The sequence below is a fragment of the Streptomyces sp. 63XJN7_1_ISO-PGPR-S23-121 genome (assembly GCF_056173025.1).
On record NZ_CM149653.1, the window covers coordinates 4,767,923 to 4,823,673 of the forward strand.

Sequence of the window (55,751 nt, forward strand, 5' to 3'; positions counted from 1 at the left end):
AACCGTGCGGGCGCTGCGTGGTCACGACCACCGACCAGGACACCGCCGTCCGCGGCCGGGAGCCCCTGTACAGCCTCGGGCGGCACCGCCGGATCGGTCGCAGGCTGGTCTTCGGGCAGAACCTCGTGCCCCTCGGTCCCGGCACGGTCCGGGTCGGCGATCCGCTGCGGATCGTCGGGTGACGAGAGCGACACGCTCGTACCCCGCCGACCGGGAACCCGGTCCCCTGCCCGCGCGTTGGCTTTCATGGACATGCGAGGAGAGACGGCCGAGGACGCCGGCGCGGAATGCCGCCGGGTCTCCCCGGCCGGCTCGTGGGCGGACGGATCGACCGGGGGCGGCAGGGAGCGGGAAGGGGGCCGGGCGGTGCGGGCGATCAGGGGGATCTGGCACTGGCGGCACAATCCGCTGCGCCGCACCACCGACCTGGTCGAGGCCTGGGTGGCCCTGACGGGCCTGCTGCTGATCCTCCTCGTCGCGCCCCTGATCGGCGCCCTCGTGGGCGGCGCGGCGCAGGAGTCCCTGCAACGGTCGGTCCGGGACCAGCACGCGTCCCGGCACCGGGTGACGGCCTCCGTCGTCCGCGAACTGAAGCGCTCCTCGCTGGACGTCGATCCGGACGGCGTCTCGGCCGGGAACCTGCGCAGCCGCGTCCTCGCCCGGTGGGCGGCGCCGGACGGCTCCGAGCAGCGCGGTTCCGTACTGGCGGGCCTGCGGGACCCGCACCCCGGCGACCATTTCCGGATATGGACCGACGGGCAGGGCCGGCTGGTGGCCCGCCCCCTGGACTCCGCCACCGCCACGACGCACGCCACGCTCGCCGGTGTCGGCGCCGCCCTGACCGCCGCGCTCCTGGTCGAGGCGGGCCGGCGCATCGTCGTGTGGCGCATGGTCCGGCGCCGCTACGACCGCTGGGAGCGGGAGTGGGACCGGGCGGGCCCGGACTGGGGCCGGACCGGCACCGGCAGCTGACCGGGTTCCGCCTCTGGTCAACCCACCGTCTGCGCGCACGCTACGGTGGACCGGCCGAACCAATCGGCGACGACTCGCGCGTGAGGAAGCCACAGGTGCGCGCCGGTGTCGGGAGCGCGTGCGGGCCCGCGAATCCGGGCACGGCCGCGGACCCGCCCCGGCCGGTGCGTCCCCGACGGTGAACGAGCCATCAGTACGACGAGGTGGGGGCACAGCAACGCCATGGCACAGGGCACGGTCCAGGTGACGCACACCGGCACCTCGCGGTGGCGGCGCCGCACGGGTGAGTACGCATCGCTCGCCGCAGCCCTGGAGGCCGCGGCCGACGGTGACGTCCTCACCGTCGCCCCCGGGACCTACCGGGAGAACCTCGTCGTCCAGCGGGCGGTCACCCTGCGCGGCCCCGAGGGGTCCCAGGGCTCGGTCCGGATCGCGCCCGCGGACGGGGTGCCGCTGACGGTGCGCGCCTCGGCCGTCGTCCAGGACCTGCACATCGAGGGCCAGGACGCCGCGGCTCCCGCGGTGCTCGTCGAGGAGGGCACCCCGGAGCTGCTTGACGTCCGCGTGGTGACGCGGTCCGCGTCCGGCATCGAGGTACGCGGCAGCGCCCGGCCCACGGTGCGGCGCTGCACCGTCGACAATCCGGCGGGCGTCGGCATCGCCGTCCTCGACGGCGGGGGCGGGGTGTTCGAGGAGTGCGAGGTCGTCTCGGCCGGCCAGGCGGGCGTCGCGGTGCGCTCCGGCGCCCACCCCCGGCTGGAGCGCTGCCGGATCCACCACGCCGCCGGTTCCGGACTGACGGCGACCGGCGAGCACTCCGGGCTGGAGGCGGTGGGGTGCGAGATCTACGAGGTGCGGGGCAGCGGCGTCCAGGTCTCCGGCCGGGCCACCGCCCACCTGACCGACTGCGACGTGCACCGCACCACCGCCGACGGCGTCACGCTCGACACCGACGCCGTGCTCACGCTCGCCGACTGCCGCATCCACGACATCCCGGAGAACGCGGTCGACCTGCGCTCCCGTTCCGTGCTCACCCTGACCCGCACCAGCGTGCGGCAGTTCGGGCGCAACGGACTGTCCGTGTGGGACCCGGGCACTCGTGTGGACGCCAACCAGTGCGAGATCTTCGACAGCACGGGCGACTACCCGGCGGTCTGGGTCAGCGACGGCGCCACCGCGGTGCTCGACTCCTGCCGGGTGCACGACGTGCCGGACGCGCTGTTCGTGCTGGACCGCGGCTCGCGCGCGGACGTCGTCGACAGCGACCTGTCCCAGGTGCGGAACACGGCGGTGTCGGTGAGCGACGGCGCCGTCGCGCAGCTCGACGACTGCCGCATCCGGGACGCCGCGACCGGTGCGTGGTTCCGCGACCACGGCAGCGGCGGCACCCTGAACAACTGCACACTGAGCGGCAACCGCACCGGCGTGATCGTCACCAAGGGCGCCGACCCCACCATCGAGCGCTGCACGGTCGACTCCCCCTCCGAGGCCGGGGTGTACGTGTCGGCGGGCGGCCGCGGCAGCTTCCTCGGCTGCCGGGTGACGGGCAGCGCCGGCTACGGCTTCCACGTGATCGACGGCTGCCGCACGACGCTGAGGAAGTGCCGTACGGAGCGGTGCGCGCGCGGCGGTTTCGAGTTCGCCGACGGCGGCCCGGACGGGTCGTCCGACTCGGGGCCGCTCGTGGAGGACTGCTCCAGTGACGAGAGCGGCGGCGGCCTGGCGCCGCCCCCGGCCCGGGAGACGGCCGTGCAGACGGCGGGCCACTCCCCCGCCGGCCTGCTGGGCTCGATCCCCGGGCAGCGCAGCACCGAGCCGGAGCCGCTGATCGCGGCTCCCGGTCCGGAGGAGCCCGCGCGGACGTCGAAGGCCGTGCTCGGTGAACTGGACGCGCTGGTCGGCCTGGAGAGCGTCAAGCGGGAGGTGCGGGCCCTGACGGACATGATCGAGGTGGGCCGGCGCCGGCAGCAGGCGGGCCTGAAGGCCGCGTCGGTCAAACGGCACCTGGTCTTCACCGGATCCCCCGGCACCGGCAAGACGACGGTCGCCCGGCTGTACGGCGAGATCCTCGCGTCCCTGGGCGTCCTGGAGAAGGGCCATCTCGTCGAGGTGTCCCGCGTCGACCTGGTCGGCGAGCACATCGGCTCCACGGCGATCCGCACCCAGGAGGCGTTCCAGCGGGCGCGCGGCGGCGTGCTGTTCATCGACGAGGCGTACGCGCTGTCCCCCGAGGACGCGGGCCGGGACTTCGGCAAGGAGGCCATCGACACGCTGGTGAAGCTGATGGAGGACCAGCGGGACTCGGTCGTGGTGATCGTCGCGGGCTACACGGCGGAGATGGAGCGGTTCCTGTCGGTCAACCCGGGTGTGGCGTCCCGTTTCTCGCGGACCATCACCTTTGGCGACTACGGGCCCGAGGAGCTCCTGCGGATCGTGGAGCAGCAGGCCGAGGAGCACGAGTACCGGCTGGCGCCGGGCGTGCCCGAGGCGCTGACGCGGTACTTCGCGGCCATCCCCAAGGGTCCGGCCTTCGGCAACGGCCGCACCGCGCGCCAGACCTTCGAGGCGATGGTGGAGCGGCACGCGAGCCGCGTCGCCCAGCTCGCGGACCCGAGCACCGACGACCTGAGCCTGCTCTACCCGGAGGACCTCCCGGAGCTGCCCCGGTAGGCCCCCGGGTGGCGGCCCTAGCAGCCGCCGGGGCCGCCGTCCGCGCCCGGGACGACGGGCGGTGCCTGGCCGGTGTGGCGCGGCGCCGGCACCTCGGGGCGCAGGCGGGCCAGCAGCCGCCGCCGTTCCTCGGCGAAGGCCGGGTCCGCCTGGTAGTCGGAGTGGCCCAGGATCGGTGCGGGCAGCGGGTGCAGATCGGTGCGGCCGTACGTCAGCGGGTCCTTGAGGGGTTCGCGGTCCACGGCCGGGCCGCAGTCGCCGGGCAGTCGCACCGGGCCGCCGATGGGGTCGGTGCGCCGGTGGAGGTTGCGCCAGCAGTCGACGTCGCGGTGCAGGGAGCCGAGCGCGTCGGCGCCGAAGTGGGCGGGGAACCAGCGGCCGTAGAGGCGCTCCAGAGGGGAGCCGTAGGTCAGCAGGGCGACCCTTCTGCGGGCGGAGGGCGCCAGTTGCCAGGCCGCGGCGGCCGCCAGGACGCTGCCCTGCGAGTGTCCGGAGATGACCAGCCGCCCGCCGGTGACGCGGGTCCAGGTCGCCATCCGCCAGGTCAGGTCGGGAACCGCGCGCTCGGCGTAGCAGGGCGGCGCGAAGGGGTGGGCGGCGCGTGGCCAGAAGGTGCCGACGTCCCACAGGATGCCTATGGTGCGCCGGGCGGAGGCGTCCTTGTAGGCGCGTCTGCCCCAGGTGACGAAGAGCAGGAAGCCTAGGCCGATGAGCCAGGAGCCCAGCGCCTGCGCGGTCTCTGCGGCCCCGTGCACGACGGCGTAGGTGCCGCGGGTGGCGGCGGCCGGCACCTGGTCGGTCGCCAGGGCGCCCACGAGTGCCGCCGCGCCCAGCAGCAGGGTGGTGACGGAGGTGACGGCGACGATCAGGGGGCCCCGGTCGGTGAGGCCGGCCATGGCGCGGGCGGCGGCGATGCGGCGGGTGCGGGCCGGGTCTCCGGCCTCTCCGGGGTGATCGCCCTCCACGGTGGCCCGCTCCGCCCGGGCGAGACGCCAGGTGTGCCCGGCGAGGACGGCGCAGAGCAGCAGCACGACGAGGAGCAGCGGTGGGATGACGGACGCCTGCCAGGTCAGCAGGACGGGGGGCCCGTCGATGGAGGTGCCGGTGCCGTCCAGCCAGTCCGACACCCGCTGCGCCACCCCGCCCGACATCACGCCGCCCAGCGCGCAGGCCAGCATGGCGACGGCGGGCCCGCCGAGGCCGCGGATCGCGGCCCGCGGATCGGGGCGGGCGCGGTACAGCGCGTGGGCGACCACGCCGAGGACGACGACCAGCAGTCCCTGCACCAGGGCGATGCCGCCGAAGGTCATGTCCCCGGGCAGCCGGCCCGACGACGTCCACCCCGGGCGGGCCCAGCCCGCGTAGACCAGGGCGAGCACGAGCAGGACGAGGGCCGCGAACGGCAGGCGTCGTACGACGTGCTGGTCGAGTGTGCGGTCGAGGCGGTTCTCGCTGCGGCCCCGGCGGCAGGTGACGCCCACCGCCGCGATCGCGCCGGCGACGAGTGCGGCCTCGAGCAGCCGTCCCAGCGTGTCGAGCGGCGCCGGGCCGCCGGGCGCCCGGTCGAAGCGGGCCGCCGGCACCCCGACCGCGGCGGCGACCGTCAGCAGGCCCGCGGCGGTGTGCGCGGAGCGCAGCCGCGCCACCAGGCGCCGTCCGTACCAGAATCCCGGCCGGTTCAGGGCGGTCCCGCCGGAGTCGCCCTCGGCCTCGGCGGTGCGGTCCATCGGCTGCTGGGACTCGTACGCCCGCCAGGTGCGCAGGGACAGGTACCACAGGAGGCCGGTGAGCGCGGCGGGCACGGCGGCCGCGAGGGCGAGTCTGCGGCCGGGCGGGCTCCACCAGCCGCCGTCGGACGTCACCGGCGACAGGAAGCCCAGCCAGGAGTGCCGCTCCGCGCAGGCGCGCGTGCCCGCGCACTGCCAGGCGACGAGGTCGATCGCGACCTCGCAGGCCGCGGCGACCAGCAGCACGGTCAGGGTCAGGGCCGCGAGCCGCACCAGCAGCCCGTAGAGCCGGACCGTCCGGATCCGGCCGTGCGCGCCGGGCCGCATCCAGTGGGCGAGGTTGACCACCATGAACGGCAGGAGCAGCAGCCACAGGGCGCGGGTGCCGTTGCCGGAGGTGAGGTTGCACCAGACGTAGGCCTCGGGCACCGGCCGGCCCCGGTAGTCCTCGGGCCGGGACTCCGCGTCGGCGTCCTCGGTGCGCCGGAAGACGGCCGCGATGTGGTCGCCGGTGATCCGCACGGTGCGCGGGTCGTCCAGCATCTGTGCGGGTGTCGTACCGCCCACCCCGTGCACCAGGAGTTCCAGGGCGGTGCCGGTCTCCCGGGACGGCGGGCCGGGGTCGGCGGGGCCGCTCCCACCGCCGGATCCCGCCCGTTCCTGTGCCTGTTCCACTGTCCGCACCCCCCGTGACGCGCCGTCGGCCGTGTCCGTGCGGGCACAAGGATCTCCACTTCCCGGCCGTCGCACACCCCCCGGCACGGAATCTCCCCGAACCGGGTGACCGGTGGGACACGAGGGGTGCGTGCGCTCCTGCGGCCGGTGGCGCGGCCCGTCATGGGGCGTGCGAGGATGGGTCGTCCGCGCACCGGAGCGGGAAGAATCTCACGGGAGCGGGTGGGCGGGGCGTGTCGGAGGGTTTTGCGGCGAAAGGACCGAAGCGTACGTGAGCGAGAATCCGAACCTCCTCGCGGAGCAGCGGCGCGCCCTGATCCTCGACGAAGTGCGCCGCCGCGGTGGCGTCCGGGTCAACGAACTGACCCGCAAGCTCGGCGTGTCGGACATGACGATCCGCCGCGATCTCGACGCGCTGGCCCGGCAGGGTGTGCTGGAGAAGGTGCACGGCGGTGCGGTGCCGGTGGTCGAGGCGAGCACGCACGAGCCGGGGTTCGAGGCGAAGTCGGGTCTGGAGCCGACCGCCAAGGAGGACATCGCGCGGGCCGCGGCCGAGCTGGTCGCGCCGGGCGCCGCGATCGCGCTGTCCGGGGGCACGACGACGTACGCGCTGGCGCACCGGCTGGTGGACGTGCCGGATCTGACCGTGGTGACCAACTCGGTGCGGGTGGCCGACGTGTTCCACGTCGCGCAGCGCACCTCGGGCACGCGGCAGGGCGCGGCCACGGTGGTGCTGACCGGTGGTGTGCGCACCCCTTCCGACTCGCTGGTGGGGCCCGTCGCCGACCAGGCGATCGCGGCCCTCCACTTCGACGTGCTGTTCCTCGGTGTGCACGGGATATCGGCCGAGGCCGGCCTGTCGACGCCGAATCTCGCGGAGGCCGAGACGAACCGGCGGCTGGTGCAGTCGGCGCGGCGGGTCGTGGTGGTCGCCGACCACACCAAGTGGGGTGTGGTGGGCCTGAGTTCGTTCGCGACGCTGGAGCAGGTCGACACGCTGGTGACCGACGGCGGTCTGCCGGCGGACGCACGGGCGGGAATCGCGGAGCATCTGCGGCTGGTCGTGGCGGGCGAGCCGGACAGCGGCGACTGAGCGTCCGGTCCGGCGGCCGGCCGAGGCGCCGCTGACAGCGGCCGCGCCGGCCGCTAGGGTGACGCCACCTCGCCCGTCGCCCGCGTCCCGCGGCTCGTCACCAGGGGCTCGTCACCAGGGGGTCGTCGTCCATGGCTCGCCGTCTTCGCCCGGTGGGGCTCGACTTCGTCGAGTCGGCCCCCGTGCGTCTGGTGTTCGCGGCGGAGACCGCCGCCGCCCCCGAGGAGGTCTTCCGCTCGCTCGCCGAGGACGTGCCGGGCTGGACCGCGTGGTTCGCCGCGGTGACGTCCGCACGGCCCACAGGCGAGGGAGCGGGGCGCGAGATCCGGCTCGTGGGCGGTGGGCGCTTCCTGGAAGCGGTGCTCGCGGCGCGGCGCCCCGAGGTGTACGCGTACCGCGTGGACGTCACCAACGCGCCGGGAGCCCGGGCCCTGGCCGAGGAGTGGCGGCTGGCCCCGGCCGGCACCGGGACGCGCGTGCGGTGGACGTTCGCCGCCGACGGCACGGCGCCCTTCCGCTGGGCCGTGCGCCTGGGCGGTCCGGCGCTGGGGCGGGCCTTCCGGGACGCGGTCGCCGCGCTGGACCGGCGGCTGGCCGTGCGGTAGGCCCGCGCGCGGTCACCCGGGCCAGGCTCCGGTGGCCAGGAGCGAGTCGATGGCCGCGGCGTACGGCCGGATGTCCAGGCCCTGTTCGGCGAGCCACGCGTCCGAGTAGTACTTGTCGAGGTACCGGTCGCCCGGGTCGCACAGCAGCGTGACCACGCTGCCCCGGCGTCCCTCGGCCACCATCTCGGCGACGATCTTCAGCGCGCTCCACAGTCCGGTGCCCGTCGACCCGCCGGCCTTGCGGCCGATGACCCGCTCGAGGGCCCGTACGGCGGCGACGCTCGCCGCGTCGGGGACCTTCATCATGCGGTCGATCGCGCCGGGCACGAAGCTCGGTTCCATCCGGGGCCGGCCGATGCCCTCGATGCGGGAGCCGCAGTCGCAGGTGACGTCGGGGTCGCCGGTGGTCCAGCCGTCGAAGAAGCAGGAGTTCTCCGGGTCGGCGACGCAGATGCGGGTGTCGTGCTGCATGTAGTGCACGTAGCGCGCGAGGGTCGCCGAGGTGCCGCCGGTGCCGGCCGTGGCGACGATCCACGCCGGTTCGGGGAACCGCTCGAGCCGCAGCTGACGGAAGATCGACTCGGCGATGTTGTTGTTGCCGCGCCAGTCGGTGGCCCGCTCCGCGTAGGTGAACTGGTCCATGTAGTGGCCGCCGGTCTCGGCCGCGAGGCGGGCGGACTCCTCGTACATCCTGCGCGAGTCGTCCACGAAGTGGCACTGCCCGCCCTGGAACTCGATCAGGCGGATCTTCTCGGGGCTGGTCGTGCGCGGCATCACGGCGATGAAGGGCACGCCGATCAGCGAGGCGAAGTACGCCTCGGAGACGGCCGTCGAGCCACTGGACGCCTCGATCACGGGCCGGCCCGGCCGGATCCAGCCGTTGCACAGGCCGTAGAGGAAGAGCGAGCGGGCGAGCCGGTGTTTGAGGCTGCCGGTGGGATGGGTCGACTCGTCCTTCAGGTAGAGGTCGATGCCCCACCGCTCCGGCAGCGGGAACAGCAGGAGGTGGGTGTCGGCCGACCGGTTGGCGTCGGCCTGGACCTTGCGCACGGCTTCTTTCAGCCAGGCGCGGTAGTCGGCGTCGCTGCGGTCGACGTCGACGGTGGCGCCGGTGCGGGACGGCTGGGGGGTGCTCACGACGGGGCTCCTTACGCTGCGCTCCGACGGCGCCTCGCGCGGCCGGCACACCGATCATAAGCACCTTCCACACGCTCCTCACCAGCATAAACACCCCTTTGGGGGGCTCAAAGGCGCGCTGGGGCAGAGCGTGTGTCCGGGTGGGGGCGCATTCGCGCGAGTGCTCCGGGCGACCCCGGAAAGGGGCAGCGCGTACTGGTGCTCGACGCCGGGTGCGGGCAGACTTCACCCGGCGGGACCGGGTCCCGTCACGGGCGCAAACTGGAGCACGAGACGAGCCGGTCCCGGCCCCCTCGCGGTGGCACGGTCCGGCAGACCGACGCGCACGAGGGGGCAGCGGCATGGTGGAGCCGGAGTTCACGGCCACGGGGGTGCGGATCGGCAAGCGGCTGCGTTCGCTCACCCGGGCCGGCCAGGTCCGGATCAGCGGCGGCAGGCTGGAGTTGCTCACCAGCTACGGCAGCGAGATAGACAGCGCGCCGGTGCAGGCGGTGCGCGCCTCCCGGCCCTGGTTCGCCACGGAGGACCGGGCACTCGCCGACCTCAACGGCAAGCGGTACCTGCTGACCCTCGGGGAGCGCGACCCCGCTCCCGGTGAGCCGGGACCGCCCGCCGCACGCCGTTTCATCGAGGCCGTGCACAGGGCGGCGGGACACAACGGCTGAGAATGTCCGTAACTTGCGGTGCCCCACCCCTTGCGTCACTCTGGTCACACGTCACTCTGGGTTTACCGGCGATAACGCTGCGAACCAGCCCGCCGGCCATGACAGCAGGCGGCGATGTGCCGCGTGCGCCCTGCTGGATCCGAACTCCGTGTTCTTCCGGACCTCTATGTCGGGGAGTCGCAGCCGTGATCAGTCACCCAAGCAGACACTGCACGGTGGAGCTCCAAGCCCTGCCGTCGCGGATCGGCCAGGTCCGCAGAATCGTATCTGCGCAATTGCGCTACTGGCATATGGATTCCCTGATCGACCGGGCGGCGCTCGGCGTGACGGAACTGCTGACCAACGTCCATCTGCATGCCGTCCCCGACAAGACGTGCACCGTGGAGATAGAACTGCTCCTGGACCGGCTCACGGTCTCGGTGCGTGACCACGATCCGCGTCTGCCCGTGGTGGACGACGCCGAGCCCCTCGCGACCTGCGGGCGCGGGCTCGCGATGGTGGCCGCGATGAGCGAGAGCTGGGGTGCCCGGCCGGACGGCGAGTCCGGCAAGGTCGTCTGGTTCGCGCTCCCCACGGCCGCCACCGTGGCTCCCGTCGCCACGCGTCCGCCGCGCCGCCTGGTCGACGAGGTGCCCGTCGCCGTGTTCGCCGACGCCGAGCGCGCCGTCGAACTGGGCGGACCGCAACCCGCTCCCGCCCGGTCGGCCGTTGCCGGCTGACCGGGCGGTGACCCTTCGCCCATGCGCGCGCGGCCGGTGGGTGCGGGCCGGTCGCCGGGGGACGCTCGCGGGTCATGCCGCGCCGCCCCTGCCCGGCCGGCCGAACTGCTCGTCGAGCACGGACAGCCGGCGCCAGTACTCGTCCTCGTCGATCTCGCCGGAGGCGAAGCGGTGGCCGAGCACGGCGATCGGCGAGCCGTCCTCGACGGTGGGCGGGCGCCAGGGGCCGCGGCGGCCGCGCCACCCGGTGCGGCGCAGCAGGGCGACGCCGCCGCCGATGACCAGCGCCCAGATCACCGGGAACAGAAGGATCCACGGGCCGGGCCCGCCGTCGGCGAAGTGTGCCAGGGTCTGCATGTCGTCCAGCTCCTCGGTGGCGATGTCCTGTGTCACCTCCGAGCCTCGCCCCGGCAGAGGGTCCGGGTCGTCGTACGGCCGGCGGCAGTGCGCGTACCGCGCGGGGAGCAGGGCGGCGGGCCGCGTCTGCTCCCGCCGGGGTGCCGGGAGCAGAGGCGCGGGTTGTCGCGGGGGCCGGAATCGCCCACTACGTTCCCTGGGCGGCGCCCGGCTGCGGCACGCCTAGGCTCTGGCCCATGCTGAGACTCGGATTCCCCGTCGTCGGTGTCACCGACGTGCCCCGCGCGGTGGCGTTCTGGACGGCCGCGCTCGATCTGGTCCCCAGTGCGGAGAGGGCGAGCGAGACCTGGCGGTCCCTCCTGCACGCCGACGGCTCCGGCCCGGCTCTCGCCGTGATGCGCAGCGAGTCCCCGGTCGAGCCGCGTCCCCGGCTGCATCTGGACCTGTTCACGGACACGGCCGAGGAGCAGCAGGCGGAGGTGCGGCGGCTGATCGGGCTCGGTGCGCGGGCCGTCGACTGGGACCTCTACCCGTCCGACCCCGACTTCGTCGTCCTCGCCGACCCGGACGGCAACAGGTTCTGCGTCGTCGATCTCGGCCACGCGCCGGGCGGCGGCGAACGGCCGGCACCCTGACCGGTCCCTAGGAGAGCGCCCCCAGAGGGTCGTCCAGCACCGGCTGCCAGGCCAACTCGGCCGCGCCGACCAGGCTGTTGTGGTCCAGGGTGCACGGCAGGATCGGCACGCTGCCGCTCTGCCCCCACAGGCTGCGGTCGGCGACGACCGCCCGCAGCCGTTCCGGGTCGGCGTCCAGAAGGGTGCGGTGGAGTCCGCCGAGGATGATCCGGTCCGGGTTGAGGATGTTCACCAGGCCGGCCAGGCCCTGGCCCAAGCGGTCGATGAGGGCCTCGGTGGCGGTGCGGACGGCCGGGTCGTCGTACCGGCCGCGGATCAGGTCGTTGGACTGCTGGAGCAGGGACACCTCGGGCCCCGGGTCGCGTCCGGCCGCGGTCAGGAAGGCCAGCGGATCGGTCTCCACGTCCAGGCAGCCGCGGCTGCCGCAGTGGCAGGGGCGGCCCTCGGGATTGACGGTGACGTGGCCGACCTCCAGGGCCAGTCCGGAACTGCCGCTGTGCAGACGCCCGTCGAGGACCAGCGCGCCGCCCACACCCCGGTGACCGGTGGCGACGCACAGCAGGTCGCGGGCGCCGCGTCCGGCGCCGTGCCGGTGCTCGGCGAGGGCGGCGAGGTTGACGTCGTTCGCGGCGAACGCGGGTCCCCCGATGCCCGCGGCGCGCACCTGCTCGGCGAAGATCCGGCGCACCGGGGCACCGGCCGGCCAGGCCAGGTGCAGCGGGTTCAGGGCCAGGCCCTCCGGTTCCGCGACGGCGGAGGGTACGGCGAGTCCCGCGCCGACGCAGCGCCGCCCGGTCTGCCGCAGCAGGCCGGCGCCCGCCTCGACGACGGAGCCGAGCACCTTGGCCGGATCGGCGTCGACGGCCTCGCAGCCGGGCGCGGTGGCGACGATCCGGCCACCGAGGCCGACCAGGGCCGCGCGGAACCCGTCCGCGTGGACCTGGGCGGCGAGGGCGACGGGGCCGTCCTCGGCGACCGCGAGCCGGTGCGAGGGGCGGCCCTGCGAGCCGGCCGCCGCGCCGGGCCGGGCGTCGACCCGGATCAGGCCGAGTGCCTCCAGTTCGGCGGCGACCGCGCCGGCCGTGGCCCGGGTCACGCCGAGTTCGGCGGTGAGGACGGCCCGGGTGGGGGCGCGTCCGGTGTGCACGAGCTCCAACGCGGGTCCGAGCGCGCCGCGCCCCCGGTCCAGCCGCGTCCTCGAGGTGGTCCCTTCCCCCGCCGCCCGGGGGTCCGCCTTGCCGCTCATGGAGGGGAGTCTCCCATGATCCGCCGGTGCCGGGGTCCTAGAGGCCGCTGACCCTGAGCGTGATGTTCAGCCGCCCGGTGAGCCCCAACTCGGGCGGTGCGGTGCCCGCGTGCACCCGCGGCACCCCGTGGTACGCGAGCCGGGAGGGGCCGCCGAAGACGAACAGGTCGCCGCTGCGCAGCTCGACGTCGGTCCAGGGCCGGGTCCGGGTCTCGGTGTTGCCGAAGCGGAAGACGCAGGTGTCGCCGAGGCTCAGGGAGACTACGGGCGCGTCCGCCCGCTCGTCGGCGTCGCGGTGCAGGCCCATGCGGGCGTCGGCGTCGTAGAAGTTGACCAGCGCGATGTCGTACGCCGCCGGGGCCGCCTCCGCGCCCAGCGCGTCGGTCACCGCCCGGCGCCCGAGATCGCCCAGCCAGGCCGGGAAGGGTTTCACCGGGGCGCCGTCGCCGTCGACGACGGTGCGGGCGTAGGCGTACGGGTACCAGTGCCATCCCAGGCACACCTGCCGGGCGGTCATCGTGCCGCCGGGGGTGCGGACGGTGCGCAGCCCGGCGGGCGGACGGGCCCACTCCCGGCAGGCGCGCAGCAGCTCGCGCTGCCGGCCGGCGTCCAGCCAGTCCGGCAGGTGCACCGCGCCCGGGGCGACCTCGGTGCGGTCCCTCGGGAACAGCTCGGCGTCCATGCCTCCATCCTGCCCGACCGTCCCGCCGATCCGGCCTGAGCTGCGGCTCCGCTAGCCTGGACGCACGATGAACGACCGCAGCGACCGTATGACGACTCCGTGGGGCGAGCACGCGCTGGCCCGCTTCCCCGAGGACCCGCGCGACCGGCTGCGCGCCTGGGACGCCGCCGACGAGTACCTGCTGCGGCACCTCGCGGACCAGGACATCCCGCTGTCGGGCACGGTCGTCGTGGCCGGCGACCGGTGGGGGGCACTGGTGACGGCGCTGGCCGCGCACCGGCCGGTGCAGATCACCGACTCCCACCTGGCCCGGGAGGCGACCCGCGGCAACCTGGTACGCAACGGCGTGGCGCCCGGCTCGGTACGGCTGCTCACCACGCAGGACCCGCCGCCCGGGCGGATCGACGTGCTGCTGGTGCGGGTGCCGAAGAGCCTGGCTCTGCTGGAGGACCAGCTGCTGCGCCTGGCGCCCGCCGTGCACGGGGACACGGTCGTCGTCGGCACCGGCATGGTGAAGGAGATCCACACCTCGACGCTCGCGCTGTTCGAGCGGATCCTCGGCCCGACCCGCACCTCGCTCGCCGAGAAGAAGGCGCGGCTCGTCCTCTGCACGCCCGATCCCGCGCTGGAGCGGCCCGACAGTCCGTGGCCGCTCAGCTACCGGCTTCCCGACGACGTCGGCGTGCTCTCGGGCCGGACGGTGGTCAACCACGCCGGCGTCTTCTGCGCCGACCGGCTCGACATCGGCACCCGCTTCTTCCTGCGGCACCTGCCGGAGGCCGGCGGCGCCCGGCAGGTGGTGGACCTGGGCTGCGGCAACGGCGTGGTCGGTACGGCGGTGGCGCTCGCCGATCCGGAGGCCGAGGTGCTGTTCACCGACGAGTCCTTCCAGGCCGTGGCCTCGGCGGAGGCCACCTACAAGGCCAACGGGGCTCCGGGGCACGCGGAGTTCCGGGTCGGCGACGGGCTGGCCGGGGTGCCGGACGGCAGCGTGGACCTGGTGCTCAACAATCCGCCGTTCCACTCCCACCAGGCGACGACCGACGCCACGGCATGGCGGATGTTCACCGGGGCGAAGCGTGTGCTGCGCCCCGGCGGCGAGCTGTGGGTGGTCGGCAACCGGCACCTCGGCTACCACGTCAAGCTGCGCCGGCTGTTCGGCAACAGCCGACTGGTGGCGAGCGACCGCAAGTTCGTGGTGCTGAAGGCCGTCAAGCGGTAGGGCCCGCGACCACCCGGATCAGCGCTGCCACGGTCCGTACCATGGCCTCCCTGCCCACCGTGAGGTAGCGGCGCGAGTCGACGGCGTCCGGGTGGGCGGCGAGGTACTCCCTGATCGCGCCCGTCATGGCGATGTTGAGCGCGGTGCCGACGTTGACCTTGGCGATGCCGCCCGCGACCGCCGCGGCGAGTTCGGCGTCCGGGACTCCGGAGGAGCCGTGCAGGACGAGCGGCACGTCCAGCGTCCCCGCCAGCTCCTTGAGCAGGTCGTGGTCGAGGGCGGCGGTACGGGTGGTCATGGCGTGGCTGCTGCCGACGGCGACGGCGAGGGCGTCCACCGCGGAGTCGGCGACGAAGGCACGGGCCTCGGCGGGGTCGGTGCGGGCTCCGGGCGCGTGGGCGTCGAGCGGCGCCCCGCCGTTCTTGCCGCCCACCTCTCCCAACTCGCCCTCGATCCACAGCCCCTGGGCGTGCGCCCAGTCGGCCGCGGCCCGGGTCGCGGCGAGGTTCTCCGTGTACGGCAGCCGGGAGGCGTCGTACATCACGGAGCTGAATCCGGCGTCCGGGGCCTGGCGCAGCAGGCCGTCGCTCTCGACGTGGTCGAGGTGGAGGGCGACGGGCACGGCGGCGCCCTCGGCGGCGGCGACGGCGGCCCGGGCCAGCGGCAGCAGGCGGCCGTAGCGGAACTTCACCGCGTTCTCACTGACCTGGAGCACGACGGGTGCGCGCACCGACTCGGCGCCGGCGACGACGGCCTCGACGTGCTCGAGGGTGATGACGTTGAACGCGGCGACGGCGGAGCGCGCGGCGGCGGCGCGGGTGATCAGGTCGCCGGTCGTGGCGAGGGGCACGGTGTCTCCTTCTCCCGGACGTTCCGGTTGTCGTGCGGGCGTCAGGGGGCGAGGATGACCGAGCGGGTGAGGTGGCGGGGCCGGTCCGGGTCGAGTCCGCGGGCGGCGGCGACGGCGACGGCGAGCCGCTGGGCGCGGACCAGTTCGGCGAGCGGGTCGAGGCCTCCGGCCACCCACAGCGCGCCGGTGTCCCGGACCTGCTCGGCCAGTCCGTCGGGGGCCTCGCCGAACATCCAGGTGGCCGTGCCCGAGGTGCTGATGCTGATGGGGCCGTGCCGGTACTCCATCGCCGGGTACGCCTCGGTCCAGGACAGGGACGCCTCGCGCATCTTGAGCCCGGCCTCGTTGGCCAGTCCCACGGTCCAGCCGCGCCCGAGGAAGGTGAACTGGGTGCGGTCGACGAGCCCTTCGGGCAGGCCGGCGGCGAGTGCGGTGCGGGCGTCGGCGACGGCGGCCTCGGGGTGCAGGCCGAGGTGGGCGCGGAGCAGGGTCAGGGCGGTGGTCGCGAACCGGGTCTGCACGACCGACCGCTCGTCCGCGTAGTCGAGGACGACGACGTCGTCGGCCGCGGCCATGACGGGCGTGTCGGGGTCCGCGGTGAGCGCGACGGTGCGGGTACGGCCCTTCAACGCGGTGAGCAGGTCCAGCACTTCGGTGGTGGTGCCGGAGCGGGTGAGGGCCACGACGCGGTCGTAGGCGCGGCTCCGCGGGAACTCGGAGGCGGCGAAGGCGTCCGTCTCGCCCAGTCCCGCCTCCTCGCGCAGCGCCGCCGCCGACTGCGCCATGAAGTACGAGGTGCCGCAGCCGACGATCGCCACCCGTTCCCCCGCCGCCGGCAGCGCCGGCGCGTGCCCGGCCGCCTCGGCGGCGGCGCGTGTCCAGCACTCCGGCTGGCTGTTGAGCTCGTCCTCGACATACGTCATGGCGCACACTCCCGATCGGTCTCGGAACAGACCTGGCTCGCTTGATTGTTTCTGCAAGATACAGCGAACTTTCGAGCACTATCAAGCAATCTGGCGAAGGATGGCCGTGCGCTAGGGTCGGCGGGAGGTCGAGGAACGGAGGCGCGGATGTCGCGCGACGCCCGCTGGAAGGCGCTGCTGGAGCTGCTCGTCGAGCGTGGCCGCCTGGACGTCGAGGAGGCGGCGACCGAACTGGAGGTGTCGGCCGCGACGATCCGCCGCGACTTCGACCGGCTGGCGGAGCAGCAGATGCTCGTGCGCACCCGCGGGGGCGCGGTCGTGCACGGAGTGTCGTACGAGCTGCCGCTGCGTTACAAGACCGCCCGCCGGGCCTCGGAGAAGCAGCGCATCGCGCAGGCCGTCGCCGAGCTGGTGGCGCCGGGCGAGGCGGTGGGCCTGACCGGGGGCACGACCACCACCGAGGTGGCGCGCGCCCTGGCGGTGCGCGCCGATCTGGCCTCCGGCACGCCCGCGCTGACGGTGGTGACGAACGCGCTGAACATCGCCAACGAGCTGGCGGTGCGGCCGCAGTTCAAGATCGTGGTGACCGGCGGGGTGGCCCGGGCGCAGTCGTACGAGCTGATCGGGCCGCTGGCGGACGGGGTGCTCGGCCAGGTCACGCTCGACGTGGCGGTGCTGGGGGTCGTGGCCTTCGACGTCGCGCACGGCGCCGCGGCCCACGACGAGGCGGAGGCGGCGATCAACCGGCTGCTGTGCGAGCGCGCCGAGCGCGTGGTGGTGGCGGCCGACTCCACCAAGCTGGGCCGGCGGGCGTTCGCCCGGATCTGTGCCGCCGAGACGGTGGACACGCTGGTCACGGACGGCGCGGCCGACCCGGAGACCGTCCAGCGGTTCGAGGAGGCCGGGATCCGGGTCGTCACGGCGTAGGCGGCCCGTCAGTGGGCGTGGCCGTCGGTGTGCCCGGGGGCGGTCTCCCGGGCGGCGGGGACCGATCCGGCCTTCACGGTGAACGCCGCGGTGTGCACCTTGCCCTCGTGCCGGAAGTCGAGGAAGAGACGGTAGGTGCCGGTGCTGGGCGCGGTGGCCGTGAAGGAGATGTCCGGGCCGGGCTTCGTGCTGCCGTCGCCGGGCTCGCCGTTCGGGTGGACGTGGAGGTAGGCGAGGTCACCGGAGCGCAGCGCCACGAGGTGGCCGTAGGCGCCGAGGTAGGGCTGGAGGTCGGTGACGGGCCGCCCGCCCCGGGAGACACTCAGCCTCAGCTCGCCCGCCCTGCCGGGGTTCAGGGTGCCGGTGAGGGCGACCCGGTAGCCGTCGGCCGGGGCGGTGGTGTTCGGCTCGGGAAGGGGCGCGGGCCGGTACGCGCCGCCGACCGCGAGGTCCGCGCCGAGGGTGAGGTTCCCGGCGCCCTTCTTCGCCGGGGTGAAGTCGGCGAAGACGCGGTAGCCGCCCGCCTCGGGCAGGTCGACGGGGGCGGTCCAGCTCCCGTCGGCGGCGCGGGTGGGGTGCAGGTGCCGGTAGATGGCCATATCGCGTGAGGCGACGATCAGGTGGAGCTCCTTGTCGTGCTCCCGCTGGTACGCGGTGACGGCCCGGCCGTTGTCGTCGCGGACGGTGAAGCGCAGCTCGGTTCGCTGACCGGCGGTGACGCGCGGAGTGGCGAGGTCGAGCGTGTAGCCGCCCTCGGAGATCCCCAGGCCGCCGGCCGGCTCGCCCTCGTGGCCGCCCGGGTGGCCGCCGTCCCCTCCCGGATCCGCCGACGGCTTGTCCGGGTGCCGCTCGTGAGAGGCGGGCGGGGCGTCCGCGACGACCGGGTCGACGACCCGGCCCACGCCGTACGCCGTGCCGAAAATCGCGGCCAGGGCGGCGGTGAACGCGGTGATCCTCAGTCCGGTGCTCAGTCCCGTGCTCATGGCGGTCGTCTCCTCGATTCCCGGGCGCCCGCATCCATGGGCACCTCTTCATGCACTTCACCATACCCCCAGGGGGTAGGCAATCAAGGGCTCGGCCGAGGGTTGACTTATACCCCCCTGGGGTATACAAGTTGTCGGCGGGCGCACTTCCCGGGGCGCCCTCGACGACCCCGCGTCAGGAGCAGTCATGACCACCAGTACGACCAGTGCACCGACCGAGGTGGAACTCGCCATCGGCGGGATGACCTGTGCCTCGTGCGCCGCCCGGATCGAGAAGAAGCTGAACCGGATGGACGGGGTCACGGCGTCCGTCAACTACGCGACGGAGAAGGCCAAGGTCAGCTTCGCGGAGGGGGTGTCCGTCCCCGAGCTGATCGCCACCGTCGAGGCGACCGGTTACACGGCCCGCGAGCCGCAGCCGGTCCGGGACGAGCCCGCGCCGGACGCGTCGGGGGACGAGGAGGACGGACTGCGGCCACTGCGGCAGCGGCTGGTCACCGCGGTCCTGCTGGCCGTTCCGGTCATCGCGATGGCGATGGTGCCGGCCCTGCAGTTCGAGTATTGGCAGTGGCTGTCGCTGACCCTGGCGGCGCCCGTGGTCACCTACGCCGCCTGGCCGTTCCACCGGGCCGCGTTCACCAACGCCCGGCACGGCGCGGCCACCATGGACACGCTGATCTCGGTCGGCACCTCGGCCGCGTTCCTGTGGTCGCTGTGGGCGCTGTTCCTCGGCAGCGCGGGCACGCCCGGCATGACGCACCCCTTCGAGCTGACCATCGCCCGCAGCGACGGTTCCGGGAACATCTACCTGGAGGCCGCCGCCGGAGTGACGGCGTTCATCCTGGCCGGGCGCTACTTCGAGGCCCGCTCCAAGCGGAAGGCCGGCGCCGCGCTGAAGGCGCTGCTGGAGCTGGGGGCGAAGGACGTCACCGTGATCAGGGAGGGCCGTGAGGAGCGGATCCCGGTCGGCGATCTGAAGGCCGGTGACCGCTTCCTGGTGCGTCCCGGCGAGAAGATCGCCACCGACGGCACGGTCGTGGAGGGCGCCTCGGCCGTGGACGCGTCGATGCTCACCGGCGAGTCCGTGCCGGTCGAGGTCGGCGTGGGCGACAACGTCACCGGGGCCACCCTGAACGCCGGGGGCCGGCTGGTGGTCGAGGCGACGCGGGTCGGCGCCGACACGCAGCTGGCGCGCATGGCGAAGCTGGTCGAGGACGCGCAGAACGGCAAGGCCGCCGCCCAGCGGCTCGCCGACCGCGTCTCCGGCGTCTTCGTGCCGGTCGTCATCGCCCTGGCGCTGGCCACGCTCGGCTTCTGGATCGGCAACGGCGCCGGGCCGACCGCCGCCTTCACCGCCGCCGTCGCCGTTCTGATCATCGCCTGCCCCTGCGCCCTGGGCCTGGCCACACCGACCGCGCTGATGGTCGGCACCGGGCGCGGCGCCCAGCTCGGCATCCTCATCAAGGGCCCCGAGGTCCTGGAGTCCACCCGCAAGGTCGACACGATCGTGCTGGACAAGACCGGCACGGTCACCACCGGCCGCATGACCCTGCTCGCCGTGCACACCGCCGCCGGCACCGAGGAGTCCGACGTACTGCGGCTCGCGGGCGCCCTGGAGCACTCCTCCGAGCACCCGATCGCCCGCGCCGTCGCCGACGGCGCCCTCGAGAAGCTGGGCACCCTGCCGGCGCCCGAGGACTTCGCGAACGTCGCCGGGCTCGGCGTGCAGGGCGTCGTCGACGGCCACGCGGTCCTCGTCGGCCGCGAGCAGCTGCTCGCCGAGTGGGCCATGAGCCTGCCGGCGGACCTGGCCCGCGCCAAGGCCGACGGGGAGACGGCCGGCCGCACGGCGATCGCCGTGGCCTGGGACGGCGAGGCCCGGGCGGTCCTCGAGGTCGCCGACGCGGTCAAGGACACCAGCGCCGAGGCCATCACGCGGCTGCGGGCCCTGGGCCTCACCCCGGTCCTGCTGACCGGCGACAACCGGGCCGTGGCCGCCTCCGTCGCCCGCGAGGTCGGCATCGACCAGGAGCACGTCGTCGCGGAGGTCATGCCGCAGGACAAGGTCGACGTCGTCAAGCGCCTCCAGGGCGAGGGCCGTTCGGTCGCGATGGTCGGCGACGGGGTCAACGACGCCGCCGCGCTCGCCCAGGCCGACCTGGGGCTGGCCATGGGCACCGGCACGGACGCCGCCATCGAGGCCGGCGACCTGACCCTCGTCCGGGGCGACCTGCGGGCCGCCGCCGACGCCATCCGGCTGGCCCGCAGGACCCTCGGCACCATCAGGTCCAACCTCTTCTGGGCCTTCGCCTACAACATCGCCGCACTCCCCCTCGCCGCCGCCGGACTCCTCAACCCGATGATCGCCGGGGCGGCCATGGCCTTCTCCTCCGTCTTCGTCGTCGGCAACAGTCTGCGACTGCGCGGGTTCAAGGCCGCGGGCTGAGCCGCTCGCGCACGGGGCGGGGGCGGGCCCCGGGCTCCGCCCCCGCCCCGTTTCCGCGTGCCAGGCCAGACCCCGGGCCACTGTGGGGCGCGCGCCGTCGCCCGGACGGGTGCCGCCGGGGCGCCGTACGGCAGGACACGGACGAGGCTGGTCCGGAGGACGGATCCCGCGGCGGACGCGACGGACGGCCGCGGGCCGCACGGACGGCACCGCGGACCGGACGCAGGGGGCGCACCCCGCACATGCCCCCGCCACCTCACGGAGCAGGAGCCCATGACCGAACCGACCGACGCCGGCGGGGACACCGGCGGACCGCTCGCACCGGACGCGGGGCCGGCGCGGTCCCCCGGCCGCGCCCTCGCCGCCGTGCTCGGCGATCTGCGGGCGGTGGACGGCGCGCTGTACGCGGCGGTGGCCGCCACGTACACGCCCACGCTGGACCGGTTCCTGCGACGGCTGTCCCGCGCCGCCGACCATTCGAGGATCTCGCTCGGGATCGCCGCCGCCCTCGCCCTGGGCGGGGCGCGGGCCCGTGGCGCGGCGCTCGTCGGGGTCGGTGCGGTGGCCGTGACCTCCACGGCCGCGAACCTGCTGGGCAAACGCCTGGTGCGCCGGCCCCGGCCCGACCGGGAGGCGGCCCGCGTGAGCGTCGACCGGTACGTGCCCATGCCCGCGTCGGCCTCGTTCCCGTCCGGTCACACGGCCTCGGCGGTCGCCTTCGCCACGGCGGTCGGCGTCGTCCTGCCGGCGGCCGCCGCGCCCCTCGGTGCGCTGGCGACCGCCGTCGGATACTCCCGCGTCCACACCGGTGTGCACTATCCGGGCGACGTGGTGGCGGGCGCCGTCCTCGGCATCGCCGGGGCGGCCACCGCGCTGGCGGTGGCCGCGGCGCTTCCGGTGCCCGGTCTGCGGACGGTCTACTCGGTGGCGCCGCCCGTGTAGAAGGCGGCGGTGCGATCCGCCCGCACGCGCGCCGACGCGGGATCCGTACCGCTCGCCACGTCGGCCCCGTACCAGGCCTCGCCGCTGGAGAGCACGAACCGGCGCCCGGCCTCCGAGGCCGACCACTCCGCGACCTCCTGGGGGTCCACCGGCGTGCCGCCGCTCGACAGGTACAGCGTGAGGCCGACGAGCATCAGGTCCCAGCCGATGCCCACCGCGCCCGGGCCGAACCCGGCCCACCGCTCGTCGTCGACATGGGCCAGGTACTCCAGCTCGAAGCGGGTGCCCCCCTCCCCGGGCGTCAGCCGCAGCTCGATCCAGCTGACCTCCTCGCCGTACTCCCAGGTCGCGGCGAAACTCCTGGGCGGGTCGCAGGTCTCGATCGTGCCGCCCGCGTTCCCCTCGAGTTGGTACCGCCCGCCCTGCCGCAGATCGCCGGAGACGGGCAGGAACCACTGCGGGATGCGCCGGGGATCGGTGCAGGCGGCCCACAGGTCGTCGAGGGGGGTGTCGTACGTCCGGCCCACCGTGAGGACGCGGGCCTCACCCGCCCTGCCGGCACGCCGGCCGACCTGCCGTCGCACGGAGTCGATCTGGTGCGTCTCATCGATCACGGGTGAATACCTCCTGAGCGAACTCGCCGACCGGCCCCGAAGCCGCCCTTCCGTCGGCGAGCGACCCGGGGCGCCGGGGGCGCACGGGGGCTGCGCGCACGTCGAAGGCGTGCATGCGCACAGACTGTCAGCCGGCACGGGTGCGGGCATCAGCTGATGGTCTGCCCGTGTTCGGGAGGCACCCGTCAGCCGAAGGCCTTCACCGCCTGGTAGTACGTCCACGCCGTGCTGTTGCAGGCGGTCTTCGTTCCCCCGCCGTACCCGGCGCAGACGCGCCTGAGGTCCTCGTAGAAGGCGCTGTCGACGCGCGACTTGTTCGCGCTGAAGGTGCCCGCGGCCTTGTAGTTGCGGTAGCCGAAGTCGTGCCGTGCGCAGGAGGTGCTGAAGGGGAAGCCGAACGGGTTGTCGGGCGAGCTCGAACAGTAGTCCGTCGACCAGTCGAATCCGTACGCGCTCCAGGCGGACCTGTTCGCCCGGGCGGCGGTCCAGGCGTTGTAGCTCGACGCGCTGGTCTGGGTCCAGCTCGCGAGCACCTGCGATTTGTCGGCGGGAGCGGCGTCGGCGGTCGCGGCGGTGGCGACCACGGTGGTCACGGCCAGGGCCGAGGCGGCGAGTCCGGTGGCAAGTCTGCGGTGCATTCCACACCTCCATGAGGGTGCGGCCCGCCCCTCGGACCGCAGGTTCATGTCAAGATGATGCGCATCACGGCCACTTCTTCACACCTCCGCGTCCCTAACGGGTCGTTAACTCTTGGGCGCGGGCGCCCTCGACGCGCCGCGCCCGGCGGGGGCGTTCACCACGGGAGGCCGTCCAGGTGGGCGCCGACCCGGCCGGCGTCCCAGGCCCCGTCGGCGATCACCAGGCGGTAGCGGTAGGCGAAGGACTCCCCGGGCGGCAGCGCGAACTCCTCGAAGAACGCCCAGGAGAACGCGACCGTCGGCACCGGCGTGGCCCGCACGAACCAGTGCGAGGGGTGGATCGCGCTCCCGCCGTCCAGGTTCTCCGGCGCGTGCGCGAAGACGAGCGTCGAGTGGCCGTCGCTCCCGTCGCGCTCCGCGGTGAAGGCGAGCCACGGGCCCTGCGTGCCCATCAGCCTCTCGGCGCCGGCACCGGCGTCCGGGGCGAACACGGTGCCGCCGGTGAAGTCGCGGGGGCCGCGCCACTGGAGGCCGGTGTAGCCCGCCATCTCCCGGCCCGCGGTGGTCGGCGAGCCGAAGACCAGCGGCTCGGCCCGGAGGTTGGTGAGGCGGATCGACCAGTCCAGGGACCAGGCGCCGGCCTCCTCGTCGACCGAGTGGACGGCGAGCCCGCGTTCCTCCCGGGCCCACTCGGCACCGCCGTTCTCGACCCAGGTCAGGTGTTCGGTGACGTCGAGCCGGTCGTCGCCGGCCGTGAAATCCGGGAAGCCGTCGTGTCGCATGGCGCCGACGCGCTCGGGCAGCGGCAGGTAGCCCTCGCCGTGGACGTAGGAGTTGCCGCCCCAGAAGTTCTGGCCGGAGAGGTGACTGGCCGTCATCTGCACGCCCTTGTGCCAGCGGTGGTCGTTCGGCCGGTAGCCGGTGACCGTGTGCCCGGCGAGGGTGCGCACGGGATGAGCGTAGGGCTTGCGGCACTCGAAGGCCTCGGGATCGGGGCGGTAGACGTAGCGGAGGATCTCGGTGCCGTTCGCCGCCGTGACCGCGATGTGGTCGCCATGGGTGTGACCGACGCGCAGGGTGCTCATGCGCGCCCCCCGGGAGCCCAGCCGGGGTGGCCGCCGTGCATGGCCGGGTGGAACGGGTCGCCGCGACCGATGTCGCCCGCGTTCACCGGCCGGCCGGTGAACGCCGCCTTGTACAGGGCGGCGGCGAACTCCAGCGTCCCCCGGGCCTCGGCACCGCTGCCGGGCGGTCTCGCCCCCGCGTCCCAGGCGTCCAGCACGGCGCCGAGCTGCGCGGTGTGCGAGCTCGGCACGTCCGCCGCCGGGGTGCGCCAGGCAGCGGCGCGCGCGGGGTCCACGTGCCGGGCCGGAGTGTAGGTCCAGTCCTCGTTGCGGTGCCCGTACAGGTGGGTGAGCTCCACGGTGGCATCGGCGCAGTCGACGCGGACACGGCTCACCTCGTCCGGGGAGAGCACGCTGTTGACGACGGTGGCGAGGGCGCCGTTCGCGAAGCGCACCAGGGCCGTGGAGACGTCCTCGCTCTCGGTGTCGTGGACCAGGCGCGCGGCCATGGCCCGGATCTCCCGCCAGGGCCCGAGCAGGTGCAGCAGCAGGTCGTACTGGTGGATGCCGTGGCCCATCGTCGGGCCGCCGCCCTCGGTGGCCCAGCGCCCGCGCCAGGGCGTCGCGTAGTAGGCGGCGTCGCGGTGCCAGGTGGTCTGGCAGTGCGCGACCAGCGGGGCGCCGAGCTCGCCGCTCGCGATCAGCTCCCGGGCGTGCGCGGCGCCGGAGCCGTACCGGTGCTGGAGGATCACGGAGGCGTAGGCCCCGGACGCCTCCTCCGCCGCCGCGATGTCGTCGTACTCGGCGAGGGACAGGCACAGCGGCTTCTCGCACAGCACCCAGGCCCCGGCCTCGAGCGCGGCCACCGCCTGGTCCCGGTGCAGGGACGGCGGTGTGCCGATGAGCACCAGGTCGGGGCGGACCTCGTCCAGCATGGCGCCCGTCGAGGTGAAGCCGGCGACGTCACCGCCCGCGGCCCGCCGGAAGGCGTCGAGCCGGGCCCGGTCCACGTCGACGGCGGCGACCAGTTCCACGCGGTCGGCGTGGGCCGCGAGCGCGGGCAGGTGGCCGCCGGTGACGACGGCGCCGGTACCGACCACGGCGACGCGGCGGCGGGCGGGGGGTGGGGACATGCGGTCCTCCTCTGACGGCGGCGGACGGCCCGCGCTCCGGGCCGCGGGTGCGCCTTCGCGGACACTCGCGAAGGCTTAGAAAGCGCTTGCCCTCCGGCGCACCCTAGATCGCGGAGGAAGCACCCCACAAGCCCTCGCGGGAGCCGCGGACGGGAGACCGGAGCGGGTCCCAGCGTTTGCGGGACCGGCGGGCGGCTGGTCGACTGTCGCGGGGGGCGAGCCGGTCGCACCGCGCCGGTGCGGACCCTTCAGCTCTTCTCCGGAAGGAGTACAGGCGTGAGCACCCCGAAGCCGTCGGCACAGCAGCAGAGCTCCGACGGCAGCCAGCCCTGGCTGCACCAAAGGGGCCGGACCATCCAGGAGTTCGGCACCGTCAAGCAGTTCCCCGTGGCGATGTCCATGGAGACCCGCCTCTACTCGTGCCAGCGGCTCAACAAGGTCCTGGCGGACACCCGCATCCTGCACGATCTGTACAAGAAGTATCACTGGCTCATGCGCGGGGCGACGTTCTACCAACTCCACCTGCTGCTGGACAGGCACGCCGGGGAGCAGCTGGAGCTGATCGACACCGTCGCGGAGCGCGTCCAGACGCTCGGCGGCGTGGCGATCGGCGACCCCCGGCACGTCGCGGAGATCACCACGGTGCCGCGCCCGCCGGACGGCGTGGAGGAGGTCCCGGCGATGCTCTCCCGGCTGCTGGAGGCGCACGAGCTGATCCTCACCGACTGCCACGACGCCGCGGCCCGCACCCAGGAACTCGGCGACGACGGCACGAACGACCTCCTGGTCTCCGAGGTCGTGCGGACCAACGAGCTCCAGGCCTGGTTCCTCGCGGAGCACCTCGTCGACACGCCTCTCGTGCACGTCTGACCGACCTCCGAGGCCGGCCCGTACCGCACCCGCGGTCACCCCGCGCCCGCCGCCGAAGCGCCTCGCCGCTCTTTCACCTCCGCTGTGAAAGTGTCCCGTCATGGCCCACATGCCCTCCGATTCCCCCGGCGCCCGTGCCCAGCCGCCGACGCGCGGTCAGAAGTGGTCTACGTTCCGGCAGTCGCCGTTCTGGCCGGCCACCGTGCTGGTGCTCATCCTCGCGGCGGCGGCCGGACTCTTCGCGGGCTCGTACACCTACTCCATGGCGAACCCGACGCCGCACTCGATCCCGACGGCCGTGGTCGGCCCGTACGACCAGGGACGCGGCAAGGCCTTCCTGGACGGCCTGGAGCAGGCGCTGAACGCCTCGGTGAGGCTGCACCCCTACGACACCACCGCCGCGGCGCGCGACGCGATCGAGGACCAGAAGGTCTTCGGGATCTTCGAACTGCACGACAACGGGCGGACGGCCGTGCTCGACCTGTCCAGCGCGTCGGGCGCCTCCGTCGCCGAGGTGCTGGAGCAGACCGCCCCGGCGGTGGGGAAGAAGACCGGGGTCGCGGTCACCGTCCGGGACATCAATCCCCTCCAGGAGGGCGACCCGCGCGGACTGGCGATCTTCTACATCTCCCTGGCCGCCGTGATCATCGGCTTCGTCGGGGCGATCCAGCTCAGCGTGCACGCCCGTTCCCTGACCCCGTTCGAACGCATCCTCTTCACGATCGCCTACGCGCTGCTCGGCGGGTTCGCCATCGCCGCGACCGTGGACTGGCTGCTGGGCGCGCTCGACCTGCCGTTCGCGCAGTCGTGGTCGATCCTGACGCTCACCCTGTTCACCAGCGGCATGGTGTTCACGATGTTCAACACCCTCTTCGGGCGGTGGGCGATGCTGCCGACCTGGGGGCTCATGGTGCTGCTCGGCAATCCCTCGTCCGGCGGCGCGGTGTCCTGGCCGCTGCTGCCGTCCCCGCTGGGCGAGATCGGCCGGTGGCTGCCGCCGGGCGGCTCGGTCAACGCGCAGCACACGGCCGTGTACTTCCAGGGCCACCAGCACCTGTTCCCGTACCTGGTGCTGGGCGGGTGGGCGCTGCTGTCCTGCGCGGTGTTCTGGACCTGGCGGCACCGCCACCCGGGCGGCCGCGAGAAGAGCCAGGCCGACGCCGAGTCCTGACCTGCCGCCCCGTCCGCCCCGCGGATCTGTTCCGGCCGCCGCCCGGCTGCGATCATGAGACGGGAGTCCCCGCCACCGGTTGGAGTGCACATGGCCCTCGACATCGACGCGATCCGCGCGCAGATACCCGCCCTCAAGTCCGGCACCGCCCGCTTCGACGCGCCCGGCGGCACCCAGACCCCGCAGCCCGTCATCGACGCCGTCGCGGAGACCCTGGCCGCCCCGCTGGCCAACCGGGGGCGGACCACCGAGGGCGAGCGCAACGCGGACGGCATCGTCACCGGAGCCCGCGCCGCCCTGGGTGACCTGCTCGGCGCCGATCCGCGCGGCGTGGTCTTCGGACGGAGCGCCACGCAGCTGGCGTACGACCTGTCCCGGACGCTCGCCAGGACGTGGGGGCCCGGTGACGAGGTGGTCGTCACCCGCCTCGACCACGACTCCAACATCCGGCCCTGGACGCAGGCGGCCCGGGCGGCCGGGGCGACCGTGCGGTGGGCCGACTTCGACCCGGCCACCGGGGAACTGCTGCCCGAGCACATCGGGGCGGTGCTGTCCCCGCGCACCCGGCTGGTCGCGGTCACGGCCGCGTCCAACCTCATCGGCACCATGCCCGACCTGCCGGCCGTCGCCCGGCTCGCGCACGGCGTGGGGGCACTGCTGCACGTCGACGCCGTGCACTACGCCTCGCACGCCGCCGTCGACCTGGCCGCGCTCGGCGCGGACACGCTGGTGTGCTCGCCGTACAAGTTCCTCGGCCCGCACCTCGGCGTGCTGGCGGCCCGGCCCGATTTTCTGGAGACCCTGCGCCCGGACAAGCTGCTGCCCTCGAGCGACGCCGTCCCCGAGCGCTTCGAGCTGGGCACGCTGCCGTACGAGCTGCTGGCCGGCGCCCGCGCCGCGGTGGACTTCCTCGCGGACCTCGCGCCGGGCACCTCCGGCGGCCGGCGGGAGCGGCTGGCCGCGTCCTTCGCGGCGCTGGAGGCCCACGAGGACTCCCTGCGGGGCCGCATCGAGCGGGGGCTGTCCGAGCTCGGCGGGATCACGGTGTACTCGCGGGCCGCGCGGCGCACGCCGACACTGCTGTTCACGGTGGCGGGCCTGCGCCCGGCCGAGGTCTACCGCCTGCTGGCCGAGCGGGGGGTCGACGCCCCCGCCGGGTCCTTCTACGCGGTGGAGGCCTCCCGTCACCTGGGGCTGGGCGACGAGGGCGGCGTCCGGGTCGGTCTCGCGCCGTACAGCAGCGCGGACGACGTGGACCGGCTGCTGACGGCGCTGGGCGGCCTTTCCCGCTGACCGTCGCTCACGCCAGGGGCACGCTCACCTCGCCGCTGCCCTTGGCGCTCGCCCCGCCCGCGACGCGCACGGTGAACGGACGCCCGGTCCCGCTCGCGGTGACCCGCAGGACGTCGCCGTCGCGCCGGACGCGGAAGGTCGCGGCCGGGGCGCCCAGCAGGTCGGGCACGGTGACCTCGGCGGTGTACCCGGGCGCGGCGGTGGGGTGCACCAGCAGCACCGGGGCGTCCAGCCAGTCGCCGTCGGGGCGCCGGTCGTCCGAGGCCAGCGGCAGGACGGCGCCCTCGCGGACGTACAGCGGGAGGCTGTCGTAGCCGTGCCGTTCGGTGCGCCACGCCGGGCCGGTGACGCGCTCGCCGGACAGCAGGTGCGTCCAGGTGCCCTCGGGGAGGTACACCTCGACGTCGCCGTCCTCCGTGAAGACCGGGGCGACCAGGAGGTCGGGGCCGAGCATGTACTGGCGGTCCAGCGGACGGCAGCCGGGATCGTGCGGGAACTCCAGGACCATGGGCCGCATCACCGGCACGCCGGTCCGGTGGGCCTCGGCGGCGGCCCCGTACAGGTAGGGCATCAGACGGTGCTTGAGCAGGGTGAAGCGGCGGGCCACGTCGACGGCCTCGTCGCCGAACTCCCACGGCACCCGGTACGACGAGGAGCCGTGCAGGCGGCTGTGCGAGGAGAGCAGGCCGAAGGCCAGCCAGCGCTTGAAGACCGCCGGGTCGGGCGTGCCCTCGAAGCCGCCGATGTCGTGGCTCCAGAAGCCGAAGCCGCTCAGGGACAGGGACAGGCCGCCCCGGAGCGACTCGGCCATCGCCTCGAAGGAGGACCAGCAGTCGCCGCCCCAGTGGACGGGGTACTGCTGGCCGCCCGCGGTCGCGGAGCGGGCGAAGAGGACGGCCTCGCCCTGCCCGCGTTCCTTCTCGAGGAGTTCGAAGACGGTCCGGTTGAACAGGTGGGTGTAGTAGTTGTGCATCCGCTCCGGGTCGGACCCGTCGTGCCAGACCACGTCGGTGGGGACGCGCTCGCCGAAGTCGGTCTTGAAGCAGTCCACGCCCTGGTCGAGCAGCGGCTTGAGCTTGCCGGCGAACCAGTCGCGGGCGGCCGGGCTGGTGAAGTCGACCAGGCCCATCCCGGCCTGCCACAGGTCCCACTGCCAGATGTCGCCGTTCGGCCGGCGCACCAGGTGCCCGAGGGCGGCGGCCTCGTCGAAGAGCGGAGACTTCTGGGCGATGTAGGGGTTGATCCAGACGCTGACCTTCAGCCCGCGTGCCTTGAGCCGGGCGAGCATGCCCTCCGGGTCGGGGAAGACCTCCGGGTCCCACTGGAAGTCGCACCACTGGTACTCGCGCATCCAGAAGCAGTCGAAGTGGAACACGGTCAGCGGGATGCCGCGCTCGGCCATGCCGTCGACGAACGACGTCACCGTCCACTCGTCGTAGGACGTGGTGAACGACGTGGTGAGCCACAGGCCGAAGGACCAGGCGGGCGGCAGGGCGGGGCGGCCCGTGAGGGCGGTGTAGCGGGTGAGGACGTCCTTGGGGGTGGGGCCGGCGACGACGTAGTACTCCAGCGTCTGGTCCTCGACGCTGAACTGCACCTGCCCGACGGACTCCGAGCCGACCTCGAAGGAGACCGCGCCGGGGTGGTTGACGAAGACGCCGTAGCCCCGTGAGGAGAGGTAGAACGGGATGTTCTTGTAGGCCTGCTCGCTGCTGGTGCCGCCGTCCGCCTGCCAGATGTCGACGACCTGGCCGTTCTTCACGAACGGGGTGAAGCGCTCGCCGAGCCCGTAGATCTGCTCGCCGACGCCGAGCGCCAGCCGGCTCAGCATGTGGTGCGCGCCGTCGCCGGTCGTGGCGAACGCGGTGCTCTTGGCGTTCGCGTGGGTCAGTTCGCGGCCGTCGGCGTCGTGGAAGGTGAGGCCCCAGGGGCCGGCGCTGTCCAGGCGCAGGGTCAGCGGGCCGCTGGTCAGCTCGGTGACCGTGCCGTCCTCGCGCACCGCGCCGGCGCCGTCGGGGGTTTCCGTGAGGGCGAAGTCGGGGCCCGGGCGGTGCTTGCCCGCGTGGTGGGTGACCCGCACGCCGATGACGCCCTCGACGGGGGAGAAGCACTCGACCGTGAGGAGCGGGGCGTTGAGCGTGTCGCCGCGCCGCGTCACCTTCTTCACGGCGGCATGGGCGGTGAAGCGCTTCGATTCGGTGCGTACAGCGCGTACCTCAGTGGCGTACGACAGGTGCACGCCCTCGCGGATGAGCCAGAAGCCGTCGGTGAACTTCATGATCTTCCTTGGATGGGGCGGGAACGGTCGAGTGGGTGCGCGGAGGCCGTCCCACAGCGTTTTGATCGTACACAGAACAAAACCGGAAACCGAGGCCCCCGGTCGACCTTTACCGCTCTGATCAGGCGCGATCACGTAAAAGAACGACGCCTTCACCCGGCGGAAGAACGAGATGGAGGCCGTCTACCCCTAGCGCCGCAGCCCGCCTCTGACGTATTAGTCATCACAACAAACAAAACAGTCCGGCAAGGAAGCCGGATCGTACGACAGCAAGGGCCGCATGATGTCGAAGCGCTTCAACGCCGCGCACCGCGGGCGCGAACGCTCACGCAGAGCCGTCGTCCCGCTCGCCACCGTCTCCGTCCTGGTCGCCGGAACGGCACTGACCGGCTGCGGGCAGCAGCGCGACGCCGATGTGTACACCGTGATGAACTCCTCGACCGACGAGTCGTACCACCGCTGGGACGCGGAGGCGATGGCCCGCTGCGGGGAGCAGCTGGGCGTCACCATCGAGCAGCAGAGCGTCCCCGCGGCGCAGGTGATGACGAAGGCGCTGCGCATGGCGTCGTCCAAGTCACTTCCGGACATCGTCCAGTTCGACGCCTCCGAGATGCCCACGTTCGCCGACGCCGGTGGCCTCGTCGACCTCCGGACGCTCGGGCTGAGCACGAAGGACATCCCCGACGGCATCGTCGACTTCGGCTCGTACGAGGGGACGTACTACGGCGCGGCCCGCTCCGTGAACACGCTCGCCCTCTTCTACAACAAGGACGTGCTGGACAAGGCGGGTGTCCGGGTGCCCGCCACCTGGGCCGAGCTGCGCGAGGCCGCCAGGACGCTCACGCGGGGCAAGCAGTACGGTCTGGCGCTCAGCGCGGGCGGCGCGGAGGACGGCGTCTTCCAGTTCACGCCGTTCATGTGGTCCAACGGCGGCGACGAGACGAAGCTGGACAGCCCGCAGGTCGCCGGGGCGCTCGACTACTGGAAGAGCCTGCTGAAGGACGGTTCGCTGTCGAAGTCGACGGTCAACTGGACCCAGGCCGACGTCAACGACCAGTTCATGGCCGGCAACGCGGCGATGATGATCAACGGCCCGTGGCAGGTGGAGACCCTCAACACCGACAAGTCGCTGCACTGGGGCATCGCGCGGATTCCGGTGCCCGAGGCCGGTGACGACTCGGTGGGACCACTGGGCGGCGCGGTGCTCACCGTGCCGAGGACGGGCGACGCGGCACGCGAGAGGACGGCCGGTAGGATCGTCGCCTGCCTGGCCGGCCAGAAGGAGCAGCTGACCTACGCGCTCAACAGCTGGATGGTCCCGGCGAACGCCAAGGCCGCGGCCGTGTGGCGCGAGCGGGTGCCCGAACTGGACGCCCTCGCCGACCAGGTCGCCACCGCCCGGTCCCGGACCGCCAAGCTCGGCGCCGGCTGGTCGGGGGTGTCGCTCGCCCTGCAGAGCGCTTTCCAGTCCGCCCTGACCGGCCAGTCCAGCGAGGCCGCACTGAAGCGCGCCCAGCAGCGGGCCACGAGCGGGAACTGAGGGAGCGCACCCATGACCACGTCCACCGTCACCGCACAGACACCCGCCGGGGCGTCCGCACCGGCCGCGCCGGACCCCGCCCGGGCCGGGCGCCGGCGCAAGCTCTCCCAGTGGGGGTTCGTCGCCCCCGCCGTCGTCTTCATGCTGCTGTTCTTCGGCTACCCGCTCGTCCGCAACGTCGTGATGAGCTTCCAGCACTACACGCCGAAGACGTTCTTCACCGGTGAGGCGCCCTTCAACGGCACCGACAACTGGTCCACCGTCTTCCACGACGCCCTCTTCGGCAAGGCGCTGTGGCACACGCTCGTGTTCACCGCGGGCTCGCTGCTCGGCCAGTTCTGCATCGGTCTGGCGCTCGCGGTGTTCTTCAGCCGGCGCTTCCCGCTGAACGGCGTGCTGCGCTCGCTGATCCTGCTGCCCTGGCTGGTTCCCATGGTGGTGTCCGGCATCGTCTGGCGGCGCATCCTCGACCAGGACACGGGCGTGCTCAACTCGTTCCTGGACACCCTCGGCCTCGGCGGCCACACACCGTGGCTGACCAGTCCGGACATGGCGCTGCTGTCCGTCATCCTGGTCAACATCTGGATCGGCATCCCGTTCAACATGGTCATCCTGTACGGCGGTCTCCAGGAGATCCCGAAGGAGCTGCACGAGGCGGCCTCCCTGGACGGTGCCTCCGCCTGGCGGACCTTCCGCTCCGTGACGCTGCCCATGCTCAGGCCCGTCATCACCGTCGTGCTCGTGCTCGGCTTCATGTCGACGGTCAAGATCCTCGACCTGATCCTCGCCCTGACCGACGGCGGCCCCGCCGACTCCACCCAGACCCTGGGCACGCTCACGTACCAGAACTCGTTCGTCCAGCTCGACTTCGGCGCGGGTGCGGTCGTCGGCAACGTACTGATCCTGATCTCCGCCGTGTTCGCGGTGTTCTACCTGCGGGCCAACCGCTCCGAAGGGAAGTGACCGACGATGGCTCCTCAGACTCCCCCCGGGTCCCGGCGCCGCTGGGGCTCCACCGTCGCCGGTGTGCTCGTCCTGTGCGTGATGCTGTTCCCGCTGTACTGGATGCTCAACACCGCGCTCCAGCCCGAGTCGGGGCTGCTCGAGGTCGACCCGGTGCCGGGCGGCGTGGACCTGTCCGGCTTCTCCAAGGCGCTCAGTGACCAGGGCGGCCATCTGCTGACCTCGCTGGCCGTCTCGCTCGGCGCGGTCGTGATCTGCCTGGCGATCTCGGCGCCCGCGGCGTACGGGCTGGCGCGGTTCGGGCTGCGCGGCTCGCGCACCATCGTGTTCGGGACGCTGATCACCCAGATGGTGCCGGGCATCGTCATCGCCAACGCGCTCTACAACTCCTACGTCGACCTGGGCCTGGTCAACTCCTACTTCGGCCTGATGCTGGCGGACGCCTCGCTCGGCATCCCGTTCTCCATCGTCCTGATGCGGTCCTTCATGGTGTCGATCCCCGGCGAGGTGATCGAGGCCGCGCAGATGGACGGAGCCGGACCGGTCCGGACGTTCCTGCGGGTGGTCCTGCCGATGAGCCGCAACTCCCTCATCACCTCGGGCCTGTTCGCCTTCCTGTTCTCGTGGAGCGACTTCATGTTCGCGCTCACCCTGAACACCACCGACGAGGTCAAGCCGGTCACGCTGGGCATCTACCAGTACATCGGCGCGCACGTCGGCGACTGGGGCTCGGTGATGGCCGCCTCCGTGCTGTCCGCCGTCCCCGCGGCGATCCTGCTCGTCCTCGCCCAGAAGTACATCGCCGCCGGCATCACAGGCGGTTCCGTCAAGTGACCACCGCACCTGGAGATGGGCTCTTCCGCATGAGTGACTTCCCCGGCTTCCCGCCCGGCTTCGTCTTCGGCGCCGCGACCGCCTCGTACCAGATCGAGGGCGCGGCCCGGGAGGACGGCCGCGGGCCGTCGATCTGGGACACCTACAGCCACACCCCCGGTCTGACGGCCAACGGCGACACCGGTGACGTGGCCTGCGACCACTACCACCGCTACCGGGAGGACGTGGCGCTGCTGCGCGACCTGGGCGTGGACTCGTACCGCTTCTCGATCGCCTGGCCGCGCATCGTGCCGGACGGGTCGGGCGCGGTGAACGGCAAGGGGCTGGACTTCTACTCCCGCCTCGTCGACGAGCTGCTGGAGGCCGGCATCGAGCCGGCCGCCACCCTCTACCACTGGGACCTGCCGCAGGCGCTGGAGGACCGCGGCGGCTGGCGGGTGCGGGAGACGGCGGAGCGGTTCGCCGAGTACACGGCCGTGGTCGCCGAGCACCTGGGCGACCGCGTGCCGCGCTGGATCACGCTGAACGAGCCGTGGTGCAGCTCCTTCCTCGGCTACTCCATCGGCCGCCACGCCCCCGGCGCCAAGGAGGGCCGCGGCGCCCTGGCCGCCGTCCACCACCTGCTGGTCGGCCACGGTCTGGCGGTCCAGGCACTGCGGGCGGCCGGGGTGCGGGAGGCCGGCATCACGCTCAACCTGGACCGCAACCTGCCGGCCACCGACTCCCCCGCCGACCTGGCGGCCGTGGTCCGCGCCGACACCCAGCACAACCTGGTGTGGACCGAGCCGCTCCTGGCGGGCCGGTACCCGGCGACGGAGGAGGAGACCTTCGGCGAGCTGATCACCGGCGAGGACTTCCGGCGGGACGGCGACCTGGAGCTGATCTCCCAGCCGCTGGACTTCCTCGGCATCAACTACTACCGGCCGATCGTGGTCGCCGACGCCCCGTACCGCGAGGCGGACCCGGCGCTCAGGGTGGCGACGGACAACCGCTACGAGGAGGTGCGGCTGCCCGGCGTGCGGCACACGGCGATGGGCTGGCCGGTCGTCCCCGGCAGCTTCACCGACCTGCTCGTGCGGCTGAAGAAGCAGTACGGTGACGCGCTGCCGCCGGTCCACATCACGGAGAACGGCTCGGCGGAGGACGACACGGTCGCCGCGGACGGCGCGGTGCACGACACGGACCGGGTCGCCTACCTGCGCGACCACCTCACGGCCCTGCGGGCGGCAATGGACGCGGGTGTGGACGTGCGGGGCTACTACGTGTGGTCGCTGCTGGACAACTTCGAGTGGGCGTTCGGCTACGACAAGCGCTTCGGCATCGTGCGGGTCGACTACGGCACGCAGGAGCGCACGCCGAAGGACAGCTACCGCTGGTACCGGGAGCTGATCGCCGCGCACCGCGGGTGAGACACCGCGGGGAGGGGGCCGCCGGGCAGCCGGGCGGCCCCCTCCCCGTTTCAGCCCGCGCCGCGTTCCGCGTGCCCTGCCGGGTCCGCGAGCACCTCGCGGACGATCGCTCCGGCCGCGCCCCGGGCCGCGTCGCCGAGGGACGAGGCGGCCCGCAGCCGCTTTCCGTCCTCGGTCCACAGCCCGGAGACCACCCGCAGGGCGAGTTCGCGGTCGACGGCGGGCGCCAGCCAGTCCATCAGCTCCCGGTAGACACCGCCGAGCATCACCGCTTCGGGATCGAAGAGGTTCACCGCACCCGACACCACGACGCCCAGCTGCCGTCCCGCCCGTTCGATGGCCGCCAGCGCGGACGGTTCGCCCCGCCGCGCCCGGCGTTCGAGTTCGGCGACGCCCCGCACGCCGGTGCCCGCGTCGATGCCCGCGGCCTTCAGCAGGGCGGCCTGACCGGCGTACTGCTCCAGGCAGCCGCGGGCCCCGCACCGGCACAGCGGACCGTCCGGGTCGACGACCATGTGCCCGATCTCCCCGGCGAAGCCGTGCGCGCCGCGCAGCAGCTCGCCCCGGAGGACCAGCGCGCCGCCGATGCCGATCTCGCCCGTCAGATAGACGAAGCTGCGCACTCCCGCGGTGCCCGCCCCGAACCACAGCTCGGCGAGCGCGGCGGCGTTGGCCTCGTTGTCGGAGCTGACCGGCAGCGGGCGGTGGGCGGGTCGCAGGGCCAGGAGCGCCTGCGCGAACAGGCCCTCGACGGCGACCCGCTGCCATCCGAGGTTGGGTGCCTGGCGGACGGTGCCGCCGGTCACCAGTCCGGGCAACGCGACGTGGACGCCGGCCGGTGCGAGGTCCTGCTCGGCCGCCGAGCCGATGGCGCGGGCCGCGAGCCGGGCCGCGCGCGCCAGCACCTCGGAGGGCTGGACCCCGCGGTTGTCGTGGTGCTCCACGAGGCGCACCCGGTCGGTGCCGGCGAGGTCGACCACGCACACGGTGACGTAGTCGATGTTGATCTCGACGCCCAGACCCGCCGGCCCCGACCGGGACACCTTCAGGACGGTGCCGGGCCGGCCCGCCTGGCCGCTGCTGGTCTTGCCCCACTCGGTGACGAAGCCGTACTCCAGCAACTGCTCCACCAGGGACGACACCGCGGCGCGGGTCAGCCCGACGTGCGTGGCGATCCCGGCCCGGGTCGCCTCCCCCGCGTCGTGCACGGCTCTCAGGACCAGACTGAGGTTGTGCCGTCTGACCGTGGCCTTGTCGGCCTTCGGCTCCAGGGGGGTCAGGTTGTTCATCATCGTGCGTCGAGCGTATGCGACGGCGAACCCGGCTCCCACCTGGGACGGAGCCGCGACGAACGGGCGGCGGGCGAGGACCCGGCCTTGCCGGTCGCCGGGGTCCGCGCCTAGCCTGCTGTTTTGTGCCGCAAATAAACAAAACCCGATCGCACAGCGCCGTGCCGGGTCCCCGAACCGATCTCACCCGTCTCCGAGCCGCCCTGACCGCCTTCTTCGCCCTCGACGGCTTCGTCTTCGCGGGCTGGGTCGTGCGCATCCCCGCCATCAAGGAGCAGACCGGCGCCTCCGCCGCCACGCTGGGACTGGCCCTGCTCGGTGTCTCGGCGGGCGCCGTGGTCACCATGACCCTCACGGGACGGCTGTGCCGCCGCTACGGCAGCCATCCCGTCACCGTCGCCTGCGCGGTCCTGCTCTGCCTGAGCGTGGCCCTTCCCCCGCTGACCCACTCCGCGCTCGCCCTCGGCGCCGTCCTGCTGGTGTTCGGCAGCGCGTACGGCGGGATCAACGTCGCCTTCAACAGTGCCGCCGTCGATCTGGTGGCCGTGCTGCGGCGCCCGATCATGCCGAGCTTCCACGCCGCGTTCAGCCTCGGCGGCATGGTCGGCGCCGGGCTCGGCGGGCTCGTCGCCGGGTCGCTGTCGCCGGTCCGGCATCTGCTCGGCCTCACCGTGATCGGCCTGCTGGTCACGGCGGTCGCGGGCCGCGCCCTGCTGCGCTGCGCACCCGCCGCGCCGCCGGACGCCGCCCGCCGGGACGACGGCACCCCGCGCCGGCTCGACGGCCGTACCCGGCGCCTGGTGTTCACCTTCGGCCTGATCGCGCTGTGCACGGCGTACGGGGAGGGGGCGATGGCCGACTGGGGCGCCCTGCACCTGGAGCAGGACCTCAACGTGTCGCCGGGCCTGGCGGCGGCCGGCTACTCCTGCTTCGCGCTCGCCATGACCGTGGGCCGGCTGACCGGCACGACGCTGCTGGAGCGCCTCGGGCAGACGCCGACGGTGGTGGCCGGCGGCACCGTCGCCGTGGCCGGCATGCTGCTCGGTTCGCTCGCCCCCTCCGTGTGGGCGGCGCTGTTCGGCTTCGCGGTCACCGGGCTCGGTCTCGCCAACCTCTTCCCCGTCGCGGTGGAACGGGCCGGCGCGCTGGGCGGCCCGAGCGGCGTCGCCACCGCGTCCACCCTGGGCTACGGCGGCATGCTCCTCGGGCCGCCCGCGATCGGCTTCATGGCCGACTGGATCTCGCTGCCGGCGGCGCTCACCAGCGTCGCGGCACTGGCGGCAGTGGCGGTGCTCATCACCCTCGCGACCCGCCGCGCGGCAGCCTCGCCCTGATGGGCATGGGCCCGGCGTCCCGCGCGCCGGGCGGTGACGGGCCTGCCCCGAGGCGTGTCCCGTCGTGCAGACTCTGCGCATGGAGACCGTCACGTTCGTCGAGACACTGGACCGCGAGGGCGGGCTGCTGGCCGCCGCCGCGGAGAAGGCGGGGACCGGCGCCGAGGTGCCGACCTGCCCCGGCTGGCGGGTGCGCGACCTGCTGCGGCACACCGGGATGGTGCACCGCTGGGCGGCCGCGTTCGTCGCCGAGGGCCACACCGCGTACCACCCCGACGGCGGCCTGCCCGACCTGGACGGCGACCGGCTCCTGGCCTGGTTCCGCGAGGGCCACCGGCAGCTCGTCGCCACCCTCGCCACCGCCCCGCCCGACGTGCGCTGCTGGCACTTCCTGCCCGCGCCGTCGCCGCTGGCCTTCTGGGCCCGGCGCCAGGCGCACGAGACGACCGTGCACCGGCTCGACGCCGAGTCGGCCCGGGACGGCGACCCGGCCGGCGGCGCTCCGGCCGACGTCGGCATGGACTTCGCCGTGGACGGCATCGAGGAGCTGCTGTGCGCGTTCCACGCCCGCCCCAGGAGCGCGGTGCGCACCGGGGAACCCCGCACCCTGCGGGTACGGGCGACGGACGCCCCCGGTGCCGTGTGGACCGTACGGCTGTCGGCCGAACCGCCCGTCGCGCACCGCACGGGCGCCGGCGCCGCCGACTGCGAACTGAGCGGTCCGGCCGCGGCGCTGTACGCGGCGCTGTGGAACCGCCGCCCGTTCCCGGAGGTGACCGGCGACCGGTCCCTGGCCGCGCTGTGGCGCGAGAGGTCGGGCGTCACCTGAACCGAGCCGGGCCGGGCGCGGGGGTCAGCCCAGCCAGCCCGGCCGCACCAGCCCCGACTCGTAGGCGAGGACGACGAGTTGGGCGCGGTCGCGGGCGCCCAGCTTCACCATGGTGCGGCTGACGTGGGTCTTGGCGGTGAGGGGGCTGACGACCAGGCGGCGGGCGATCTCCTCGTTGGACAGGCCGATGCCGACCAGGGCCATCACCTCCCGTTCCCGCTCGGTGAGGCGGGACAGCGCGCCGGCGGCGGCCGGTTCCTTGGAGCGCGCCGCGAACTCGGCGATCAGGCGCCGGGTCACCCCCGGCGAGAGCAGCGCGTCCCCGGCCACCACGGCCCTCACGGCGCGGAGGAGTTCGGCGGGCTCGGTGTCCTTGACCAGGAACCCGGAGGCACCCGAGCGGATGGCCTCGAAGACGTACTCGTCGAGCTCGAAGGTGGTGAGCATGACCACCTTCACCTCCCTCAGTGCCTCGTCGCCGGTGACCCGGCGGGTGGCGGCCAGGCCGTCGAGGGCGGGCATCCTGATGTCCATCAGGACGACGTCGGGGCGCAGTTCGCTGATCGCGCGCACCGCCTCCTCGCCGTCGGCGGCCTCACCGGCCACCTCGATGTCCGGCTGCGCGTCCAGCAGGGCCCGGAAGCCCGCCCGGACCAGTGACTGGTCGTCGGCCAGCAGTACCCGGATCACCGGTCCTCCTCCTCGGCGTGCCGCACGGTGAGCGGAAGGGACGCGAGCACCCGGAAGCCGCCTCCGGGGCGCGGGCCCGCCTCGACGGTGCCACCGAGCGCCGCCGCCCGCTCCCGCATGCCGGCCAGTCCGTTGCCGCTGCCGCCCGCCGGGGCGCCGGTCGCGGGTCCGTCGTCGTCGATACGCAGCCGCAGGGTGCCGCCGACCCGGGCGAGGTGGACGCGGGCGCGGCGCGAACCCGAGTGCCGTACCACGTTGGTGAGGGCCTCCTGGACGATCCGGAACGCCGCGAGGCCGGTGCCGGGCGGCAGCCGCGGCGGCTCCCCCTCGACCTCCACGGTGAGTCCGGCGCTCGCCGCCTGCTCCACCAGCTCGGGCAGCCGGTCCAGGCCGGGGGCCGGGGCGCGGGGCGCGTCTCCGGGGGCGCGGAGGGTGTCGAGGACCTGCCGGACCTCGCCGAGCGCCTCCTTGCTCTTGCCCTTGATGGTGGTGAGCGCGGTGCGGGCCTGTTCCGGGTCGCTGTCCAGGAGGGCGAGACCGACGCCCGCCTGCACGTTGATGACGGAGATGCTGTGGGCGAGGACGTCGTGCAGTTCACGGGCGATCCGCAGCCGTTCCCGGTCCGCGCGCCGCCTGGCTGCCTGCTCGCGTTCGGCCCGCTCCCGCGCCCACTGCTCGCGCCGGGTGCGGGCCAGCTCCGACAGGGCGACGACCGCCACCACCCAGGCGGCGATCACCAGCTCCTGCCCCCAGGAGGCGGCCCGGTCCCCCGACGGCGGCAGCCACCGGTAGAGCCAGTGGGCCAGCAGGGCGTGCCCGGCCCACAGCGCGGCCATCGCCGCCCACGCGGCTCCGCGGTGCCCGGCGACGACGGCACTGAAGCAGGCCACCGCGACGGCAAGGAACACCGGCCCGTACGGATATCCGGCCCCCAGGTACACCAGGGTGGTGGCGGCCGTGCCGGACACGACGGCCACCGGGTACCGCTGCCGGGCCAGCAGGGCGACGCCGGTCACGAGCAGCAGGACGCGGGCGAAGAGGTCGAGCGGGGCCCGTTCCCCCGTCTGGGCGTGGGCGGCGAAGTTCGATCCGAGCAGCACGAACGCCGTGATCAGCGCCGTGGAGAGCCAGGGCCACCGGGGACCGCGCTCGCCGTCGCCCCGTTGGTGCCGCCACGAGGGCGCGTACCGCCACCGCGGCGGTGGCCCGTCCCCGTGCTCGCGCTGTCCGTCCATGCCCGCCACGCTAGACGCCGCGCACGCCGGGCGGCGTCACCCGCGCGTGGTGATCGCGGGTACTCCCGGCGAAGTACGGCGGCGGCCGGTGACGCGGAGCGGCGGGGCGGCTCGGCACCCCGCCCGCGGCCACCGGAGCGGACGCTCCCGGCGCCTCCGGTGGCCGGGAGCGCGGTCAGGCTCCGGTCTCGTCGGCCGCGGGCGCCGCGGACCGCCGGTCCACGGCCGACAGGGCCCGCTGCGCGAGCGGGTGGCTGCGGACCAGCTCACCGAGCGACGTCGAACCCTGGGTGATGTCCCGGAACGCCTTCCAGGCGGGGCGGAAGCCGGTCAGCGCCGCGTGGAAGAAGCCCGGACGGCGCTCGAACATCGTCAGCATCCGCTTGCCGACGCTCATCTCGACGCCCAGCCCCGCCTTGACGGCGAACGCGTAGTTCAGGGCCTGCTTGCGCGCGTCCACGGCGTCGTACGCCTCCGCGATCCGCACCGCCCACTCCCCCGCGAGCCGTCCCGAGCGCAGCGCGAACGAGATGCCCTCGCGCGTCCACGGCTCCAGGAGCCCCGCCGCGTCCCCGCACACCAGCACCCGGCCCCGGGACAGCGGCGAGTCGTCGGCGCGGCAGCGCGTCAGGTGGCCGGAGGAGATGCTCGGTTCGAAGCCGGCGAGGCCGAGGCGCCCGATGAAGTCCTCCAGGTACCGCTTGGTCGCCGCGCCCTCGCCGCGGGCCGAGATCACACCGACGGTGAGCGTGTCGCCCTTGGGGAACACCCAGCCGTAACTGCCCGGCATGGGACCCCAGTCGATGAGGACCCGTCCCTTCCAGTCGTCGGCGACCGTCTCGGGCACCGGGATCTCGGACTCCAGGCCGAGGTCGACCTGGTCCAGCTTGACCCCGACGTGCGCGCCTATCCGGCTCGCGCTGCCGTCCGCGCCGACGACGGCCCGGGCCAGCACCGTCTCGCCGCCCTGGAGGACGACGGCGACGGTGCGCCGGTCGGGCACCGCCGACCCGTGCTGCTCGACCCGCGTCACCGTCGCCCCGGTGCGCAGCTCGGCGCCCGCCTTCTGGGCGTGCTCGACGAGTTGCTGGTCGAACTCCGGCCGGTTGACGAGGCCGAACAGCATCTGCTTGGAGCGGCGGGTCCGGGTGAAGCGGCCGTTGTGGGAGAACGTCACCGCGTGTACACGGTCCCGGAACGGCAGGTCGAAGCCGGGGGGCAGGGTGTCGCGCGAGGGTCCGATGATGCCGCCGCCGCACGTCTTGTAGCGGGGCAGCTCCGCCTTCTCCAGCAGCAGCACGCGCCGCCCCGCGACCGCCGCCGCGTAGGCGGCCGAGGCCCCTGCCGGTCCCGCGCCCACCACGACGACGTCCCAGACCTGACGCGTGTCGTCCGCCGAAGAGTTCTCGCTGCTCACGATGGTCTACTGCTCCGATCAAACCGCATGCCGCACCTGACCCCCGCATCCTACGGCGGGCATCGCCGCAGGCCACTGTGGGAGGATCGGCGACGGACGCCATCCGCACACCGGGAGGTGCCCGCACCCGCACGATCACCCGTACACAGCGGTACGGGCGCGGGCACTCGCCGCAGCGCCCGCTCACGTACTCGTCGGTACAACGTCGCACCCGCAAGGAGCGTGCCCATGTCGTCGAATCCGGTCGCCGAGACCGTGTCCTCGCTGATGCCCAGGGCGAAGGAGGAGCTGGCCGAGCTGGTGGCCTTCAAGTCGGTGGCGGACTTCGGCCAGTTCCCGCGCGTCGAGAGCGAGGGCGCCGCCGGCTGGATAGCCTCCGCGCTGCGCGCCGAGGGCTTCGAGGACGTGGCCCTGCTCGACACCCCGGACGGCACCCAGTCGGTGTACGGCTTCCTGCCGGGCCCCGAGGGCGCGAGGACGGTACTGCTCTACGCGCACTACGACGTGCAGCCGCCGCTGGACGAGGCGGGCTGGGACACACCGCCGTTCGAGCTGACCGAGCGCGACGGCCGCTGGTACGGACGCGGCAGCGCCGACTGCAAGGGCGGCGTGCTGATGCACCTGCTCGCCCTGCGCGCGCTGAAGGCGAACGGCGGCGTGCCGGTGCACGTCAAGGTCATCGTCGAGGGGTCCGAGGAGCAGGGCACGGGCGGTCTGGAGCGGTACGCCGAGGCGCACCCCGAGCTGCTGGCGGCGGACACCGTCGTCATCGGCGACGCCGGCAACTTCCGCGTCGGTCTGCCGACGGTCACCTCGACCCTGCGCGGCATGACGCTGGTCCGCGTGAAGGTCGACACACTCGAGGGCAACCTGCACTCCGGCCAGTTCGGCGGCGCGGCACCCGACGCGCTGGGCGCGCTGATCCGCGTCCTGGACTCGCTGCGCGCCGAGGACGGTTCGACGACCGTCGACGGCCTGACGTCGGACAACGGGTGGGAGGGGCTGCAGTACGACGAGGAGCAGTTCCGCCGGGACGCCAAGGTGCTGGACGGTGTGGAACTGATCGGCTCCGGCACGGTCGCCGACCGCATCTGGGCGCGCCCCGCCGTCACGGTGCTCGGCATCGACTGCCCGCCGGTGATCGGCGCGACCCCCTCGGTGCAGGCGAGCGCCCGGGCCCTGGTGAGCCTGCGGGTCCCGCCGGGCGTGGACGCCGCCGAGGCCACCAAGCTTCTCCGGGCCCACCTGGAGACGCGCACGCCGTGGGGCGCGCGGGTGGAGGTCGAACAGATCGGCCAGGGCCAGGCGTTCCGCGCCGACACCACCAGCCCGGCGTACCAGGCGATGGCGGACGCGATGGCGGTGGCGTACCCGGGCGAGGAGATGCAGTACGCCGGCCAGGGCGGCTCCATCCCGCTGTGCAACACCCTCGCCGCGCTCTATCCGCGGGCGGAGATCCTGCTGATCGGCCTGAGCGAGCCGGAGGCGCAGATCCACGCCGTGAACGAGAGCGTGTCCCCGGAGGAACTGGAGCGGCTGTCCGTGGCGGAGGCCCTGTTCCTGCGGAACTACGCGGCGAGCTGACGACTCCGCCCCTTCGCGCTCGTCCGGACGGGGGACGGCCCCCGTCACGGGACGCGGACCGTTCCCGCGGGCGGCCCGGAAGGGCACGGCGGACGGTGGTGCGGACGCGCGGTGCGGCCGGCCGGTGTCAGCCGACCGGCCTCCCCGCCTCCAGGTACAGCGCCCTGCCGCGTTCCCTGGCCCGCAGGGCCCAGCGCAGGCGCTCGTAGCGGACCGGGGGCAGCAGGGCGGCGGCCTCGGTCTCGCCGACGAAGCGCCAGTCGCGCAGTTCGTCGCCCGGCAGCAGCACCCGGCCCGCCTCCTCGGCGTCGAGCCGGCCGCCGTCGAAGAGCAGGCGCAGACCGCCGTAACCGGGGGGCGCGGGCGACTCCCAGTCGACGACCAGCAGGGCGGGCACCTCGTCGAGGTGGATGCCGGTCTCCTCGGCGACCTCGCGCATCCCGGCCCGGGCGGGCGCCTCGCCCGGTTCGACGACACCGCCGGGGAACTCCCAGCCGGGCTTGTAGGTGGGGTCGACGAGCAGCACCCGGTCCTGCTCGTCGAAGAGGAGGACGCCGGCGGCCAGCGTCTCGCCGGTGGGCTCCGGGGTCTGCACGATGTCGCAGGCGGGCACCTTCCCGGTGCCGACGGCCTCGGCGATGCGGGCGGCGGTCTCGTACGGGGTGAGGCCGCTGTTGTCGATGGGATGGGCGTCGGCCGTCAGCCAGGAGGCGAGGGCGGCCCGGTACGGCTCGATGCGGTCGTACGACCACTGGCGTACGGGTATCTCCCCGTCCGCCGCCTCCGACCCCTCGCGGCGCGCCATCCGTTCCCGCAGGATCGTTTCCGCCGGAGCCAGGAGGACGTGCCGGACCGCTGTCCGGCGGGCGGCGAGGCCGCCGAAGATCTCGTCACGGTACTCCTGGCGCAACAGGGTCATGGGGACCACCAGGGTCCCGCCGAGTTCGGCGAGCATCGCGGCCGCCGTGTCGATCACGAGGCGCCGCCAGATCGGCAGGTCCTGGACGTCTCCGACGTCGGCGAGGTGCTTGGGCGGCAGCAGGTGCCCGAGCGCCGCGCCGATGACCTCGGGGTCGAAGAGCGCACTGTTCGGGATCAGTTCGATCAGTTCCCGTGCGGTGGTGGACTTCCCCGCACCGAACGCGCCGTTGATCCAGACGACGGTCACAGGTCCCCCTCTTGTCTTGGCCCCCTGTGGCTTGCCCGCTTCACCCTGCCACGGAAACCAGATCCAGTTGAGGGCCTACGACGGCGGCGCCGGTGCCCCCCGGACGAAGGGCACCGGCGCCGCGAGGGCCGCGAACGGCGTGTCAGGCGCCCCGCGCCTGACCGTCCTGGTCCAGGGACAGTCCCTCGGGGGCGACGGTCCGTTCCACGGTGCCGAGCGTGTCGTCCACGTCGAGGTGGTGGAGCGGGATGTCGTCAGGGGCGGCGTGGGACGGGCTGACGGCGGCGACGACGAAGCCGGTGGCCAGGGAGGCGATGGCGAGCATGCTGCGCTTCTTCATGCCTGCTTCAACTGCATGACCGGTCCTTGGTCACGGCCGGGCGTCCGTCCGGTTCACGAGCCGGCCCGTGACCCGGTTCGCGAGCCGGGCCCGTGAACCGGCCGCGAACCGGTTCACGAGTGACGTCGAATCACCATCACCCACCCTCTTCCAACAAAGCCCGACACGTCCTAACGTAAACGCGCAGTGATGACGTGCACATGGCGCCACGGACCGTGTCCCTCCGCGCCCGTGCCACGTTTCACCCGTCGTTCCACCTGCCGCGGATTCGGAGGAACGTAATGAGACGTCACCTTTCCCCCCACCCCACCCGCAGAGCCCTGGCCGGGGCGCTCGTCACCGGACTGCTGTGCGCGGCGGGACTCGCCACCCCCGCGGCCGCCGCCCCGCCGGCCGCCCGGGAGCAGTCGGCGGCCGCCCCGGACGACGGACTCGCCCTCACCCCGCCCATGGGCTTCAACAACTGGAACTCCACGCACTGCCGCGCGGAGTTCGACGAGGCGATGGTCAAGGGCATCGCGGACATCTTCGTCGAGAAGGGCCTCAAGGACGCCGGGTACGAGTACGTCAACCTCGACGACTGCTGGGCGCTCCCGCAGCGGGGCGCCGACGGCAAGCTCGTGCCCGACCCGGCGCGCTTCCCGAACGGCATCGACGCGGTCGCCGACTACGTGCACGCCAAGGGCCTCAAGCTCGGCATCTACACCAGCGCGGGCACGAAGACGTGCGACAGCACCGGCATGCCCGGCGCCCTGGGCCACGAGTACAGCGACGCACGGCAGTTCGCCGACTGGGGCGTGGACTACCTCAAGTACGACAACTGCAACAACCAGGGCCTGGACGCCGTGCAGCGGTACACGACCATGCGCGACGCCCTGCGGGCCACCGGCCGGCCCATCGTGTACAGCATCTGCGAATGGGGCGAGAACAAGCCCTGGGAGTGGGCGGGCGACCTCGGGCACCTGTGGCGCACCACCGGCGACATCAGCGACAACTGGGGCTCGATGCTGTCGATCCTCAAGAAGAACCTCCCGCTCGCCCCGTACGCCCGCCCGGGCAACTGGAACGACCCGGACATGCTGGAGGTCGGCAACGGAGGCATGACCGGCACCGAGTACCGCACCCACTTCTCGATGTGGTCGGTCATGGCCGCCCCGCTCCTCATCGGCACCGACCTGCGCAAGGCGTCCGACGAGACCCTCGAGATCCTCGGCAACCGCGAGGTCATCGCGGTCGACCAGGACCCGCTGGGCAAGCAGGGCACCGTGATCTCCTCCGAGGGCGGCCGCTGGGTGGTCGCCAAGGAGATGCGGGACGGCAGCCGCGCGGTGGCGCTCTTCAACGAGTCCGACAGCCCGCAGCGGATCACCACCGACGCCGAGGCCGTGGGACTCCCGGACGCTCCCGCCTACACTCTGCGGGACCTGTGGCAGCACCGCGACTACCACACCGCGGGCACCCTGTCGGCCACCGTCCCCGCGCACGGCACGGTCCTCCTTCGGGTCCGGACCGACCGCGGCTGGGCCCAGCATCCGCCCGCCGTCGCACTCGGCCTGGAGGGCGGCACGCTGGTGGAGGCGGGCACCCCGGCCCCGCTGACCACGACGGCCACCGACCTCGGCCGCACCCCGGCGCGGCAGGTGTCCGTGACCGTCCGCGGCCCGGAGGGCTGGCGGGTGCGGGCCACCTCACCGACCGGCACCGCCGTCCTCCCGGCGGGCCGCTCGCTGCGCACCACGTGGTCCCTCACCGCGCCCGCGGGCACTCCCCCGGGGCCGTACGACCTCACCGTGGAGGTGACCCACCGCTCACCGGACGGCGCACGCGTGGGGACGACCCTGCCGGTGACGGCGTCCGTGGTGGTGCCGCCGCCCGCCGGGACGTCCGGGCTCGGCGACCTGCCGTGGCTGTCGGCCACCAACGGCTGGGGCCCGGTCGAGCGCAACACCAGCAACGGGGAGAGCGCCGCGGGCGACGGCAACCCGATCACCATCGGCGGCGTGGTGTACGAGGCCGGTCTCGGGGTGCACGCGGCGAGCAGCGTCGCGTACTACACGGGCAGGGCCTGCGAGAAGGTCACCGCCGAGGTCGGCGTCGACGACGAGAAGGGCGCCAAGGGAACCGTCGCCTTCCAGATCTGGGCGGACGGCACCGAGGTGGCGTCGACCGGGGTCCTCACCAACGCGATGCCGGCCCAGCCGATCAGCGCGGACGTGACCGGCGCCGAGGTGGTCCGGCTCGTCGTCACCAACGGCGGCGACAACACCGACTCGGACCACGCCGACTGGGCGCGGGCCCGGCTGACCTGCTGAGCCGCGTCCGCCCCGGTCAGACCCCCGCCGTGGTCACGCCCGCCGTCCTGGTGAGCGCGGCCGCGGCGGCCCCGACCAGTCCCGCGTCCGTGCCCATGCGGGCGGGCACGACCGTCAGGCGCTGCACGAAGGACAGCGTCGCGTAGTCGGCCATGGCCTTGCGCAGCGGGCCGAAGAGCACCTCCCCGGCCTTGCCCACTCCCCCGCCGACCACGGCGATGTCGATCTCGACGAGGGTCGCGGTGGCGGCGATCCCGGCGGCCAGCGCCTGCGCCGCCCGCTCGAAGGAGGCCAGGGCCACCGGGTCGCCCAGGCGGGCGGCGGCCGCCACCGCGGCGGCCGACGTGTCGCCGTCCGGGCCGGGACGCCAGCCGTCGGCCAGCGCGCGCCGCGCGATGTTGGGGCCGCTGGCCACCCGCTCCACACAGCCGCGCGAGCCGCACGGGCACGGGTCGCCGTCCAGATCCACGCTGATGTGCCCGATGTGCCCGGCGTTGCCGGTCGGGCCGGGATGCAGCGCGCCGTTGAGGACCAGACCGCCGCCGACGCCCGTCGAGACGACCATGCACAGCGCGTTGTCGTGCCCGCGGGCCGCACCCTGCCAGTGTTCGGCCGCCGTGATCGCCACTCCGTCGCCGATCAGCTCGACGGGCAGGCCACCGGTGGCGGCGCCGACCCGCCGGACGAGGGGGAAGCCGCGCCAGCCGGGCACGTTGACCGGGCTGACCGTGCCGGCGGAGGCGTCCACGGGTCCGGCGCTGCCGATGCCGACGGCCGTGACCCCTCCCCACAGCGGCGACGCGGTCAGCTCGGCGAGGACCGCGTCCACGGCACCCATCACGGTCTCGCCGTCCTCCCGGGCGGGCGTCGCACGCTGCGCGCGGGCCTGGATCCTGCCGTGGCCGTCCACCAGCGCCCCGGCGATCTTGGTGCCGCCGATGTCCAGCGCTGCCACGAGGTCGGTGTGCATCAGAGTCGGATCTCCCCGTCAACCGTAAGAAAGTGGGAACACGAGCGGGAGCAGCGGACGGCCGCGCGGTGGGGTCGCGGACCGAAGAGTGCGATGGACAGTGTCCCCCGCATCTGACAACGTTGTCCAGGCTCTATGCTCGACGCCACATCCTCATACAAGCGCATCGGCACCGCATCCCCGTGGACGACAGGAGCCGACGCAATCCCGTGGACGACAGGACAGGACACCGCACCGTGCCCGACACGCCCCGCCGCGCCGACCGGCTTCCCGGGAACCGCTACGGCAACCGCCCCACCATGAAGGACGTCGCCGCTCGCGCCGGCGTCGGGCTGAAGACCGTCTCCCGGGTGGTCAACGGCGAACCGGGCGTCACCCCGGAGACCGAACGGCGCGTCCAGGAGGCCATCGACGCGCTCGGCTTCCGCCGCAACGACAGCGCACGGGTGCTCCGCAAGGGCCGTACCGCGAGCATCGGACTGGTGCTGGAGGACCTCGCGGACCCCTTCTACGGGCCGCTGAGCCGCGCGGTGGAGGAGGTGGCCCGCGCCCACGGGGCCCTGCTGATCAACGGCTCCAGCGCCGAGGACCCGGACCGTGAGCAGGAGCTGGTGCTGGCGCTTTGCGCTCGGCGCGTGGACGGGCTGCTGGTGATCCCGGCCGGGGACGACCACCGGTATCTGGAGCCCGAGCTCAAGGCCGGTGTCGCCACGGTGTTCGTCGACCGCCCGGCGGGGCAGATCGACGCGGACGTGGTGGTGTCCGACAACTTCGGCGGCGCCCGTGACGGCGTGGCCCACCTGATCGCGCACGGTCACCGCAGGATCGGCTTCATCGGCGACATGCCCCGCATCCACACCGCCGCCGAGCGGCTGCGCGGGTACCGGACCGCCATGGAGGACGCCGGCATACCGGTGAAGGACTCCTGGATGTCGCTGGGCGTCACCGACCCCGAGCGGGTGCGCCGGGCCGCCGAGGAGATGCTCGCCGACCCGCACCCGGTGACCGCGGTGTTCACGGGCAACAACCGGGTGACGGTCACCGTGATCCGCGTCCTCGCCGAGCACACCCGCCGCGTCGCCCTGGTCGGCTTCGACGACATCGAGCTCGCCGACCTGCTGCGGCCGGGCGTCACGGTGGTCGCCCAGGACGCGGCGGCCCTCGGCCGTACGGCGGCCGAGCGGCTGTTCGGGCAGCTGGACGGCACCCTGCTCGCCCCCGAGCGCATCGAACTGCCGACCCGGCTGGTCACCCGCGGCTCGGGCGAACTGCCGCCGGCGGACTGAGCGACCCGTGGACGACGCGGAGGACGCCGGGGCCGGCCGCGCGGGTGCCGGGGAGGACCGGACGCTGGCGGCGCTCGGTCTGGCCGGGGCGCGGCGGGAGCATCCGCTGCTGTACCCGGGGGCGTGGCCGCGGGAGTCCGGCCTGCTCGACGGTGACCGGCTGCTGCCGCTGGACCGGCCGGTGCACGGGGACCGCGTCCCGCTGCTGGCGATCGGCTCGAACGCCAGCCCGGACCAACTGCGGCTCAAGTTGGCCGAGTTCGGCATCGGGACGCCGATCCCGATGGTCCGGGCCCGGGTCACCGGGATCGACATCGGCGTCTCGGCCCACGTGAGCCGCATGGGCTACGTGTCCGCGTCGCCGGTGCGCGCGCCGGACGCCGTACGGGAGCTGTTCGTGCTCTGGCTCGACGCCGAGCAGCTCGCCGCGATCGACGCGAGCGAGGGCGTGCCCATGGCGGCCGGGAACTTCGACCGCGCCTGGCTGCCGGCACCCGACGTGCGTGTCGAGCCGGCCGCCGGCACGGTGCTGCGCGGCGTCTGGGCCTATGTCAACCGGCACGGGGTCCTGCGGGACGGCACCGGGGCGCCCCGCCGGCACCCCGGCGAGCAGCGTCCCCTGCTCACGGAGCTGCTGCACGGGTCGGCCCGGCTGCGGGAGCTGTTCGGGGCGACGCCCGAGGAGTTCAGCGCGCGGGCGCGGTCCGACCGGCGGCTGTGCGAACGGGGGACGCGGCTGTTCGCCGAGGAGCGGCGGGTGACGGCGTCCGGCCTGGAGCCCTACGTGGACCCCGGCCGGACCGGCGGGCCGCCTCCCCCGACCGGGCCGCCGCCTACTGCGCCGATGCCGTGAGGTCGCCGCGCCGGGGCGACGAGAAACCCTCCAGGTCGGCACGGGTCAGGCCGGTCAGCCGGGCGACCTCGCCCGTGTCCAGGGCGCCGCAGTCCAGGCCGCGCAGCAGGTAGCCGCTGAGGGCCTTGGCGGTGGCGGGCTCGTCCATGACGTCGCCGCCCGCCTGGTTGGCGTAGCGGGCGAGGCGGGCGGCGGCCTGTTCGAAGCCCTCGCGGTAGAAGGCGAAGACCGCCGCGTACCGGGTGGGGATGTGACCGGGGTGCATGTCCCAGCCCTGGTAGTAGGCGCGGGCCAGGGCACGGCGGGTCAGCCCGAAGTGCAGGCGCCAGGCGTCGTGGACCTTCTCCGTGGAACCGACCGGCAGGACGTTGGTGGAGCCGTCCGAGACCCGCACGCCGGTGCCGGCGGCGGCGACCTGCATGACGGCCTTGGCGTGGTCGGCGGCCGGGTGGTCGCTGGCCTGGTAGGCGGCGGAGACGCCGAGGCAGGCGCTGTAGTCGAAGGTGCCGTAGTGCAGTCCGGTGGCGCGGCCGTCGGCGGCCTGGATCATCCGGGCGACGGCGGCGGTGCCGTCGGCGGCCAGGATGGACTGGCTGGTCTCGATCTGGATCTCGAAGCCGATCCGGCCGGGCTCCAGGCCGCGGGCCTTCTCGAACGCCTCCAGGAGCCGGACCATGGCGGTGACCTGCTCGGGGTACGTCACCTTCGGCAGGGTGAGGGCCAGCCCGTCGGGCAGGCCGCCGGCCTCCATCAGGCCGCTGAGGAAGACGTCGAGCGTGCGGATGCCCCGGGCGCGCACGGGCGCCTCCATGCACTTCATGCGGATGCCCATGTACGGGGCCGCGGTGCCCCGGTCGTAGGCCTCGGCGACGAGTCGGGCCGCGCGGGCGGCGGCTTCGTCCTCCTCGGCGTCGGACCGGTTGCCGTAGCCGTCCTCGAAGTCGATGCGCAGGTCCTCGATCGGCTCCCGCTCCAGCTTGGCGCGCACCCGGGAGTACACCGGCTCGGCGAGCTCGTCGGACAGGCCGAGGACGGCGGCGAAGGAGGCGGCGTCGGGGGCGTGCTCGTCGAGCGCGGCGAGCGCCCGGTCGCCCCAGGAGCGGACGGTGTCGGCGGCGAAGGCGTCACCGGGGACGTAGACGGTGTGGACGGGCTGGCGGGTGCCCGGGTCCCCGGGGTAGCGGCGCTCCAGTTCCGCGTCGACCGGTGCGAGGGAGGCACTGATCTCCTCGCCGACGGCGCCCGCGAGACTCGTTGCCACCTTCTCGTGCTGACCCATCCCACACCCTCCTGTTTTCCGCTGAACGGAATCAATAATCCGTAGAGCGAAGTTATCTGTCCCCTCTGTCCCGGTCAACCGCCCCCGGGCGGCGCCCTGCCGCCCCACCATCGTGCGCACACGCCGAGGCCCCCGCGACCACGGACGGTCGCGGGGGCCTCGGCCGGGCCTGCGGCGGAAGGGTCAGCCCTTGCGGGACTTGACTTCCTCGGTGAGCTGCGGGACGACGTCGAAGAGGTCGCCGACCACGCCGTAGTCGACCAGGTCGAAGATCGGGGCCTCGGCGTCCTTGTTGATCGCCACGATCGTCTTCGAGGTCTGCATGCCGGCCCGGTGCTGGATCGCGCCGGAGATGCCGTTGGCGATGTAGAGCTGCGGCGACACGCTCTTGCCGGTCTGGCCGACCTGGTTGGTGTGCGGGTACCAGCCCGCGTCCACCGCGGCACGCGAGGCGCCGACGGCCGCACCGAGCGAGTCGGCGAGCGCCTCGATGATCGCGAAGTTCTCCGCGCCGTTGACGCCACGGCCGCCGGAGACCACGATCGCGGCCTCGGTCAGCTCCGGACGGCCGGTCGACTCGCGCGGCGTGCGCGAGGTGACCTTGGTGCCGGTCGCGGCGTCCGAGAACGTGACCGACAGGGCCTCGACCGCACCGGCGGCCGGGGCCGCCTCGACGGCCGCGCTGTTCGGCTTGACCGTGATGACCGGGGTGCCCTTGGAGACACGGGACTTGGTGGTGAACGCGGCGGCGAACACCGACTGGGTGGCCACCGGGCCCTCGTCGCCGGCCTCGAGGTCGACGGCGTCGGTGATGATGCCGGAACCGAGACGCAGCGCCAGACGGGCGGCGATCTCCTTGCCCTCGGCGGAGGACGGCACCAGGACGGCGGCCGGGGACACGGCCGCGACCGCGGCCTGGAGCGCGTCGACCTTCGGCACGACCAGGTAGTCGGCGTACTCGGCGGCCTCGTGGGTGAGGACCTTCACCGCACCGTGCTCGGCGAGGGCGGCGGCGGTGTCACCGGCACCGTTGCCCAGGGCGACGGCGACGGGCTCGCCGATGCGGCGGGCGAGGGTCAGCAGCTCGAGGGTGGGCTTGCGGACGGCACCGTCCACGTGGTCGACGTAGACGAGAACTTCAGCCATGGGACTTCTTCTCTCCTGCTTGCGAGATGTGAGGGGCGGTCGGCGAATCCGGGGCTCAGATGAACTTCTGGCCCGCGAGGAACTCGGCGAGCTGCTTGCCGCCCTCGCCCTCGTCCTTGACGATGGTGCCCGCGGTGCGCGCCGGGCGCTCGGCCGCGGAGTCGACCGTGGTGTACGCGTTCTCGAGACCGACCTCGTCCTCGTCGATGTCGAGGTCGGACAGGTCCCAGGACTCCACCGGCTTCTTCTTGGCCGCCATGATGCCCTTGAAGGACGGGTAGCGCGCCTCGCCCGACTGGTCGGTGACCGACACGACCGCCGGCAGCGACGCCTCGAGCTGCTCGGTGGCGGAGTCGCCGTCACGACGGCCCTTGACGGTGCCGCCCTCGACCGACACCTCGGACAGCAGCGTCACCTGCGGGACGCCCAGACGCTCGGCGACCAGCGCGGGGACGACGCCCATGGTGCCGTCCGTGGACGCCATGCCGGAGACGACCAGGTCGTAGCCGGCCTTCTCGATCGCCTTGGCCAGCACCAGGGAGGTGCCGATGGCGTCGGTGCCGTGCAGGTCGTCGTCCTCGACGTGGATCGCCTTGTCCGCGCCCATGGACAGCGCCTTGCGCAGCGCGTCCTTCGCGTCCTCGGGACCCACCGTCAGGACGGTGATCTCCACGTCGTCGTCCGAATTCTCCGAAATCTGCAGTGCCTGCTCGACCGCGTACTCGTCCAGCTCGGAGAGCAGACCGTCGACATCGTCGCGGTCGACGGTCAGGTCATCGGCGAAGTGCCGGTCGCCAGTGGCGTCGGGCACGTACTTCACAGTGACAACGATCCTCAAGCTCACGCCGGCTCTCCTACTGCATCGTCATTTCAGTGCTGCCTGCCTGCAGGCAGCATAGGCGCCTCAAGCGGCCGATTCCGGTCGGGGCGACCCGCGCTTCCACCCGGAACATTACTCGTCAGTACACCCAGTTCCTGCCCGCTAAGCAAGCGCTTTGAACTGTGACCTTCGCAACGCAGCGTAACCGGAACTCGACTGTTCCGCAGAAGCGGACGGAGGAGGTGGAGAGGGCCTCGTGGACGCTCAGTCGCGAAGGCCGGTGAAGCGCCCCTGGTGGTACAGCAGCGGCCTGCCGGAGCCCGCCGGATCACCGAGGAGGACCTCGGCCAGCACGATGCGGTGGTCCCCGGCGGGCACCCGGCCGACGACCCGGCACACGAGCCAGGCGAGGACGTCGTCCAGCACGGGAACGCCCTCGGGGCCCTCGTGCCAGGCGGTGGGCGCGCCGAAGCGGTCGGCACCGCTGCGCGCGAAGGTGGCGGCGAGCTTCCCGCTGGTGCTCCCCGAGCAGGTGGACGCCGACGTACTCGGCCCCGGCCACCGCGGGCCAGCTCGAGGAGCCGGTGCCGATACCGAAGGAGAGCAGCGGCGGCTCGGCGGAGACGGAGGTGAGGGAGGTGGCCGTGAAGCCGGCCGGGCCGGCGTCGCCCCGGGCGGTGATCACCGCCACCCCCGCCGCGTGCCGGCGGAAGACGGACCGCAGGAGGTCGCCGCCGGCGGCGGCGGTCCGGGGCGCGGCGAGGTCGGGTGTGGCCGGCATGCGGGAGGTCCTTCCGCCGTGCGCCTCGGTCCGGGGAGGGGGAAGCGATGGCATACGGGCAGGCTGTCGATGGATGGCACACACAGTCAAATACGTCCCGTGATCCGGAAGCTGTGGAGAACGCCTCACCGAGGGGGTGGCGATGATCACACCGCCTCCCCCAGGGCGGCGATCACGTCCACCCTGCGCGGCTGCCCGACGGCCCGGCGCACGACGCGTCCGCCGGCGTCCAGGACGAGCACGGTCGGGGTCTTGCGCACGTCCAGCGCGCGGACGAGTTCCAGCCGAGTCTCGGCGTCCACCTCGACGTGGGCGACGCCGGGGACCATGCCGGCGACCTCGGCGAGCACCCGCCGGGTGGCCCGGCAGGGGGCGCAGAATGCGCTGGAGAACTGGACGAGCGTGGCGCGCGCGCCGAGTTCCGCTTCCAGGTCGGCCGCGTCCAGGCGCAGGCCGTCGCGCCGCTCGCCGTCGTTCCGTCCGCGCACTCGCGCCCCTCCCGCTCCGCCGCCTCGCGGCCTGTGCCGGGGCGGGCCTCGCGGACGCCCCGGTCCGGTCGTCCTCGGATGCAGCGCCGGGGGGCGGGCGAAGATTCCCGGTTCACCATCACGTTTCGGCCAAACGGCGGGCAAGGACGTGATGAGGATTACGCCACGGCCGGGCACCAGGGCTGGTTCCCCGGCCGTTCTTGGGGCACGATCTGGACAAGCCGTAAACCTACGGCTGCGTAACTTTCGACTGGGAGTCCCCTTCCCAGGCAGACAAGGAAGGGTCCGGCCCGCCCATGGCAGAACTCGTCTACCGCCCGGTCATCGGTCTCGCCCGCACCATGTTCAAGGTGTGGGACCTCAAGATCGACTGCCGTGGGTCGGAGAACATCCCGCGCTCGGGCGGCGCCGTGCTGGTGAGCAACCACATCAGCTACCTCGACTTCATCTTCAACGGCCTGGCGGCACTCCCGCAGAAGCGGCTGGTCCGCTTCATGGCGAAGGAGTCGGTCTTCCGGCACCGCATCTCCGGTCCGCTCATGCGCGGGATGAAGCACATCCCGGTGGACCGCAAGCAGGGCGAGGCCGCGTACGCCCACGCCCTGGACTCGCTGCGGTCCGGCGAGATCATCGGGGTCTTCCCGGAG

At 73.6% G+C, this 55,751-nt stretch carries 50 protein-coding genes and 1 pseudogene (2 of these 51 running past the window's edge); 26 read left to right on the forward strand and 25 right to left on the reverse strand.

Going from position 1 to position 55,751, the window contains the following annotated elements:
* From AC0VYN_RS21230 to AC0VYN_RS21240, 3 genes are all read left to right on the forward strand, one after another.
* Positions 1-182 carry the final stretch of an MOSC domain-containing protein gene (locus tag AC0VYN_RS21230; RefSeq protein ID WP_475532244.1) on the forward strand. Its footprint begins 646 nt before the window's first position, so the window shows 182 of its 828 coding nt (coding positions 647-828); its start codon lies beyond the left edge, outside the window; it ends in the stop codon at positions 180-182.
* Between the two features lie 184 nt (positions 183-366).
* Positions 367-972 (forward strand): Rv1733c family protein, encoded by a 606-nt coding sequence (locus AC0VYN_RS21235; RefSeq protein ID WP_475536941.1) that lies wholly within the window; start codon positions 367-369, stop codon positions 970-972.
* A 222-nt stretch (positions 973-1,194) separates the two neighbouring features.
* Positions 1,195-3,642, forward strand: coding sequence for a right-handed parallel beta-helix repeat-containing protein (locus tag AC0VYN_RS21240; RefSeq protein WP_385472115.1), 2,448 nt, complete (start codon positions 1,195-1,197; stop codon positions 3,640-3,642).
* 17 nt (positions 3,643-3,659) lie between these two features.
* Here AC0VYN_RS21240 and AC0VYN_RS21245 read toward each other — a convergent pair whose 3' ends face one another.
* Positions 3,660-6,044 carry a hypothetical protein gene (locus AC0VYN_RS21245; protein WP_475532245.1) on the reverse strand — a complete coding sequence of 795 codons (2,385 nt, stop codon included), beginning with the start codon at positions 6,042-6,044 and terminating at the stop codon, positions 3,660-3,662.
* Between the two features lie 271 nt (positions 6,045-6,315).
* On the opposite strand from AC0VYN_RS21245, the gene AC0VYN_RS21250 reads away from it, so the two are divergent.
* Together AC0VYN_RS21250 and AC0VYN_RS21255 are read left to right on the forward strand one after the other, a co-directional pair.
* Positions 6,316-7,137 carry a DeoR/GlpR family DNA-binding transcription regulator gene (locus tag AC0VYN_RS21250; RefSeq protein ID WP_385470602.1) on the forward strand — a complete coding sequence of 274 codons (822 nt, stop codon included), beginning with the start codon at positions 6,316-6,318 and terminating at the stop codon, positions 7,135-7,137.
* 131 nt (positions 7,138-7,268) lie between these two features.
* The gene (locus AC0VYN_RS21255) at positions 7,269-7,742 is read left to right on the forward strand and encodes an SRPBCC family protein (RefSeq protein WP_475532246.1); all 474 of its coding nucleotides are present in this window, start codon (positions 7,269-7,271) and stop codon (positions 7,740-7,742) included.
* Positions 7,743-7,754: 12 nt separating this feature from the next.
* Here the strand turns inward: AC0VYN_RS21255 and cds1 are convergent, their stop codons facing one another.
* Positions 7,755-8,879, reverse strand: coding sequence for an L-cysteine desulfhydrase Cds1 (gene cds1 / locus AC0VYN_RS21260; RefSeq protein WP_475532247.1), 1,125 nt, complete (start codon positions 8,877-8,879; stop codon positions 7,755-7,757).
* 341 nt (positions 8,880-9,220) lie between these two features.
* Between cds1 and AC0VYN_RS21265 the strand changes: the two genes are divergently transcribed.
* Together AC0VYN_RS21265 and AC0VYN_RS21270 are read left to right on the forward strand one after the other, a co-directional pair.
* The gene (locus AC0VYN_RS21265; RefSeq protein WP_475532248.1) at positions 9,221-9,544 is read left to right on the forward strand and encodes a hypothetical protein; all 324 of its coding nucleotides are present in this window, start codon (positions 9,221-9,223) and stop codon (positions 9,542-9,544) included.
* Positions 9,545-9,759: 215 nt separating this feature from the next.
* Positions 9,760-10,263, forward strand: a complete 504-nt coding sequence (locus AC0VYN_RS21270; protein WP_386924268.1) for an ATP-binding protein — start codon at positions 9,760-9,762, stop codon at positions 10,261-10,263.
* 72 nt (positions 10,264-10,335) lie between these two features.
* Here the strand turns inward: AC0VYN_RS21270 and AC0VYN_RS21275 are convergent, their stop codons facing one another.
* Positions 10,336-10,620: an SHOCT domain-containing protein gene (locus AC0VYN_RS21275; RefSeq protein ID WP_475536942.1), complete on the reverse strand. Its 285-nt coding sequence runs from the start codon at positions 10,618-10,620 to the stop codon at positions 10,336-10,338.
* A gap of 236 nt (positions 10,621-10,856) precedes the next feature.
* Between AC0VYN_RS21275 and AC0VYN_RS21280 the strand changes: the two genes are divergently transcribed.
* The gene (locus tag AC0VYN_RS21280; protein WP_475532249.1) at positions 10,857-11,255 is read left to right on the forward strand and encodes a VOC family protein; all 399 of its coding nucleotides are present in this window, start codon (positions 10,857-10,859) and stop codon (positions 11,253-11,255) included.
* Between the two features lie 7 nt (positions 11,256-11,262).
* On the opposite strand, the gene AC0VYN_RS21285 is transcribed toward AC0VYN_RS21280, so the two are convergent.
* Positions 11,263-12,501, reverse strand: a complete 1,239-nt coding sequence (locus AC0VYN_RS21285; protein ID WP_386924272.1) for an ROK family protein — start codon at positions 12,499-12,501, stop codon at positions 11,263-11,265.
* A gap of 37 nt (positions 12,502-12,538) precedes the next feature.
* Complete coding sequence (locus tag AC0VYN_RS21290) at positions 12,539-13,183, reverse strand: alpha-ketoglutarate-dependent dioxygenase AlkB family protein (RefSeq protein ID WP_475532250.1); 645 nt, start codon at positions 13,181-13,183, stop codon at positions 12,539-12,541.
* Positions 13,184-13,271: 88 nt separating this feature from the next.
* On the opposite strand from AC0VYN_RS21290, the gene AC0VYN_RS21295 reads away from it, so the two are divergent.
* A complete protein-coding gene (locus AC0VYN_RS21295; RefSeq protein WP_475536943.1) occupies positions 13,272-14,405 on the forward strand; it encodes a methyltransferase in 1,134 nt (377 codons plus the stop codon).
* On the opposite strand, the gene AC0VYN_RS21300 is transcribed toward AC0VYN_RS21295, so the two are convergent.
* Together AC0VYN_RS21300 and AC0VYN_RS21305 are read right to left on the reverse strand one after the other, a co-directional pair.
* Positions 14,395-15,255: a class II fructose-bisphosphate aldolase gene (locus AC0VYN_RS21300; protein WP_475532251.1), complete on the reverse strand. Its 861-nt coding sequence runs from the start codon at positions 15,253-15,255 to the stop codon at positions 14,395-14,397. The two genes, AC0VYN_RS21295 and AC0VYN_RS21300, sit on opposite strands and share 11 nt — an antisense overlap.
* Before the next feature lie 41 nt (positions 15,256-15,296).
* Complete coding sequence (locus AC0VYN_RS21305; RefSeq protein WP_475532252.1) at positions 15,297-16,178, reverse strand: SIS domain-containing protein; 882 nt, start codon at positions 16,176-16,178, stop codon at positions 15,297-15,299.
* A 147-nt stretch (positions 16,179-16,325) separates the two neighbouring features.
* Between AC0VYN_RS21305 and AC0VYN_RS21310 the strand changes: the two genes are divergently transcribed.
* On the forward strand, positions 16,326-17,105 hold the full coding sequence (locus tag AC0VYN_RS21310; protein WP_385470582.1) for a DeoR/GlpR family DNA-binding transcription regulator: 780 nt from the start codon (positions 16,326-16,328) through the stop codon (positions 17,103-17,105).
* An 8-nt stretch (positions 17,106-17,113) separates the two neighbouring features.
* Here AC0VYN_RS21310 and AC0VYN_RS21315 read toward each other — a convergent pair whose 3' ends face one another.
* On the reverse strand, positions 17,114-18,076 hold the full coding sequence (locus AC0VYN_RS21315) for a hypothetical protein (protein ID WP_475536944.1): 963 nt from the start codon (positions 18,074-18,076) through the stop codon (positions 17,114-17,116).
* 199 nt (positions 18,077-18,275) lie between these two features.
* Between AC0VYN_RS21315 and AC0VYN_RS21320 the strand changes: the two genes are divergently transcribed.
* Together AC0VYN_RS21320 and AC0VYN_RS21325 are read left to right on the forward strand one after the other, a co-directional pair.
* A complete protein-coding gene (locus tag AC0VYN_RS21320) occupies positions 18,276-20,534 on the forward strand; it encodes a heavy metal translocating P-type ATPase (RefSeq protein ID WP_475532253.1) in 2,259 nt (752 codons plus the stop codon).
* A gap of 273 nt (positions 20,535-20,807) precedes the next feature.
* Positions 20,808-21,476, forward strand: a complete 669-nt coding sequence (locus AC0VYN_RS21325) for a phosphatase PAP2 family protein (protein WP_386924281.1) — start codon at positions 20,808-20,810, stop codon at positions 21,474-21,476.
* Here AC0VYN_RS21325 and AC0VYN_RS21330 read toward each other — a convergent pair.
* The 4 genes from AC0VYN_RS21330 to AC0VYN_RS21345 all read right to left on the reverse strand — a co-directional run bounded on the left by AC0VYN_RS21330 (position 21,452) and on the right by AC0VYN_RS21345 (position 24,925).
* A complete protein-coding gene (locus AC0VYN_RS21330) occupies positions 21,452-22,090 on the reverse strand; it encodes an SRPBCC family protein (RefSeq protein WP_386924283.1) in 639 nt (212 codons plus the stop codon). The two genes, AC0VYN_RS21325 and AC0VYN_RS21330, sit on opposite strands and share 25 nt — an antisense overlap.
* Before the next feature lie 185 nt (positions 22,091-22,275).
* Positions 22,276-22,728, reverse strand: coding sequence for a phospholipase (locus AC0VYN_RS21335; RefSeq protein ID WP_475532254.1), 453 nt, complete (start codon positions 22,726-22,728; stop codon positions 22,276-22,278).
* A 155-nt stretch (positions 22,729-22,883) separates the two neighbouring features.
* On the reverse strand, positions 22,884-23,813 hold the full coding sequence (locus AC0VYN_RS21340; protein WP_475532255.1) for a DUF6807 domain-containing protein: 930 nt from the start codon (positions 23,811-23,813) through the stop codon (positions 22,884-22,886).
* Complete coding sequence (locus tag AC0VYN_RS21345; protein WP_475532256.1) at positions 23,810-24,925, reverse strand: Gfo/Idh/MocA family protein; 1,116 nt, start codon at positions 24,923-24,925, stop codon at positions 23,810-23,812. Before AC0VYN_RS21345 ends, AC0VYN_RS21340 begins: the two co-directional genes overlap by 4 nt.
* A gap of 276 nt (positions 24,926-25,201) precedes the next feature.
* On the opposite strand from AC0VYN_RS21345, the gene AC0VYN_RS21350 reads away from it, so the two are divergent.
* The 3 genes from AC0VYN_RS21350 (at position 25,202) to AC0VYN_RS21360 (ending at position 28,259) form a co-directional block, all read left to right on the forward strand.
* Complete coding sequence (locus tag AC0VYN_RS21350) at positions 25,202-25,795, forward strand: Dps family protein (RefSeq protein WP_475532257.1); 594 nt, start codon at positions 25,202-25,204, stop codon at positions 25,793-25,795.
* Positions 25,796-25,904: 109 nt separating this feature from the next.
* Complete coding sequence (locus AC0VYN_RS21355; RefSeq protein ID WP_475536945.1) at positions 25,905-26,966, forward strand: ABC-2 transporter permease; 1,062 nt, start codon at positions 25,905-25,907, stop codon at positions 26,964-26,966.
* Positions 26,967-27,056: 90 nt separating this feature from the next.
* Positions 27,057-28,259 carry a cysteine desulfurase-like protein gene (locus AC0VYN_RS21360; RefSeq protein ID WP_475532258.1) on the forward strand — a complete coding sequence of 401 codons (1,203 nt, stop codon included), beginning with the start codon at positions 27,057-27,059 and terminating at the stop codon, positions 28,257-28,259.
* 7 nt (positions 28,260-28,266) lie between these two features.
* Here AC0VYN_RS21360 and yicI read toward each other — a convergent pair whose 3' ends face one another.
* Complete coding sequence (gene yicI / locus AC0VYN_RS21365; RefSeq protein WP_475532259.1) at positions 28,267-30,537, reverse strand: alpha-xylosidase; 2,271 nt, start codon at positions 30,535-30,537, stop codon at positions 28,267-28,269.
* A gap of 283 nt (positions 30,538-30,820) precedes the next feature.
* Between yicI and AC0VYN_RS21370 the strand changes: the two genes are divergently transcribed.
* The 4 genes from AC0VYN_RS21370 to AC0VYN_RS21385 are packed head-to-tail and all read left to right on the forward strand — an operon-like array spanning position 30,821 to position 35,283.
* Positions 30,821-32,077, forward strand: coding sequence for an ABC transporter substrate-binding protein (locus AC0VYN_RS21370; protein WP_475536946.1), 1,257 nt, complete (start codon positions 30,821-30,823; stop codon positions 32,075-32,077).
* A gap of 12 nt (positions 32,078-32,089) precedes the next feature.
* Positions 32,090-33,040, forward strand: coding sequence for a carbohydrate ABC transporter permease (locus AC0VYN_RS21375; RefSeq protein ID WP_475532260.1), 951 nt, complete (start codon positions 32,090-32,092; stop codon positions 33,038-33,040).
* A gap of 6 nt (positions 33,041-33,046) precedes the next feature.
* Entirely contained in the window at positions 33,047-33,874 is an 828-nt protein-coding gene (locus AC0VYN_RS21380; protein ID WP_475532261.1) for a carbohydrate ABC transporter permease, read from the forward strand.
* Positions 33,875-33,903: 29 nt separating this feature from the next.
* On the forward strand, positions 33,904-35,283 hold the full coding sequence (locus AC0VYN_RS21385) for a GH1 family beta-glucosidase (RefSeq protein WP_475532262.1): 1,380 nt from the start codon (positions 33,904-33,906) through the stop codon (positions 35,281-35,283).
* Positions 35,284-35,333: 50 nt separating this feature from the next.
* Here the strand turns inward: AC0VYN_RS21385 and AC0VYN_RS21390 are convergent, their stop codons facing one another.
* Complete coding sequence (locus tag AC0VYN_RS21390; protein WP_475532263.1) at positions 35,334-36,575, reverse strand: ROK family protein; 1,242 nt, start codon at positions 36,573-36,575, stop codon at positions 35,334-35,336.
* Between the two features lie 158 nt (positions 36,576-36,733).
* Here AC0VYN_RS21390 and AC0VYN_RS21395 point away from each other — a divergent pair, with 158 nt between their 5' ends.
* Positions 36,734-37,906, forward strand: coding sequence for an MFS transporter (locus tag AC0VYN_RS21395; protein WP_475532264.1), 1,173 nt, complete (start codon positions 36,734-36,736; stop codon positions 37,904-37,906).
* Between the two features lie 79 nt (positions 37,907-37,985).
* Complete coding sequence (locus tag AC0VYN_RS21400) at positions 37,986-38,735, forward strand: maleylpyruvate isomerase family mycothiol-dependent enzyme (RefSeq protein WP_475532265.1); 750 nt, start codon at positions 37,986-37,988, stop codon at positions 38,733-38,735.
* A 24-nt stretch (positions 38,736-38,759) separates the two neighbouring features.
* Here AC0VYN_RS21400 and AC0VYN_RS21405 read toward each other — a convergent pair whose 3' ends face one another.
* From AC0VYN_RS21405 to AC0VYN_RS21415, 3 genes are all read right to left on the reverse strand, one after another.
* Positions 38,760-39,425 (reverse strand): response regulator, encoded by a 666-nt coding sequence (locus AC0VYN_RS21405; protein ID WP_475532266.1) that lies wholly within the window; start codon positions 39,423-39,425, stop codon positions 38,760-38,762.
* Positions 39,422-40,660, reverse strand: a complete 1,239-nt coding sequence (locus tag AC0VYN_RS21410; protein WP_475532267.1) for a sensor histidine kinase — start codon at positions 40,658-40,660, stop codon at positions 39,422-39,424. Before AC0VYN_RS21410 ends, AC0VYN_RS21405 begins: the two co-directional genes overlap by 4 nt.
* 175 nt (positions 40,661-40,835) lie before the next feature.
* Positions 40,836-42,077, reverse strand: coding sequence for a geranylgeranyl reductase family protein (locus AC0VYN_RS21415; protein WP_475532268.1), 1,242 nt, complete (start codon positions 42,075-42,077; stop codon positions 40,836-40,838).
* A 228-nt stretch (positions 42,078-42,305) separates the two neighbouring features.
* On the opposite strand from AC0VYN_RS21415, the gene AC0VYN_RS21420 reads away from it, so the two are divergent.
* Positions 42,306-43,661: a M20/M25/M40 family metallo-hydrolase gene (locus AC0VYN_RS21420; protein WP_475532269.1), complete on the forward strand. Its 1,356-nt coding sequence runs from the start codon at positions 42,306-42,308 to the stop codon at positions 43,659-43,661.
* Positions 43,662-43,788: 127 nt separating this feature from the next.
* Here AC0VYN_RS21420 and AC0VYN_RS21425 read toward each other — a convergent pair whose 3' ends face one another.
* Together AC0VYN_RS21425 and AC0VYN_RS21430 are read right to left on the reverse strand one after the other, a co-directional pair.
* A complete protein-coding gene (locus AC0VYN_RS21425) occupies positions 43,789-44,829 on the reverse strand; it encodes an NUDIX hydrolase (protein ID WP_475532270.1) in 1,041 nt (346 codons plus the stop codon).
* 142 nt (positions 44,830-44,971) lie between these two features.
* Positions 44,972-45,169 carry a hypothetical protein gene (locus AC0VYN_RS21430; protein WP_475532271.1) on the reverse strand — a complete coding sequence of 66 codons (198 nt, stop codon included), beginning with the start codon at positions 45,167-45,169 and terminating at the stop codon, positions 44,972-44,974.
* 281 nt (positions 45,170-45,450) lie between these two features.
* On the opposite strand from AC0VYN_RS21430, the gene AC0VYN_RS21435 reads away from it, so the two are divergent.
* Positions 45,451-47,481, forward strand: coding sequence for an NPCBM/NEW2 domain-containing protein (locus tag AC0VYN_RS21435; protein WP_475532272.1), 2,031 nt, complete (start codon positions 45,451-45,453; stop codon positions 47,479-47,481).
* A 16-nt stretch (positions 47,482-47,497) separates the two neighbouring features.
* On the opposite strand, the gene AC0VYN_RS21440 is transcribed toward AC0VYN_RS21435, so the two are convergent.
* Positions 47,498-48,451 (reverse strand): ROK family protein, encoded by a 954-nt coding sequence (locus AC0VYN_RS21440; RefSeq protein WP_475532273.1) that lies wholly within the window; start codon positions 48,449-48,451, stop codon positions 47,498-47,500.
* A 209-nt stretch (positions 48,452-48,660) separates the two neighbouring features.
* On the opposite strand from AC0VYN_RS21440, the gene AC0VYN_RS21445 reads away from it, so the two are divergent.
* Positions 48,661-49,737, forward strand: a complete 1,077-nt coding sequence (locus tag AC0VYN_RS21445; RefSeq protein WP_475532274.1) for a LacI family DNA-binding transcriptional regulator — start codon at positions 48,661-48,663, stop codon at positions 49,735-49,737.
* A gap of 7 nt (positions 49,738-49,744) precedes the next feature.
* Positions 49,745-50,590, forward strand: coding sequence for a hypothetical protein (locus AC0VYN_RS21450; protein WP_475532275.1), 846 nt, complete (start codon positions 49,745-49,747; stop codon positions 50,588-50,590).
* Here the strand turns inward: AC0VYN_RS21450 and AC0VYN_RS21455 are convergent.
* From AC0VYN_RS21455 to AC0VYN_RS21475, 5 genes and pseudogenes are all read right to left on the reverse strand, one after another.
* Positions 50,571-51,869 carry a DUF6986 family protein gene (locus AC0VYN_RS21455; RefSeq protein WP_475532276.1) on the reverse strand — a complete coding sequence of 433 codons (1,299 nt, stop codon included), beginning with the start codon at positions 51,867-51,869 and terminating at the stop codon, positions 50,571-50,573. The genes AC0VYN_RS21450 and AC0VYN_RS21455 overlap by 20 nt on opposite strands.
* Positions 51,870-52,052: 183 nt before the next feature.
* Entirely contained in the window at positions 52,053-53,015 is a 963-nt protein-coding gene (locus AC0VYN_RS21460; protein ID WP_385463985.1) for an electron transfer flavoprotein subunit alpha/FixB family protein, read from the reverse strand.
* Between the two features lie 55 nt (positions 53,016-53,070).
* The gene (locus AC0VYN_RS21465) at positions 53,071-53,859 is read right to left on the reverse strand and encodes an electron transfer flavoprotein subunit beta/FixA family protein (RefSeq protein WP_385463987.1); all 789 of its coding nucleotides are present in this window, start codon (positions 53,857-53,859) and stop codon (positions 53,071-53,073) included.
* A gap of 240 nt (positions 53,860-54,099) precedes the next feature.
* Positions 54,100-54,616 (reverse strand): annotated as a pseudogene (locus AC0VYN_RS21470) (flavin reductase family protein).
* A gap of 146 nt (positions 54,617-54,762) precedes the next feature.
* Positions 54,763-55,104, reverse strand: a complete 342-nt coding sequence (locus AC0VYN_RS21475; RefSeq protein WP_475532277.1) for a thioredoxin family protein — start codon at positions 55,102-55,104, stop codon at positions 54,763-54,765.
* A gap of 296 nt (positions 55,105-55,400) precedes the next feature.
* On the opposite strand from AC0VYN_RS21475, the gene AC0VYN_RS21480 reads away from it, so the two are divergent.
* A protein-coding gene (locus AC0VYN_RS21480) for a lysophospholipid acyltransferase family protein (protein WP_475532278.1) crosses the window boundary here: on the forward strand, positions 55,401-55,751 show its beginning. Its footprint extends 378 nt past the window's final position; only the first 351 of its 729 coding nucleotides appear in the window; the start codon lies at positions 55,401-55,403; the stop codon falls past the right edge of the window.

Excerpts from the sequence above, each read along its gene's own strand:
- AC0VYN_RS21380 (WP_475532261.1), top strand. The coding sequence starts at position 33,047 with ATGGCTCCTCAGACTCCCCCCGGGTCCCGGCGCCGCTGGGGCTCCACC.
- AC0VYN_RS21335 (WP_475532254.1), bottom strand. The coding sequence starts at position 22,728 with ATGCACCGCAGACTTGCCACCGGACTCGCCGCCTCGGCCCTGGCCGTG.
- AC0VYN_RS21455 (WP_475532276.1), bottom strand. The coding sequence starts at position 51,869 with ATGGGTCAGCACGAGAAGGTGGCAACGAGTCTCGCGGGCGCCGTCGGC.
- AC0VYN_RS21390 (WP_475532263.1), bottom strand. The coding sequence starts at position 36,575 with ATGATGAACAACCTGACCCCCCTGGAGCCGAAGGCCGACAAGGCCACG.
- AC0VYN_RS21295 (WP_475536943.1), top strand. The coding sequence starts at position 13,272 with ATGACGACTCCGTGGGGCGAGCACGCGCTGGCCCGCTTCCCCGAGGAC.
- AC0VYN_RS21420 (WP_475532269.1), top strand. The coding sequence starts at position 42,306 with ATGTCGTCGAATCCGGTCGCCGAGACCGTGTCCTCGCTGATGCCCAGG.
- AC0VYN_RS21240 (WP_385472115.1), top strand. The coding sequence starts at position 1,195 with ATGGCACAGGGCACGGTCCAGGTGACGCACACCGGCACCTCGCGGTGG.
- AC0VYN_RS21385 (WP_475532262.1), top strand. The coding sequence starts at position 33,904 with ATGAGTGACTTCCCCGGCTTCCCGCCCGGCTTCGTCTTCGGCGCCGCG.
- AC0VYN_RS21400 (WP_475532265.1), top strand. The coding sequence starts at position 37,986 with ATGGAGACCGTCACGTTCGTCGAGACACTGGACCGCGAGGGCGGGCTG.
- AC0VYN_RS21430 (WP_475532271.1), bottom strand. The coding sequence starts at position 45,169 with ATGAAGAAGCGCAGCATGCTCGCCATCGCCTCCCTGGCCACCGGCTTC.
- AC0VYN_RS21435 (WP_475532272.1), top strand. The coding sequence starts at position 45,451 with ATGAGACGTCACCTTTCCCCCCACCCCACCCGCAGAGCCCTGGCCGGG.
- AC0VYN_RS21340 (WP_475532255.1), bottom strand. The coding sequence starts at position 23,813 with ATGAGCACCCTGCGCGTCGGTCACACCCATGGCGACCACATCGCGGTC.
- AC0VYN_RS21370 (WP_475536946.1), top strand. The coding sequence starts at position 30,821 with ATGTCGAAGCGCTTCAACGCCGCGCACCGCGGGCGCGAACGCTCACGC.
- AC0VYN_RS21255 (WP_475532246.1), top strand. The coding sequence starts at position 7,269 with ATGGCTCGCCGTCTTCGCCCGGTGGGGCTCGACTTCGTCGAGTCGGCC.
- AC0VYN_RS21325 (WP_386924281.1), top strand. The coding sequence starts at position 20,808 with ATGACCGAACCGACCGACGCCGGCGGGGACACCGGCGGACCGCTCGCA.
- AC0VYN_RS21410 (WP_475532267.1), bottom strand. The coding sequence starts at position 40,660 with ATGGACGGACAGCGCGAGCACGGGGACGGGCCACCGCCGCGGTGGCGG.
- AC0VYN_RS21310 (WP_385470582.1), top strand. The coding sequence starts at position 16,326 with ATGTCGCGCGACGCCCGCTGGAAGGCGCTGCTGGAGCTGCTCGTCGAG.
- AC0VYN_RS21305 (WP_475532252.1), bottom strand. The coding sequence starts at position 16,178 with ATGACGTATGTCGAGGACGAGCTCAACAGCCAGCCGGAGTGCTGGACA.
- AC0VYN_RS21440 (WP_475532273.1), bottom strand. The coding sequence starts at position 48,451 with ATGCACACCGACCTCGTGGCAGCGCTGGACATCGGCGGCACCAAGATC.
- AC0VYN_RS21345 (WP_475532256.1), bottom strand. The coding sequence starts at position 24,925 with ATGTCCCCACCCCCCGCCCGCCGCCGCGTCGCCGTGGTCGGTACCGGC.
- AC0VYN_RS21460 (WP_385463985.1), bottom strand. The coding sequence starts at position 53,015 with ATGGCTGAAGTTCTCGTCTACGTCGACCACGTGGACGGTGCCGTCCGC.
- AC0VYN_RS21375 (WP_475532260.1), top strand. The coding sequence starts at position 32,090 with ATGACCACGTCCACCGTCACCGCACAGACACCCGCCGGGGCGTCCGCA.
- yicI (WP_475532259.1), bottom strand. The coding sequence starts at position 30,537 with ATGAAGTTCACCGACGGCTTCTGGCTCATCCGCGAGGGCGTGCACCTG.
- AC0VYN_RS21360 (WP_475532258.1), top strand. The coding sequence starts at position 27,057 with ATGGCCCTCGACATCGACGCGATCCGCGCGCAGATACCCGCCCTCAAG.
- AC0VYN_RS21285 (WP_386924272.1), bottom strand. The coding sequence starts at position 12,501 with ATGAGCGGCAAGGCGGACCCCCGGGCGGCGGGGGAAGGGACCACCTCG.
- AC0VYN_RS21275 (WP_475536942.1), bottom strand. The coding sequence starts at position 10,620 with ATGCAGACCCTGGCACACTTCGCCGACGGCGGGCCCGGCCCGTGGATC.
- AC0VYN_RS21355 (WP_475536945.1), top strand. The coding sequence starts at position 25,905 with ATGCCCTCCGATTCCCCCGGCGCCCGTGCCCAGCCGCCGACGCGCGGT.
- AC0VYN_RS21280 (WP_475532249.1), top strand. The coding sequence starts at position 10,857 with ATGCTGAGACTCGGATTCCCCGTCGTCGGTGTCACCGACGTGCCCCGC.
- AC0VYN_RS21320 (WP_475532253.1), top strand. The coding sequence starts at position 18,276 with ATGACCACCAGTACGACCAGTGCACCGACCGAGGTGGAACTCGCCATC.
- AC0VYN_RS21290 (WP_475532250.1), bottom strand. The coding sequence starts at position 13,183 with ATGGACGCCGAGCTGTTCCCGAGGGACCGCACCGAGGTCGCCCCGGGC.
- AC0VYN_RS21265 (WP_475532248.1), top strand. The coding sequence starts at position 9,221 with ATGGTGGAGCCGGAGTTCACGGCCACGGGGGTGCGGATCGGCAAGCGG.